General features: G+C 70.2%; 51 protein-coding genes and 1 pseudogene (2 of these 52 cut by a window edge). 23 read left to right on the top strand and 29 right to left on the bottom strand.

Going from position 1 to position 57,221, the window contains the following annotated elements; genetic code table 11:
• A protein-coding gene (locus tag FL311_RS00455) for an alpha-2-macroglobulin (protein ID WP_141322806.1) crosses the window boundary here: on the bottom strand, positions 1 to 626 show its 5' end (the start). The gene continues 5,422 nt to the left of window position 1, outside the view; only the first 626 of its 6,048 coding nucleotides appear in the window; it begins with the start codon at positions 624 to 626; its stop codon lies off the left edge, out of view.
• A gap of 49 nt (positions 627 to 675) precedes the next feature.
• A complete protein-coding gene (locus FL311_RS00450) occupies positions 676 to 1,320 on the bottom strand; it encodes an RlmE family RNA methyltransferase (RefSeq protein WP_141322805.1) in 645 nt (214 codons plus the stop codon).
• A gap of 76 nt (positions 1,321 to 1,396) precedes the next feature.
• Here FL311_RS00450 and FL311_RS00445 point away from each other — a divergent pair, with 76 nt between their 5' ends.
• The 3 genes from FL311_RS00445 (at position 1,397) to FL311_RS00435 (ending at position 2,495) form a co-directional block, all read left to right on the top strand.
• On the top strand, positions 1,397 to 1,813 hold the full coding sequence (locus tag FL311_RS00445) for a hypothetical protein (protein ID WP_141322833.1): 417 nt from the start codon (positions 1,397 to 1,399) through the stop codon (positions 1,811 to 1,813).
• A gap of 61 nt (positions 1,814 to 1,874) precedes the next feature.
• Positions 1,875 to 2,162, top strand: a complete 288-nt coding sequence (locus FL311_RS00440; RefSeq protein WP_046713217.1) for a hypothetical protein — start codon at positions 1,875 to 1,877, stop codon at positions 2,160 to 2,162.
• 36 nt (positions 2,163 to 2,198) lie between these two features.
• Positions 2,199 to 2,495, top strand: a complete 297-nt coding sequence (locus FL311_RS00435) for a hypothetical protein (RefSeq protein WP_141322804.1) — start codon at positions 2,199 to 2,201, stop codon at positions 2,493 to 2,495.
• 58 nt (positions 2,496 to 2,553) lie between these two features.
• On the opposite strand, the gene FL311_RS00430 is transcribed toward FL311_RS00435, so the two are convergent.
• Complete coding sequence (locus FL311_RS00430) at positions 2,554 to 3,693, bottom strand: acyl-CoA dehydrogenase family protein (RefSeq protein ID WP_141322803.1); 1,140 nt, start codon at positions 3,691 to 3,693, stop codon at positions 2,554 to 2,556.
• A gap of 338 nt (positions 3,694 to 4,031) precedes the next feature.
• Here FL311_RS00430 and FL311_RS00425 point away from each other — a divergent pair, with 338 nt between their 5' ends.
• The 4 genes from FL311_RS00425 to FL311_RS00410 are packed head-to-tail and all read left to right on the top strand — an operon-like array spanning position 4,032 to position 10,066.
• On the top strand, positions 4,032 to 5,129 hold the full coding sequence (locus FL311_RS00425; protein ID WP_228556590.1) for an efflux RND transporter periplasmic adaptor subunit: 1,098 nt from the start codon (positions 4,032 to 4,034) through the stop codon (positions 5,127 to 5,129).
• A 41-nt stretch (positions 5,130 to 5,170) separates the two neighbouring features.
• The gene (locus tag FL311_RS00420; protein WP_141322802.1) at positions 5,171 to 8,317 is read left to right on the top strand and encodes an efflux RND transporter permease subunit; all 3,147 of its coding nucleotides are present in this window, start codon (positions 5,171 to 5,173) and stop codon (positions 8,315 to 8,317) included.
• Entirely contained in the window at positions 8,317 to 8,886 is a 570-nt protein-coding gene (locus FL311_RS00415) for a MarR family winged helix-turn-helix transcriptional regulator (protein WP_141322801.1), read from the top strand. Before FL311_RS00420 ends, FL311_RS00415 begins: the two co-directional genes overlap by 1 nt.
• Position 8,887: 1 nt before the next feature.
• Positions 8,888 to 10,066: a hypothetical protein gene (locus FL311_RS00410; RefSeq protein WP_141322800.1), complete on the top strand. Its 1,179-nt coding sequence runs from the start codon at positions 8,888 to 8,890 to the stop codon at positions 10,064 to 10,066.
• Here FL311_RS00410 and FL311_RS00405 read toward each other — a convergent pair.
• From FL311_RS00405 to FL311_RS00395, 3 genes are all read right to left on the bottom strand, one after another.
• Positions 10,032 to 11,201, bottom strand: coding sequence for a CaiB/BaiF CoA-transferase family protein (locus FL311_RS00405; RefSeq protein WP_141322799.1), 1,170 nt, complete (start codon positions 11,199 to 11,201; stop codon positions 10,032 to 10,034). The two genes, FL311_RS00410 and FL311_RS00405, sit on opposite strands and share 35 nt — an antisense overlap.
• Before the next feature lie 95 nt (positions 11,202 to 11,296).
• Positions 11,297 to 11,626: an SCP2 sterol-binding domain-containing protein gene (locus FL311_RS00400; protein WP_141322798.1), complete on the bottom strand. Its 330-nt coding sequence runs from the start codon at positions 11,624 to 11,626 to the stop codon at positions 11,297 to 11,299.
• Between the two features lie 98 nt (positions 11,627 to 11,724).
• Positions 11,725 to 12,093, bottom strand: coding sequence for a response regulator (locus FL311_RS00395; protein WP_174816746.1), 369 nt, complete (start codon positions 12,091 to 12,093; stop codon positions 11,725 to 11,727).
• A 224-nt stretch (positions 12,094 to 12,317) separates the two neighbouring features.
• Here FL311_RS00395 and FL311_RS00390 point away from each other — a divergent pair, with 224 nt between their 5' ends.
• Positions 12,318 to 13,322: a sensor histidine kinase KdpD gene (locus tag FL311_RS00390; protein ID WP_228556589.1), complete on the top strand. Its 1,005-nt coding sequence runs from the start codon at positions 12,318 to 12,320 to the stop codon at positions 13,320 to 13,322.
• A 70-nt stretch (positions 13,323 to 13,392) separates the two neighbouring features.
• A complete protein-coding gene (gene tatA / locus FL311_RS00385; RefSeq protein ID WP_141322831.1) occupies positions 13,393 to 13,635 on the top strand; it encodes a twin-arginine translocase TatA/TatE family subunit in 243 nt (80 codons plus the stop codon).
• A gap of 133 nt (positions 13,636 to 13,768) precedes the next feature.
• On the opposite strand, the gene FL311_RS00380 is transcribed toward tatA, so the two are convergent.
• The 6 genes from FL311_RS00380 to FL311_RS00355 form a co-directional block, all read right to left on the bottom strand.
• Complete coding sequence (locus FL311_RS00380) at positions 13,769 to 15,637, bottom strand: long-chain fatty acid--CoA ligase (protein WP_141322796.1); 1,869 nt, start codon at positions 15,635 to 15,637, stop codon at positions 13,769 to 13,771.
• Positions 15,634 to 16,374, bottom strand: coding sequence for a tetratricopeptide repeat protein (locus FL311_RS00375; protein WP_141322795.1), 741 nt, complete (start codon positions 16,372 to 16,374; stop codon positions 15,634 to 15,636). The genes FL311_RS00380 and FL311_RS00375 overlap by 4 nt, the downstream gene beginning before the upstream one ends.
• Before the next feature lie 150 nt (positions 16,375 to 16,524).
• Positions 16,525 to 17,262, bottom strand: coding sequence for an RNA polymerase sigma factor RpoD/SigA (locus FL311_RS00370; RefSeq protein ID WP_046713205.1), 738 nt, complete (start codon positions 17,260 to 17,262; stop codon positions 16,525 to 16,527).
• 226 nt (positions 17,263 to 17,488) lie between these two features.
• Positions 17,489 to 18,913 carry an FAD-binding oxidoreductase gene (locus FL311_RS00365; RefSeq protein WP_141322794.1) on the bottom strand — a complete coding sequence of 475 codons (1,425 nt, stop codon included), beginning with the start codon at positions 18,911 to 18,913 and terminating at the stop codon, positions 17,489 to 17,491.
• On the bottom strand, positions 18,910 to 19,542 hold the full coding sequence (gene folE, locus FL311_RS00360) for a GTP cyclohydrolase I (protein ID WP_228556588.1): 633 nt from the start codon (positions 19,540 to 19,542) through the stop codon (positions 18,910 to 18,912). Before folE ends, FL311_RS00365 begins: the two co-directional genes overlap by 4 nt.
• Before the next feature lie 31 nt (positions 19,543 to 19,573).
• Positions 19,574 to 19,918 carry a Rieske 2Fe-2S domain-containing protein gene (locus FL311_RS00355; RefSeq protein WP_141322793.1) on the bottom strand — a complete coding sequence of 115 codons (345 nt, stop codon included), beginning with the start codon at positions 19,916 to 19,918 and terminating at the stop codon, positions 19,574 to 19,576.
• Between the two features lie 141 nt (positions 19,919 to 20,059).
• Between FL311_RS00355 and FL311_RS00350 the strand changes: the two genes are divergently transcribed.
• The 7 genes from FL311_RS00350 (at position 20,060) to FL311_RS00320 (ending at position 27,003) form a co-directional block, all read left to right on the top strand.
• Positions 20,060 to 20,485, top strand: coding sequence for a hypothetical protein (locus tag FL311_RS00350; RefSeq protein WP_141322792.1), 426 nt, complete (start codon positions 20,060 to 20,062; stop codon positions 20,483 to 20,485).
• An 81-nt stretch (positions 20,486 to 20,566) separates the two neighbouring features.
• Entirely contained in the window at positions 20,567 to 21,937 is a 1,371-nt protein-coding gene (locus FL311_RS00345) for a zinc-regulated TonB-dependent outer membrane receptor (RefSeq protein WP_141322791.1), read from the top strand.
• 25 nt (positions 21,938 to 21,962) lie between these two features.
• Positions 21,963 to 22,889: a metal ABC transporter substrate-binding protein gene (locus FL311_RS00340; protein WP_141322790.1), complete on the top strand. Its 927-nt coding sequence runs from the start codon at positions 21,963 to 21,965 to the stop codon at positions 22,887 to 22,889.
• Between the two features lie 4 nt (positions 22,890 to 22,893).
• Complete coding sequence (locus FL311_RS00335) at positions 22,894 to 23,739, top strand: hypothetical protein (RefSeq protein ID WP_141322789.1); 846 nt, start codon at positions 22,894 to 22,896, stop codon at positions 23,737 to 23,739.
• A complete protein-coding gene (locus FL311_RS00330) occupies positions 23,726 to 24,547 on the top strand; it encodes a metal ABC transporter ATP-binding protein (protein WP_194868986.1) in 822 nt (273 codons plus the stop codon). Before FL311_RS00335 ends, FL311_RS00330 begins: the two co-directional genes overlap by 14 nt.
• Complete coding sequence (locus tag FL311_RS00325) at positions 24,528 to 25,403, top strand: metal ABC transporter permease (RefSeq protein ID WP_141322788.1); 876 nt, start codon at positions 24,528 to 24,530, stop codon at positions 25,401 to 25,403. Before FL311_RS00330 ends, FL311_RS00325 begins: the two co-directional genes overlap by 20 nt.
• 103 nt (positions 25,404 to 25,506) lie before the next feature.
• A complete protein-coding gene (locus FL311_RS00320; RefSeq protein ID WP_141322787.1) occupies positions 25,507 to 27,003 on the top strand; it encodes a hypothetical protein in 1,497 nt (498 codons plus the stop codon).
• Positions 27,004 to 27,006: 3 nt separating this feature from the next.
• Here the strand turns inward: FL311_RS00320 and FL311_RS00315 are convergent, their stop codons facing one another.
• The 7 genes from FL311_RS00315 to FL311_RS00285 form a co-directional block, all read right to left on the bottom strand.
• Positions 27,007 to 27,555 (bottom strand): isochorismatase family protein, encoded by a 549-nt coding sequence (locus FL311_RS00315; RefSeq protein ID WP_141322786.1) that lies wholly within the window; start codon positions 27,553 to 27,555, stop codon positions 27,007 to 27,009.
• A gap of 63 nt (positions 27,556 to 27,618) precedes the next feature.
• The gene (locus FL311_RS00310; RefSeq protein WP_194868985.1) at positions 27,619 to 28,047 is read right to left on the bottom strand and encodes a MerC domain-containing protein; all 429 of its coding nucleotides are present in this window, start codon (positions 28,045 to 28,047) and stop codon (positions 27,619 to 27,621) included.
• The gene (locus FL311_RS00305; protein ID WP_141322784.1) at positions 28,044 to 29,768 is read right to left on the bottom strand and encodes a hypothetical protein; all 1,725 of its coding nucleotides are present in this window, start codon (positions 29,766 to 29,768) and stop codon (positions 28,044 to 28,046) included. The genes FL311_RS00310 and FL311_RS00305 overlap by 4 nt, the downstream gene beginning before the upstream one ends.
• A complete protein-coding gene (locus FL311_RS00300) occupies positions 29,740 to 30,381 on the bottom strand; it encodes a hypothetical protein (RefSeq protein ID WP_228556587.1) in 642 nt (213 codons plus the stop codon). The genes FL311_RS00305 and FL311_RS00300 overlap by 29 nt, the downstream gene beginning before the upstream one ends.
• Positions 30,382 to 30,396: 15 nt before the next feature.
• Entirely contained in the window at positions 30,397 to 30,780 is a 384-nt protein-coding gene (locus FL311_RS00295; protein ID WP_141322783.1) for a hypothetical protein, read from the bottom strand.
• A 172-nt stretch (positions 30,781 to 30,952) separates the two neighbouring features.
• Positions 30,953 to 31,444: a hypothetical protein gene (locus FL311_RS00290; RefSeq protein ID WP_141322782.1), complete on the bottom strand. Its 492-nt coding sequence runs from the start codon at positions 31,442 to 31,444 to the stop codon at positions 30,953 to 30,955.
• A gap of 299 nt (positions 31,445 to 31,743) precedes the next feature.
• Complete coding sequence (locus tag FL311_RS00285) at positions 31,744 to 32,178, bottom strand: hypothetical protein (RefSeq protein WP_046713191.1); 435 nt, start codon at positions 32,176 to 32,178, stop codon at positions 31,744 to 31,746.
• Between the two features lie 224 nt (positions 32,179 to 32,402).
• On the opposite strand from FL311_RS00285, the gene FL311_RS00280 reads away from it, so the two are divergent.
• The 3 genes from FL311_RS00280 (at position 32,403) to FL311_RS00270 (ending at position 35,976) form a co-directional block, all read left to right on the top strand.
• Positions 32,403 to 33,875, top strand: a complete 1,473-nt coding sequence (locus FL311_RS00280; RefSeq protein ID WP_141322781.1) for a hypothetical protein — start codon at positions 32,403 to 32,405, stop codon at positions 33,873 to 33,875.
• Between the two features lie 99 nt (positions 33,876 to 33,974).
• Positions 33,975 to 34,685: a Bax inhibitor-1/YccA family protein gene (locus tag FL311_RS00275; RefSeq protein ID WP_046713189.1), complete on the top strand. Its 711-nt coding sequence runs from the start codon at positions 33,975 to 33,977 to the stop codon at positions 34,683 to 34,685.
• Positions 34,686 to 34,824: 139 nt separating this feature from the next.
• Positions 34,825 to 35,976 carry a lytic polysaccharide monooxygenase gene (locus FL311_RS00270; protein ID WP_141322780.1) on the top strand — a complete coding sequence of 384 codons (1,152 nt, stop codon included), beginning with the start codon at positions 34,825 to 34,827 and terminating at the stop codon, positions 35,974 to 35,976.
• Positions 35,977 to 36,052: 76 nt separating this feature from the next.
• Here FL311_RS00270 and FL311_RS00265 read toward each other — a convergent pair whose 3' ends face one another.
• Positions 36,053 to 36,394, bottom strand: a complete 342-nt coding sequence (locus FL311_RS00265; protein ID WP_141322779.1) for a ferredoxin — start codon at positions 36,392 to 36,394, stop codon at positions 36,053 to 36,055.
• Positions 36,395 to 36,996: 602 nt separating this feature from the next.
• Here FL311_RS00265 and FL311_RS00260 point away from each other — a divergent pair.
• On the top strand, positions 36,997 to 39,786 hold the full coding sequence (locus FL311_RS00260; RefSeq protein WP_141322778.1) for a vitamin B12-dependent ribonucleotide reductase: 2,790 nt from the start codon (positions 36,997 to 36,999) through the stop codon (positions 39,784 to 39,786).
• A 179-nt stretch (positions 39,787 to 39,965) separates the two neighbouring features.
• Here FL311_RS00260 and FL311_RS44865 read toward each other — a convergent pair whose 3' ends face one another.
• Complete coding sequence (locus FL311_RS44865; protein WP_228556593.1) at positions 39,966 to 41,198, bottom strand: general secretion pathway protein GspE; 1,233 nt, start codon at positions 41,196 to 41,198, stop codon at positions 39,966 to 39,968.
• Between the two features lie 3,331 nt (positions 41,199 to 44,529).
• Between FL311_RS44865 and FL311_RS44855 the strand changes: the two genes are divergently transcribed.
• Entirely contained in the window at positions 44,530 to 45,087 is a 558-nt protein-coding gene (locus FL311_RS44855; protein WP_228556594.1) for a hypothetical protein, read from the top strand.
• 44 nt (positions 45,088 to 45,131) lie between these two features.
• On the opposite strand, the pseudogene FL311_RS46230 reads toward FL311_RS44855, so the two are convergent.
• Positions 45,132 to 45,353 (bottom strand): annotated as a pseudogene (locus tag FL311_RS46230) (hypothetical protein); the annotation flags it as partial.
• Positions 45,354 to 45,838: 485 nt separating this feature from the next.
• On the opposite strand from FL311_RS46230, the gene FL311_RS00250 reads away from it, so the two are divergent.
• Complete coding sequence (locus FL311_RS00250) at positions 45,839 to 47,779, top strand: serine protease (protein ID WP_141322776.1); 1,941 nt, start codon at positions 45,839 to 45,841, stop codon at positions 47,777 to 47,779.
• Between the two features lie 97 nt (positions 47,780 to 47,876).
• On the opposite strand, the gene FL311_RS00245 is transcribed toward FL311_RS00250, so the two are convergent.
• Positions 47,877 to 49,271, bottom strand: coding sequence for an undecaprenyl-phosphate glucose phosphotransferase (locus FL311_RS00245; protein WP_141322775.1), 1,395 nt, complete (start codon positions 49,269 to 49,271; stop codon positions 47,877 to 47,879).
• Positions 49,272 to 49,489: 218 nt separating this feature from the next.
• The gene (locus tag FL311_RS00240) at positions 49,490 to 50,632 is read right to left on the bottom strand and encodes a glycosyltransferase (RefSeq protein ID WP_141322774.1); all 1,143 of its coding nucleotides are present in this window, start codon (positions 50,630 to 50,632) and stop codon (positions 49,490 to 49,492) included.
• Positions 50,633 to 50,759: 127 nt separating this feature from the next.
• On the opposite strand from FL311_RS00240, the gene FL311_RS00235 reads away from it, so the two are divergent.
• Positions 50,760 to 51,830: a glycosyltransferase family 1 protein gene (locus tag FL311_RS00235; protein WP_141322828.1), complete on the top strand. Its 1,071-nt coding sequence runs from the start codon at positions 50,760 to 50,762 to the stop codon at positions 51,828 to 51,830.
• 171 nt (positions 51,831 to 52,001) lie between these two features.
• Here FL311_RS00235 and FL311_RS00230 read toward each other — a convergent pair whose 3' ends face one another.
• The 5 genes in view from FL311_RS00230 to FL311_RS00210 are tightly spaced (at most 13 nt apart) and all read right to left on the bottom strand, a layout consistent with a single transcriptional unit that may run on beyond the window.
• Positions 52,002 to 53,306, bottom strand: coding sequence for an O-antigen ligase (locus FL311_RS00230; protein WP_305036136.1), 1,305 nt, complete (start codon positions 53,304 to 53,306; stop codon positions 52,002 to 52,004).
• 13 nt (positions 53,307 to 53,319) lie between these two features.
• A complete protein-coding gene (locus tag FL311_RS00225; RefSeq protein ID WP_141322772.1) occupies positions 53,320 to 54,435 on the bottom strand; it encodes an LptF/LptG family permease in 1,116 nt (371 codons plus the stop codon).
• Positions 54,432 to 55,541, bottom strand: a complete 1,110-nt coding sequence (locus tag FL311_RS00220; RefSeq protein WP_141322771.1) for an LptF/LptG family permease — start codon at positions 55,539 to 55,541, stop codon at positions 54,432 to 54,434. Before FL311_RS00220 ends, FL311_RS00225 begins: the two co-directional genes overlap by 4 nt.
• Positions 55,538 to 56,803, bottom strand: coding sequence for a phosphoribosylamine--glycine ligase (purD, locus tag FL311_RS00215; protein ID WP_141322770.1), 1,266 nt, complete (start codon positions 56,801 to 56,803; stop codon positions 55,538 to 55,540). The genes FL311_RS00220 and purD overlap by 4 nt, the downstream gene beginning before the upstream one ends.
• Before the next feature lies 1 nt (position 56,804).
• On the bottom strand, positions 56,805 to 57,221 hold the final stretch of the coding sequence (locus FL311_RS00210) for a zinc-ribbon domain-containing protein (RefSeq protein ID WP_141322769.1). The gene runs 1,899 nt beyond the window's last position; the window shows 417 of its 2,316 coding nt (coding positions 1,900–2,316); the start codon falls outside the window, past its right edge; its stop codon occupies positions 56,805 to 56,807.

The raw sequence follows: 57,221 nt of genomic DNA, 5'->3' as shown, positions 1-57,221 counted from the left end.
GCGAGCAGCTCCACGCGCAGGTACGTGACGGCGTCGCGCAGCGTGGGCCGGATGCCTTCCGGGTACGTGTTCAGCTGCAGGTACTCGGACAGCGCCTTCACCGGCTCCTGGCCCAGCGCCTGCCGCTGCTTCCAGAGGTCCTCGTACGCGCGCTGCGCCTCGGTGATGAGCTGCGAGTACGTCCACGCCTTCAGGTCCACCGGCCCCGAGGACGCCACCTGCTCGCGCTGACGGACCTCCCAGCTGTAGACGCGCGCGTACGTGACGAGCGAGTTGGCGTAGTAGAGGTTCAGCGCGGCGCGAGACAGCTGCCCCTTGGGCCAGGGCTCCTCGCGCAGGAAGCGCACCGCCGTCTCGTACCCGTGCAGCGCCCTGCGCAGGCGCACCGTGCGGAGCAGCGCGCGCGTCCACTCGGCCTCGTCCTGACCTTCACGCGCCTTGATGAGCCGGGCCTCCGCGCCCTTCGCGGCGGCCTCGTACTGCTGATTCGACTCCAGCGCGTCGATGTCCTTCCACGAGGGAGGCGCCTTCGCCGCCGCGGCGCCGAGCGCGGGCGGGGCGAAGAGCAGCAGGGACACGAACAACAGCGCGACAGTGGATGCCCAGGTGCGGAGGGTGTGGTGCATGGTCGGCACTCTAGACACAGGTGGCCGCCCCACCGTTCCACAATGCGGATCAACTCGCGGGGGGCGCCTCCGACGGCGCCTTGCGGCGCAGCCCCACCAGGTAGACCTCCATGCTGGCGCCGCGCGTCGCCTCGGGGCGCACCACCTTCACCTCCTCGAAGAGGGCGCGCACCTGGTCGCGGAAGTCCTCGAAGTCGCCCCCCATGAACACCTTCGCCACGAAGGACGAGCCGGGCCGGCCCCGCTTCTGGGCCAGCTCCAGCGCCTTGCCCGCCAGCCGCAGGCTGCGCGCCTCGTCCGTGGCCTTGATGCCGCTCGTCTTGGGCGCCATGTCGGAGATGACCGCGTCGAACAGGCCGTCATGCAGCGCGGTGAGCTTCGCGTCGAAGTCGTCCGCGAGCACGTCCAGCACCGCCGTGCGCACGTGCCGCTGGGTGAAGGGACGGATGGCGACGATGTCCACGCCAATCACCTGCCCCGTGGCTCCCACCGCGTCCGCCAGGATCTGGAGGAACCCTCCAGGCGCGGCCCCCAGGTCCAGCACCACATGGCCCTTCTTCACCATGGGGAAGCGTTTGATGAGCTCGTCGACCTTGAAGGCGGACCTCGCTCGGAGGCCCTCCTGCTTGGCTTTCTGGAAATAGTGGTCTTTAGGACGGTAGGGCTTGCCCATGTCAGGGGGGCTCCCTACCATCCGCTACTGTCTTCGGGAAGCCGGGGCAGGCGTGGGTGTCGAGGCCCGCGCAATGGCGATTCCGGAGGACGAGGCGATGGGCACCCGGAGCTTGACGCTGGCGCTGTGCTTCACCCTGCTCTCCTCGGGCGGGGCGGTCTACTGCTACACCCGGGCGGATGCGCTCCAGGTGCAGGGGCAGTGGCTGATGGAGCGCGGCACCGCCCAGGCCCAGGAGTACGCCCAGCGGCTGGACGACAAGGCCGCCGCCGCCCAGCTCAAGACGTTCTCCGAGCGCCGCGGGGTGATGGAGAAGGCGCACCTGTGGGAGCGCGGGATGATGCTGGCCGTGCTGGCCGCCGCCCTGTCCCTGGTGGGTGCCTACGTGCTGTTCCTCCTCAAGCGCCTGGATGACCAGCTCCTGGATGCCCTCGGGGAGCTGCGCCCCTCCGCGCCGCCCTCGCCCGCTCCCTCGGAGCGCACGCCGGCGCTCGTGTCCAGCCTCCAACGCTAGGGCTCCCGGCCGTCACGCCACGCTGGCAGAATGTCCCCCCTGCTCTTTCGCGGAGGTGGTCATGGCCGGCTGTGCGCACTGTGGACACACGCTCGACATCATCGCCAACCAGGTCGGCCGCAGCGACACGTGTCCGAAGTGTGACGAGGACGTGCGCTCGTGCCGCAACTGCCGGCACTACGACGCGAGCTTCGCCAAGGAGTGCAAGGAGCCCTTCGCGGAGGTGCCCTCCGACAAGGACGGCGCCAACTTCTGCGAGCTGTTCCAGATTGGCGAGGGCGGCCTGCACGCGAAGGCGAGCCGCGACGCGCTCATGAGCGCCGCCGAGGCCCTGTTCCGCAAGCGATGAAACGCCCCGCGGCGGGCCCGTGATAGACGCTCGGGCATGAACCGAAAGCTCATCGGACTGCTCGCGCTGCTCGTGCTCCCCGGCTGCGTCACCGTCGCCGCCACCACCGCCGCCGTGCCCAAGGAGCGGGCCACGGAATGCGTGAAGATCTGCACCGACCTGGACATGGAGTTGGGCGCGTTGGTCATCATCCGCAACTCCGCGGGGTGCGTGTGCTCCCCCAAGGGCAAGCCGGCGACCCCCGAGGACATGGGCGCGGCGGCGGCGGGAGCGGTGCTCGACGACGAGCAGCAGAGCGGCACCTACGCCTCGCAGCAGGGCGGCATCCGCTGAAGGAGCACGCCCGGGCGGACCGGCCCTCCAAGTCCGCCCGAGCCGTGCCCACGGCCTCCTAGAAGCCGTAGAGCTTGGAGATGATCTCCTTCATCACCTCGGAGGTGCCGCCGCCGATGGTGATGAGGCGCACGTCGCGCCACATGCGGGCGACGGGCGTCTCCTCCACGTAGCCCATGCCGCCGTAGAACTGCTGGGCGTCGTAGGCCACGCGCTGGGCCAGGTCGCCCGCGAACAGCTTCGCCATGGAGATCTCCTTCACCGGGTTCTCCTTCCGGTCGAAGAGGTCCACCGCGTGGTACGTCAGCCGCCTGGCCGCCTCGATGGCCGTCAGGTGCTCCACGAACTTGTGGCGCCACACCTGGAACTTCATCAGCGGCCGGCCGAACGCCTCGCGCTCGTTGCCGTACTGGATGGCGTCCTCCATCATCCGCTCCATGCCGGCCACCGCGGTGATGGCGCCCACCAGGCGCTCGCCCTGGAAGTTCGTCATGATGTGGTAGAAGCCCTCGTTCTCCTCCCCCAGCACGTAGCGCGCGGGGATGCGGCAGTCCTCGAAGTACAGGACGGCCGTGTCCGAGGACAGGTTGCCCACCTTGTCGAGCTTCTTGGAGACGCCGAAGCCCTTCACGTCCGTGGGGAACGTCACCAGGGAGATGCCGCCGTAGCCGGCCTCACCCGTGCGCACCGCCAGCGTGATGAAGTCCGCGCGCGTGCCGTTGGTGATCCACATCTTCGAGCCGTTGATGACGTAGTCGTCGCCGTCCCTGCGCGCCGTCGTCTTGAGGCTCGCCACGTCCGAGCCGCAGCCCGGCTCGCTCACGCCCAGCGCGGCGATCTTCTCGCCCTTGAGCGCCGGCTCCAGGAACTCCTTCTTCTGCTCGTCGGTGCCGATCTCGTTGATGATGGGCGTGGCCATCTGGCTCTGCACCAGGAGCGCCATGTTCACGCCCGCGTTCTTGCTGTAGCTGAGCTCCTCGCAGAACGCCGTGACGTACCAGTAGTCCAGTCCACTGCCGCCGAAGCGTGGATCATGGTTGATGCCGAGGAAGCCCAGCTCCGCGCACTTCTTGAACAGCTCGCGCGGGAAGATGCCGGCCCGGTCCCACTCCAGCCCGTACGGCGCCATCTCCTTGTCGACGAAGGCTCGCACCGTCCTGCGAAACGCCTCGTGCTCCTCGGTGAACGGGTTCGGCATGCACGCTCCTCCCTGGAGAAATCCGGGGGGTACCTCGGGGGATTGATTCGCGAATCAATACGCAGCCCCGTCCGGTGGGCAACACCCGTGACGCAACCGGCAAGGTGACGCAGTGAGCCAACCCGCTCGCCCTCCGGGGCAGGTCCCGCAGAAAGTCCTGCTTGCCCGGTAAGCGGGCGTTAGGTAGGCGCGGCAGGAGATAGTCCGCATCACGGAGTATCCCCTTGACAGACAGTTCAGTCTCTGTAGTTTCTGGGGCGCAGACTTTCCATGGCATCAAGCCGGAGCAGCGACCTGGAGGAGTCCAGGCCACGCGAGCCGGCAGGAGCAGGACGATCGTGATTCGACGCATGTGGATGGCCGCGGTGCTGGCGGCGGTGATTTCGACGGGCTGCGGCAAGGGTGGAGCCCAGCCGACCCTGCCCCAGCAGACGGGCCCGGCGGCGATGGGCGTGAAGGCGATTGCGCCCGCCACGGAGCTGGAGGCCAGCGTGACGCGCGTCACCGGGCAGGTCCGCTCCAAGCAGGAGGCGACGCTCAGCCCGCAGGCCAGCGGCACCATCGCGAAGATGCTGGTGAAGGTGGGCGACAAGGTGAAGAAGGGCCAGGCGCTGGCGGTGCTGGACACGTCCAACATCCTCATCGGCGTGGAGCAGGCGCGCGCGGTGAAGGCGGCGGCGGAGGCCGGGCTGCAGCTGGCGACGAACAACCTGGAGCGCACCCGCAAGGTGGCCGAGGGTGGCGGCATCGCGGCGGCCGGCCTGGACCAGGCGGAGATCGGCCAGAAGCAGGCGGCGGCCCAGGCGGCCCAGGCCGCGGCGGCGCTGCGCATGGCGGAGGAGAACCTGCGCGACATGACCATCGTCGCCCCGTTCGACGGCGTCATCACCGCGCGGCTCAAGAACCTGGGTGACTCGGTGGCCATGACGCCCCCCACCGCGGTGTTCACCCTGGTGGACACCACGGGCCTGGAGGTCCGCGCCCTGGTCCCCGAGTCCGTCGTGGACAAGGTCAAGCCCGGCGTGAAGACGCACGGCACGGTGAGCCCCAGCGGCATGCGCTTCGAGGTGCAGGTGGCCACGGTGGGCGCGGTGGTGGACGCCACCAACCGCACCGTGGAGGTGCTGGCGGACGTGGTGGGTGAGACGACCAACCCCCTGCGCCCCGGCGCGCTGGTGGACCTGGACTTCTCCAACGTCGCGGACCAGGCGGACGACAAGGGCCTGTTCCTGCCGACGCAGGCCGTCTCCGCGCGAGGCCAGGACGGCTTCGTGTGGGTGGTGCAGGACGGCACCGTGCGCAAGCGCGACGTGCGCGTGGAGCGCGTGCTCCCCGGCTACGTGCGCGTCCTCCAGGGACTCAGCGCGGACGAGCGCGTGCTCGCAGACTCCTCCCTGGACGTGAAGGAGGGCACGGCCGTCCGCGTGGTGCAGTGACGCCCTGCCCTTCCCCTTCGAGACTTATAGGGAGCTGCTGAATGAGCCCACTCAAGACCTTCATTTCACGACCCATCTTCACCGCCATGTTGATGATGGCGGTGGTCGTGTTCGGCATCAACGCGTACCCGCGCATCGGCGTGGACCAGTTCCCGGACGTCGACTTCCCCGTCGTCACGGTGACGACGGTGCTGCCCGGCGCGGACCCGGAGACCATCGAGAAGAACGTCAGTGATCCGCTGGAAGAGGCGCTCAACACGCTCAACGGCGTGGAGCAGCTTCGCTCCATCAACATGGAGAGCGTGTCGCAGATCGTCGTGCGCTTCACGCTGGACACGGCGGTCGACGTGGCGGCGCAGGACGTGCGTGATCGCGTCCAGGCGACGCTGAGCAAGCTGCCGAACGAAATCGAGACGCCCGTCGTCGAGAAGTTCGACATCGGCGCGGCGCCCATCGTCACCCTGTCGCTGTCCGGCGCGCTGCCCATCCAGGAGCTGACGCGGACGGCCGAGGACATCGTCAAGCCGGCGCTGCAGCGTCAGCCGGGCGTGGGCAGCATCGACGTGACGGGTGGCCGGGAGCGTGAAATCCAGCTCGTGGTGGACCCGGACCGCCTGCGCGGCTTCGGCATGGCCATCAGCGACGTGAGCCAGGCGGTCAAGGCGCAGAGCCTGGACATGCCGGGTGGTCGCACCATGGACTCGGGCCGCGAGCGCGTGCTGCGCCTGACGTCCGAGGCCAAGAGCGTGGACGACATCCGCAACATCATCCTCACCAACACCAACGGCGCGCCGGTGCGCGTGCGTGACGTGGCGGACGTGGTGGACGGCCCGGAGGAGGCGCGCGGCGCGGCGAAGAACGGCGACCGGAGCGCGGTGGCGCTCATCGTGCGCAAGCAGTCCGGCTCCAACACGGTGCAGGTGGCCGAGCTCATCAAGGAGTCGCTGGCGGACATCAACAAGCAGCTGCCCGAGGGCATCCTCATCGAGACGGTGTCGGACAACTCGCGGTTCATCCGCTCGTCCATCGCGTCGGTGCAGTTCGACCTGGTGCTCGGCGGCGTGCTCGCCGTGCTCATCGTGCTGGTGTTCCTGCGCAACCTGAACTCGACCATCGTCGCCGCGATTGCCCTGCCGGTGTCCATCGTCGGCACGTTCGCCGTGATGGCCGCGCTGGGCTTCACGTTCAACATGATCACCATGCTGGCGCTGACGCTCTCCATCGGTCTGCTCATCGACGACGCCATCGTGGTCATCGAGAACATCGTGCGACACATGGAGGAGGGTAAGTCCCCCATGCAGGCGGCCATGGACGGCGCCGGGCAGATCGCCGTCGCGGTGCTCGCGGTGACGCTGGCCATCGTGGCGGTGTTCATCCCCGTGGCCTTCATGGACGGCATGATGGGCAAGTTCTTCTACCAGTTCGGCGTCACGGTGGCGGTGGCCACGCTCATCTCCTACGCCGTGTCCATGACGCTCACGCCGATGATGTCGTCGCGCCTGCTTCGTCACCACGGCCAGCCGACGGGCATCTCCGCGAAGGTGGAGAAGGTGCTGGTGGGCATGGAGACCGGCTACCGCAACCTGCTGGCCGGCATCCTGCGTCGCCGGGCGCTGACGCTGGTCATCGCGGTGGGCGTGCTGTTCGCCACCTTCGCGATGGCGCGCTTCCTGAAGTTCACGTTCATCCCCGAGCAGGACAACGGCAACATCAAGATGACGGTGGAGCTGCCCATCGGCTCGACGCTGCAGGAGACGCAGGCGGAGCTGGACCGGCTCGACGCCGTCATCCGGCCGTTGCCGGGCATCGCCTCCACCTTCGCCACCGCTGGCGGCGGCGTGCAGGAGGAGGTGCACAAGGGTGAGCTGCTCATCAACCTGGTCAACGTGAAGCTGCGCGGCTACACGCAGGGCGAGCTCAAGACGTACCTGCGCCAGAACATCAAGGCGCCTCCTGGCGTCCACCTCGCGGTGCAGGACATCTCGCCGGTGGCCGGTGGCGGCTCGCGCACTCAGGCGGTGCAGTTCAACCTGCGCGGCGACAACTGGCAGCAGCTCATCGAGACCGCCGACAAGGTGAAGGCGGCCATGGCCAAGAACCCGGGCCTGGTGGACGTCGACTCCACGTACCGCTCGGGCAAGCCGCAGTACGACGTGGAGGTGGACCGCGAGCGCGCCGCCGCCCTCGGCGTGCCGGCCGCGTCCCTGGGCACCACGCTGCGCGCCTTCCTCGGCCGCGACAAGTTCATGGACTACCGTGAGGGGGGCGAGACGTACGAGGTGAAGCTGAGCCTGCCGCCCTCCACGCTGGCGTCCGCGGACTCGCTGGGCAAGCTCACGGTGCGCTCGCCGAGCGGCCAGCTGGTGGAGCTGCGCAACCTGGCGAAGATCACCCCGGCCGACGGTCCGGTGCAGATCGACCGCGAGGCGCAGAAGCGGCAGATCACCCTGCTGGCCAACCTGGCCAGCGGCTACCAGCTCTCCGAGGCCATCGCGTTCATGAACACGACGGCGCAGGAGCTGGCGCCCGCGGGCGTCATCTACGACTTCGAGGGTAACGCGAAGGAGCTCGGCAAGGCGGTGACGGCGTTCGTCTCCGCGCTGCTGCTCGGCATCATCCTCGTGTACATGATTCTCGCGGCCCAGTTCGAGAGCCTGGTCCACCCGTTCACCATCATGCTGTCGCTGCCCTTCGCCTTCATCGGCGCCATCGGCGCGCTGCTCATCACCGGGCAGGCCATGTCCATGTTCGCCCTCATCGGCGTCATCATGCTCATGGGTCTGGTGGTGAAGAACGGCATCCTCCTGGTGGACTTCACGCTGCAGCTTCGTGAGGAGGGCAAGTCGGCCACGGAGGCGCTGCTCGGCGCCGCCCCGGTGCGTCTGCGTCCCATCCTCATGACCACCATCGCGATGATCGCCGGCATGGTGCCGGTGGCCATCGCCCGCGGCGACGGCGCCGAGACGCGCGCGCCCATGGCCATCACCATCATCGGCGGTCTCATCACCTCCACGGTGCTGACGCTGGCCGTGGTGCCGGTGGTGTACTCGCTGCTGGATCAGCTCACGGAGAAGTTCAAGCGCAAGAAGGGCCCGGGCTCCGCTCCGGACCACGGCACGCCGCACGCCGTGGACCCGCACAGCGGCAAGCCCGCGGTGGCCGCCGCCGCGCGAGTGGAGACGGCCTGATGCGAGTGCCGGCCAACAGACCGGCCCTCCGCGTGCAGCCGACGGGCGCGGGCGAGGAGGAGCTGGAGTCCACCGAGGATTCGGGCGCGGCCTACGAGGCGCCCCCCGAGGAGGACACCTCCACTCCCGCGTCGCGGCGGCTGCACGACCTCATCATCCAGCTCGGGCGCTACCGCTCGTTGAGGGATCCGCTGCACGGAATCTGCGAGAGCAACCAGCTCACCCCCACGCAGATCCATGTGCTGATGTGGCTGGGCAACGACGGCCCCACGCACGTGGGCGTCCTGGCCCAGCGGGTCGGAATCACGAAGAAGACCATCACCGGCGTGGTGGACCGGCTGGAGGACATGAAGATGGTGGAGCGCACGAGGGACGCCGAGGACCGGCGCGCCGTCGTCGCGCAGCTCACCCCGGAGGGCGTCAAGCTCTTCACCCTCATCAGCCGCAGCGTGGACCAGGGGCTGCGGCGGATGCTGGACCTGCTTCCCCCCGATGACCAGGAGGCCCTCTTCGGCCTCCTGGAGCGGGTGCTGAAGCGGCTCGGGACCACGCCCGAGCAGGCCATCTAGGATGGACGAGCGCGCGTCGGTGGGAGCCTCCGCCCGACGCGCGCTCCGTCTCCTGGCGTGCCTCCCCTGTCTCTTCTTCATCCCGCAGGCTCGAGCCGAGCCCTCGCCGCTCGCGCGTGAGCTGGCGTCCAGGTGCCGCGCGTGGGCCTCGGATGCGCGCGCTCCGTGGGCGCTCGCGCATGGCATGGCGCTGGATGGACGTGCGTTCCGCGCGGCGGATGGACGGCTCGCCGCCGAGGTCGTGGTGGCGGACTTCCTGCGCCGGACTCCCGCGCGAGAGCAGACCGCGTCGAGCCGGGTGGACGTCTACTTCGACTCGTTCACGTCCGACGGTACACCGGTGGAGCCGCACCCGGCGCTCCAGGTGAAGACGCTGCTCGCCTCCGGGTTGCCCTTGTCACAGCGCTTCAAGACGGACTGGGGCGAGGTGACGCTGCGGGAGCTGGTGGAGGACGTGAAGCACGACTTCCGCATGGCGCAGGTGGAGTCCGGTGAGAGCGCGTGGATGTTGGAGGCGCTCTCGCTGAGCTCGCGGCCCGGGGATTCGTTCCGTGACTCGACGGGGCAGCGGGTGCGCGTGGATGAGGTGATGACCCGTGCGCTCACGGCGCTGGAGACGGCGAACGCGGAGCTGGCCGAGGGGATGAAGGCGAAGCGGCCCGAGGTGCCCAAGCGGGGCCAGGGCATCTACGCGCATCCGTGTGGCGGGCTGCACTACTTCCAGGCCGTGGCCGGCTGGGCGCGGCATGCCCCGGTGCGTGCGGCATGGAGACGACGGCTCGCGGCCCAGGTGGACGTGCTGCTGTATCGGCTGGATTCGGAGACGCGGCAGTACGAGACCGCGTGGGCCTCGGCGCCCGCGGAGCGCGAGCGCGTCCTCGCGCAGATGCTGAAGTTCCAGGGGCATCTGCTGGAGACCCTCGGGCGATTGAGGGAGGACACGGGCTGGCGCCCTACCCCCGCACAGCAGCAGACGGTGGAGCGGGCACGCCGGTACCTGGAGAACACGGTGCGCCGGATGGACCAGACGGGCCTGCTCGCCGCCCCCGCGTCGGTGGCCGGGCGCGACAAGCAGCTCGCGCTCGACCTGGTGGGCGACACCTGTCACGCCGCGCGAGGAGACTCCTTGTGGAGCCCTCGAGAGCTCACACGCCCAGCCGCGCCATCTCCTCCTCGGTGAAGCCCGCCTCGGCGAGCACCTCGCGCGAGTGCTGCCCCAGCGCGGGCGGCTCGCGCAGCGGCGTGGGCCCCATGCGCAGCGGCGTCAGCAGGTGCGTCACCTTGCCCAGCCTGGAGTCCTCCGCCTCGACGAAGAGCCCCCGGGCACGCAGCTGCGCGTCCTTCAGCACGTCGTCCCCTTCGGCCACCGGCTCCACGCACAGGTCCGAGCCGGCGAACCTCTCCGCCCAGTGCGCCAGCGGCTTCGAGGCGAACAGCTTCGTCAGCTCCGCCTTCACCCGCGCGCCCGCCTCCCCTGGCGCGTACGCGTCCTCCATCAGGTCCGGCCGCTCCAGCCGCTCGCACACGCCCGAGAAGAACTTGGGCTCCAGCGCGCCCACCGCCAGCCACCGGTCGTCCGCCGTGCGGTACAGGCCGTAGCACGCATACCCGCCGTTGAGCGCCTCTCGCCCGCGCTCCAGGGGCGCGCCCTGCTCACCCATGAAGAGCCGCGCCGCCAGGTGCATGTGCAGGAACGCCGTGGCCCCGTCCGTCATCGACACGTCCACGAACCGGCCCAGCCCCGTGCGCTCGCGCTCGTACAGCGCGGCCAGGATGCCCACCAGCGCGAAGAGGCTGCCACCGCCGATGTCGCCCATCTGCACGCCCGGGAACGCCGGCGCACCGCCCGCCTCGCCGCCGTACCCCAGCAGCCCCGCCCGGGCGATGTAGTTCAGGTCATGCCCCGCCTTGAGCCGGTCCGGCCCGGTCTGCCCGTACCCGGAGATGGAGCAGAAGACGAGCCGGGGGTTCTCCGCGCGCAGCACCGCCTCCCCCACGCCCAGCTTGTCCATGACGCCCGGACGGAAGCTCTCCACCAGCACGTCGTGCGTGCGCGCGAGCTTCTTGAGCGCCTCACGCCCCTCGGGCGTCTTGAGGTTCAACGTCAACGAGCGCTTGTTCCGGTTGAGCCCGTAGAACAGCGCCCCCACGTCGTCACGCGACGGCGGCATCGCCCGGACGTAGTCACCGCCCTCCGGCTCCTCCACCTTCACCACCGTGGCACCCAGGTCCGCCAGCACCAGCGTGGCGTAGGGACCGGGCAACAGGCGCGACAGGTCCAACACGCGCAAACCCTTCAGCGGCAACGTCGACATGGGAGTCTCTCCAGGAGGTGCTCGGGGGCCCGAAATGACACGCGGCGCGCTCCCGAGGACGGGGGCGCGCCGCACATGACTCACTCAAACGGCCATCAGCCCAGGATCTTCGCCAGCTTCATCGCGAGACCCATGTCCATGGGCTTGAACTTCAGCTTGCCCTGCATGGCCGCCATCTGGGGGTTGAGCGTCTTGTTCTTGATCTTCACGAAGTCGTCGTTGCTCACGAGGATGGTCATCTTCGACGCGCCCTCGTGGCCCGCGGTGACCCAGCCCTCGGACTTGGTCAGGTCCAGCGTCCACTTCCCACCACCCTCACCGGAGACGTCGAAGTGGATGATGGCGTTGACCTCCTTCGCCAGCTCCGGCTTCGCCGTGAGCTTCTGCGGAATCTCGGTCTCGATGATTTCCTTCGCGGTCGTCATGGGGCGCTCCTTGGCCTGGTCGTTGATTGGAGAATCAAGACGGGGGGACCGTAATGTCGCCCCCCTGGCAGGTCAAGGCATCAGATGCGCCGTGTTCATCACGCGCTGGTCGTGTTCGCGGCCGACGAGGGCAGTGAGCGGCGCACCATGTTGAGCAGATCATTGAGCTCGAATGGCTTGGCCAGGTGCCCCACCGCGCCGATGTCCTGGGCCTTGCTGCCCACGTTGCGGTCCGCGCTGAGGACGATGATGGGGATTTCCGCGTGCGTCGTGGGCCGCTGGCGCATGCGCTGGGCGAACTCCCACCCGTCCATCACCGGCATCATCAAGTCCAGCAGGATGAGGTGGGGGGGCTCCGGCTCGAGGCGCTCCAGGGCCTCCTTGCCGTTGCGCGCGCGGCGGATGACGAAGCCCTCGGCCTCGAGGATTTCGGAGAGGGCTTCGAGGATGTCCGGATCATCGTCCACGACGAGGACGACGGGGGCACCATCAGGCTGTGTGTTGGGCGGAGTCAGGGCAGTCTCCCTCGGTGCGACGCTGGGGATTCTTCCACCATCCTCCCACCCGGCGGCGCAACAAAAACGCGCTCCCCGCACGCGACGGGGGTGCACGTTGCAAAACCGACAGTCACGCCCCACCCTTTCCGTGACCTGCTGGACGGGAGGTGGAAAACGTGAGGAGCCCAGGGGAGATGGGAGCTGGCAGCACGGCGGAAGCGCCTGGCCTCGTCCTCGTCCCCACGCAGGGGCCCCCGCGCCTGCTGGGCGGCCTGCTGCTCGAGCATCTGGGCCTCCAGGCGCTGCCCGGGGACGTGAGCTCCCTGGACGCCCTGCTGGGCGCCGCCGGCTTCCAGCGCCGCCTGGGGGACGCGCGCCTCTGGGAGAAGGACGACGACCACGTCCTGCTCGCGGGCGAGGAGCCCCTGGGCGACGGGGGGCGCCTGTTCTGGACCTTTCCCGTGGCGTGGGACGAGGCCGACACCCGCCGACGGGTGCGCTACCTGGGCATGGCGTCCCATGACCTGCGCGGCTCGCTGGCCAACATCCGCTCCTATGCCGCGCTGCTGCTCAACGGCCGCTCGCCGCTGGAGCCCAAGGTGCAGCGCGGGCTGGAGACCATCCTGCGCAACGCGGACCGCTCGCTGTCCTTCTCGCAGGACTTCTTCGACTCCAGCCGCGCCGACCTGGGCTCGCTCGCCTGCGAGCCGGAGCGCCAGTCCCTGTTGCCGCTGCTGGACGCCGCGGTGGAGCGGCAGCGCGCGGCGGCCTCCGCCGCCAACGTGGCGCTCGTGCTGGACCTGGACCCGAGCGAGCCCCAGCCCGAGGTGAGCGTGGACGGCGCCCGCATCCAGCACGCCCTGGAGGCCTTCATCCTCTACCAGCTCTCCCGCGCCCAGCCCGGGGAGGTCATCCACCTGCGCATCCACCCCGGCGCGCCCCGGGTGCGGGTGGAGGTGCGCCGCGAGGGCGTGCCCCTGTCGGACGAGGACGCCTCGGCGGTGTTCCGGCGCGAGGAGCGGGCCTTCCGGGAGAAGAAGCTGGAGGATCCGCTGCGCATCTACCTGGCCCGCCAGGAGGTGGAGGCGCACGGGGGCAGCGTGGGGGTGGAGACGGATCCGTCCGGCAGCTCGCTCTTCATCACCCTGACGGCGGTGCCGGGCGCCACGCTCGCAGAGGCAGCGGCCCTCCAGGCATGACACCTCCGCTCTTGCTGGCGGTCCAAGGCGCCCCCCGGTATGCTCCGCCCGTTTTCACGAAGGAGCCGTGATGCTGGGGCTGAAGCCGATGGAACTTCTTCTCATCCTGTTTGTGCTGCTGCTCCTCTTCGGGGCCACGCGGCTGCCGCAGCTCGGCTCGTCCCTGGGCAGCGCGATTCGCAACTTCAAGCGCGGCTTCGGCGGCGAGGACGACGCGGGCACGCCCGGCGCCGACAAGAAGGGCGGCAACCTGGCCAGCGGCGGCAACGTGGACAAGGACGTGAAGTCCTCGTCCCCCAGCAGCCACGCCTGAGCCCCGCTTCCTGAAGCACCCTTGAAGCACGACGCCCGCTCCACCCCTTCTCGAGGGGCCGAGCGGGCGTTGACGTTTCCACCGGCCAGCCGGGCCCCCGGTCGACCGCACCGGGGGCGAGCGGCCTCGCGGGCTACTCGACGACGGCCACGTTGTCGTACATGGCGTCGATCTGCGCCTTGTACTTCTGGCTGCACACCTTGCGCTTCACCTTGAGGGTGGGCGTCAGCTCGCCGGACTCCTGGGTGAAGTCGGCGGACATGATGGTGAAGCGCTTGATGGTGGCGTACGGCGGCGAGTCCGCGTTCACCTTGTCCAGCACCGCCTTCACGGCCGCGTGGACCTCGGGACGCTTGGCGTTCTCCGCGTAGCTGCCCACCGGGGCGCCCTTCTCCTCCAGCAGCTTCTTCGCCGTGTCCTCGCCCACGGTGATGAGCGCCACGAGGTACGGACGCTTGTCGCCGTACACCATGGCCTGGCTCAGGATGGGGAAGGTCTTGAGCGTGTTCTCGATGTTCTGCGGCGCCACGTTCTTGCCGCCCGCGGTGACGATGATGTCCTTCTTGCGGTCGGTGATGCGCAGGTAGCCGTCCGAGTCCAGCTCACCGATGTCACCGGTGTGGAACCAGCCGTCCGCCTCCAGGACCTCGGCCGTGGCCGTGTCGTTCTTGTAGTAGCCCTTCATGATGCAGGGGCCACGGGCGAGCACCTCGCCGTCGGAGGCGATCTTCACCTCGGTGCCCGGCATGGCGGGGCCCACGGTGCCGATCTTGATCTTGTTCGGGCGGTTCGCGTTGGTGGGCGCGGCCGTCTCCGTCAGGCCGTAGCCCTCCACCACCTTGAAGCCGAGCAGGTCGAAGAAGTAGCCGATCTTCCGCGACAGCGGCGCGCCGCCGGAGACGAACAGGCGCATGTTGCCGCCCAGCTTCTCGTCCAGCGTGCCGCGCACCTTGGTGAACACCAGCTTCTTGGCCAGGGTGAACGCCAGGCCGTCGTAGTCGCGGCCCTGCTGCTTCGCCTCGACGTACTCGTCGAACAGCTTGAAGGCCCAGCGCGCCATCCGGCCCTTGAGGCCCGGGGCCGACGTGCCGTTGGACACCACCGTGTTGTAGACCTTCTCGAACACGCGCGGCACCGACGGCAGCACCGTGGGGCGCGTCTCCACGATGTTCGCCATCAGCTTGTCCACCGACTCCGCGATGATGAGCCGGAAGCCCATGGACAACCACGCCGCCTTCACCACCTGCGCGAACACGTGCGCCAGCGGCAGGAACAGCATGACCGCGTCGCTGGGCTCCATCATCCCGATGGCCTGCACCGCGTGCGCCTGGTACGTCCAGTTGCCGTGCGTGAGGATGGCGCCCTTCGGGTCACCCGTGGTGCCCGAGGTGTAGATGAGACAGTTGGTGTCCTCGGACTTCACCGAGGCCACCCGCTCCTCGAAGGACGCCGGGTTGGCCTGGTGCGCCTCGCGGCCCTGGGCCATCACGTCCGCCAGGGCGACCTCCTGGCCGCCCGCCACGGCGCCTTCGAAGACGATGACCTTCTGGACGGTGGGGCACTCGGCCAGCTTCTGCCGCACGCGCGTCAGGCGGCCCGCCTGCTTGGCATCCTTCTCGTCATTGTCCACGAAGACGAAGGACGTCTCCGAGTGCTTGATGACGTAGCGGAACTCGTCCGGGAGGTTGGACGAATAGATGGGGACGGTGATGGCCTGCGCCGCCGTGATCGCCAGGTCCGCGACGATCCACATGAGGCTGGTGTTGGCGAACAGCGCCACCCGGTCCCCGGGCTTCACGCCCTGCGCCACCAGGCCCGCGGACAACGCCTTCACGTCGTCCAGCACCTGCCCGAAACTCACGTCCTGCCAGCGGCCGTCCTTCTTGTGCGTCACACCCGCCTTGGAGGCGTTCTGCGCGCGCTGGATCAGCAACTGGACCAGGTTTCCCTCCTGCGCTCCGGCCGCCGAAGCCGAAGGTCCTACCTGATTCTCTGCTCTCACTTGAGCTCCTCCTCAATGTCGGCTTCGACCTTCTTCGCCCACTCCTGGATGCGCCGACCCTCCGCGGGGTCGTACGCGACGCTGCCCTGCTTCACCTTCTGGATGGCGTTGCGCGCCTCCTTCGCCTTGTCGTCCCTGAGGAGCGTCTCGGCCAGGAAGTAGTACGCGCGCAACATCTCCGGATGCTGCTGGATGGCCTTCTCGTAATACTCGGCCGACTTCTTGAGGTCCCGCTTGGGCCAGGGCAGCTCGTAGTAGTAGCGCCCCTTGGCCAGCAGCGGCGCGGCGCCGTAGAAGCCGGAGTCCAGCTTGATGGCCGCGTCGAGTCGCTCGTTGAACTTGCCTTCAAGGCCCTCGCCCAGCGCCTTCATCACCCCCACTGCTTGAGAGTAGGCGCCAATCCCCGCCGCCGCGAAGTAGTGGCCTTCCACGCGGTTGGGGGCCAGCTTGACGGCCTTCTCCGCCACGTCCCACGTCTGCCGGCCGAGCACCTTCTTGAGCTTCTCGCTCGCGGCCCCGTCCGCCTGCCACTGGAGCTGTCGCGCCTGGCGCCACACCAGCTCGAAGTCGTCCGGCGTCACCGACAGCGCCGCCTTGAGCTCGGCCTCCAGCGCCTTGCCACCCTCCGCCTCGCCACGTCGCTCATGCAGGGCATCCAGCCGAGCGAGCAATTCCGGCTCCGCCGCCCGTGCCGAAACCGCCACGAACGAGCACAAGGCGAATAAAATCAAGCGCATGGCGGGTGGGCTTAGCACGCACGCTCGGTTGCACGCAAACGACCAGGACCGACTTTTCCACCAAACAGAAGGGGCGGGTCCAGCCAGGGTAGAAGACCCCGCCAGTCCCGCCCCATTCGAGCGCCTCCCCAGGTGGGGAGGCGAGGTGGCTCAGGCCACGTCCTGCAGGGCCTGCTCCTCGTTCTCGTTGAACGCCGAGAGGTAGCGTTCCAGGAACGTCTTCGTCTTGAGCTCCACCTGGCGCACGCGCTCGCGCGACACGCCCCAGCGCTGCCCCAGCTCCTCCAGCGTCAGCGGCTTGTCCTGCGTCAGCCGCTCCGTGAGGATGTCCCAGCCCAGGTCGCCGATGCGCTTGCGCACCTTGGTGAGCGCGTCCTGGATTTCGGTGTCCTGCTCGTTCGACAGGAACACGTCCTGGGGCGACGGCCCGTTGTCCTCCAGCCGATCCAGGAAGGTCGTCTCGCCCTCCTCGTCGATGGAGGCGTCGAGCGAGAAGTCCACCATGCTACCCCGCTCGGCCTCGCCGCCGCGCACCTGGCTGCGGTTGTCCTTCAGATAGCGGGTGATGTAGGCGCGAATCCACCACACCGCGTACGTCGCGAAGCGCACGTTCTTCTTCGGATCGAAATGCTCGATTGCCTTCATCAGGCCGACGTTGCCTTCCTGGACGAGGTCATCCAGGCGAGCGCCGCGATTGGCGAACTTCTTCGCGACGGCGACAACGAAAGCCAGGTTGGAGGTGGCGAGCGTCTGCCTCGCCGACTCGTCGCCCTTGCGAGCGCGCCGAGCCAGCTCGTACTCCTGCTCGCGAGTCAGTTGCTGGTGTCCCCCCAGCTGACGCAGGTATTGCGACAGGCCCTCCGCCGCAAACTTCGTCGAGTTGGCCATGATTTCCCGTCCTCCGTTCGATGCCGGACGCGCCGTCCCCGCCGACTCGCGTCCACCTGTCTCTAGGACGCCCAACGAGCGAAAGGGTTTCTCATTCCATCGCCGAAAGTCGTTTCGACTGTCGAACTTCGCCCTCACGCGGACGCAAGGCTTGCGCTTCCGCTGACTTGCAAGGTCGAGAAGCACCGACTCCCACGGCGATGGCCGCGACGCGGCCACACACTCATCAACGTTTGAGCGCGGGGAAGATTTTCTCGGGATTGAGCAGCCCTGATGGGTCGAAGAAGGTCTTGAGCCGCCGTTGCAATTCCAGCAGCGCTGGCTGCTGTTCGAGCGCGAGAAATTCCCGCTTCGCGAGGCCCACACCATGCTCGCCTGTGATCGTCCCGCCCAGCTCCACCGTCATCAACAACATGCGACGCAGCGCCTCATCCACCAGCGGGCGTTGATGCGGGCCTTCATAGAGGATGTTGGCGTGGAGGTTCCCATCACCCGCATGGCCATACGTGGCCACGGTGAGGCCCAGCTGGGCGCCCATCGCCTTCAAGCGCTCGATGACCTCGGGGATTCTCGAACGTGGGACGACGATGTCCTCGGAGACCTTGCGCGGCTTGAGCGCGCGGAGCGCGGGGGAGATGACCCGACGCACGGCCCACAGTTTCTCGCGTTGGGAATCATCCTGCGCGACGAGTGTTTGACTGGCTCCCTGTTGTGCGCAGATGTCGCCGAGGCGTGACAGCTCCTCGAACAAACCCTCTGCGCCGTGGCCATCGACCTCGGCGATGAGGGCCGCGCCCGCGCCGGGTGGGAACTGGAAGCCGCGTCCGTCCACCGCGCGCAGGGCCACGTCGTCGATGAGCTCCAGGCATCGGGGCAACAGCCCCGCCGCGAGCACGGCCGATACCGCGCGGGCCGCGTCCAGCACCGACGGAAAGACGACCAGGGCGGTCAGCACTTTTCGTGGGAGCGGAATGAGCTGGAGGGTGATTTCGGTGGCCACGCCCAGCGTGCCCTCGGAGCCGACGAACAGGCCCACCAGGTCGTAGCCGGCCACGCCCTTGATGGTGCGCCGCCCTACCTTGACGACCTCGCCGTCCGGAAGCACCCACTCCAGGCCGATGACGTAGTCGCGGGTGACGCCGTACTTCAGCGCGCGCGGGCCGCCCGCGTTCTCCGCGACGTTGCCGCCCAGCGTGCACGACTCCCACGAGTTGGGGTCCGGCGGATAGAAGAGCCCCACGGCCTCCACGGCCTTCATCAGGTCGCCCGTCACCACGCCGGGCTCCACCACCGCGGTGAGGTCCTCCACGGAGATGGAGCGGATGCGGTTCATGCGCTCCAGGCTCATCGCCACGCCGCCGCACAGGGGCAGCGAGCCACCGCTCTTGCCCGTGCGCGCGCCACACGGCGTGTAGGGGACTCCGTGCGCCATGCAGGCCTTGAAGATGGCGGAGACCTGCGCGGTGTCCTCGGGGAACACGACGACATCCGGAGGGAAGATGCCGCTGTCGGACTCGTCCCGCGAGTAGGCGGCGAGCGTGGCCTCGTCGCGCTTCAGCTGCCCGGCGGCGAGCACCCGCGAGAGCGCCTCGCACACGCGCTCCACCCGCTCGGGCTCCACGCGGCCCGGCCGCGCGGACACGTCACTCATCGCCGCGCTCCGAGTCGCGCCCACAGCTCGCGTCGCAGCGCACCGTCGCTGCGCAGCTCCCCTTCGTAAGCCTCCGCGTGGGTGATGGCGTCGCGCTGCTGGGGACCGCGCATGCGCAGGCACGCCTGCTCCGCCTCGATGATGCACGCGGTGGCGGGGCTGCCCAGCTCACGGGCCAGGGAGCCCGCGACCTCGCGCGCCAGGTCCTCCTGGAGGATGAGCCGGTGCGCGAAGCAGTCCACCAGCGCGGACAGGCCACCGAAGCCCGCCACGTGCTTGCCCGGGACGTATGCCACATGCGCGACGCCCGTCACCGGCAGCAGGTGGTGCGGACACATGGAATGGAAGCGCAGGCCCGTCACCACCACCAGCTCACGCGACGAGCCGCGTGGCGCGGAGAACGTCTTGCCCAGCACCTCTCCGGGTGTCTGGGCATAGCCGTCCAGGAACTCGCGGCTCCAGGCGTCGGCCACGCGCTTGGGCGTGTCCACCAGGTTCTCGTCCTCCATCGGCAGGCCGGCGGCCCGGAGGAAGGCCTCCACCGCGCTCGCCATGGCGGCGGGGTCTGGCACGCTGGCGAAGGACCTGGAGGCAGGGACTCCGCGGGGACGGACTTTGGACGAGCTCACGGGGCAAGGACTCCTGCGGGGGTGCGGGCGCTCAACGGCCGGGCACCCTATCCGATGCGGCGATGAGGATCTCCCCACCTCGCACGAGCACGTCGTAGATGCGAACCTTCGCGTCCGGGCGCCAGGGGCACAGCCCCGTGCGGACATCGAACGGCCAGGCGTGCAGGGGACAGTGCAGCAGCGTCCCCTCCAGGTCCCCTTCATGGAGCGAGCCGCCCCGGTGGGGGCACGTGTCGTCCAGCGCGTGCACTTGCCCGTCGACCCGCACCAGGGCCACCCGGGTGTCTCCCACCTGCACCACGGCGCGACCGCGTGCGTCCAACGCGGTGAGCCGCGCCACCGGAATGAAGCGTCCGTCCGGTTGTCCTTCATCCATCCAGGTGTCTCCCTCGCCCGGACCCACCGGGCCTGCCGACGTGAATGCGGTGACACGAGTATGCGTCCCACCACCGTGCTAGCCTGCCTTGACTCTCCCGGGGGCCGTCAGTAGAGCACCCGGGCCTCCCCCTTCCCGCCGATGACCCAGCGCGCCCATACCTTCGCCCGCGGCACCGCGACGCTGTTGGTCGTGCTGTGGGCGTTGCAGCCGCTGGGGACCCTGCTCCACGCCCGGGACGCGCACGCGCACCGCTTCTGTCCCGAGCACCAGGCCTTCGAGGAGACGGCCAAGGGCACCGGCGCCATCCAGGCCCGGCTCGCCCCGGAGAAGCTGGCGCAGCTGACCGCCGTTCCTCCCTCGGGCACGGACTCCAGCCGGCCCACCCACGAGACGTGCCCCATCCTCACGTCGAGCTCGCGCGACGAGGGGTGGTTCGTCGCGCCCTCCTCGTGGGTCCTCGCGCGGCTCGTGGTGAGCCGTCCCGCCACCGCGCCGCCCCGCGTCACCCCTCCCCTCTCCGTCCTCGACACCGCGCCCAAGTCCTCGCCACCCGCGCACGCCTGAGTCGCGTCCGCAGTGAGCTTGCAGGTCTTGTGCTGTGGGGCGCCACGCGCACGCGTGCGTCCCGTCCGAGGAGCATCACCGGTGTCATCCGTTCCACGTCGTCCGCACGGCGCGCTTTTCGCCGTGTCCCTCTCCGTCCTGTTGTCCACGGCCACGGCCGCGGCGCAGGAGCCCCCTCCACCCTCTCCCGATGCGGGCGTCCCCGCGTCGGACGCGCCCACCGCCGAGCCCGACGCGGGCCCTGCCTCCGACCTCCCCGCCGGCCTGACGCCGGAGGAGATGGCTCAAATCGAGAAGGCCTTCGGCGGCGACGCGCAGCAGGGCGTGCCCGCCAGCACCTCCGCCGCGCCGGACGCCACACCCGGCGGGGGCTTTCCGCTGTCCATTCCAGGCGCGAGCAGCGGCACCAACTTCCTGGACATGAGCTTCATCCTGGATGTGGCCGCGGCGGCCTTCACATCCAAGGAGCCGCTGCAGGGCGGCGCGCATGACCCCACGCGCAACGGCTTCAACCTGCAGCAGTTGGAGCTGTCCATCGGCTCGGTGGTGGACCCGTACTTCCGCTTCGACGCGAACATCGTCTACAGCCAGTTCGGCGTCGAAATCGAGGAGGCCTACGGCACCACGCTGGCGCTCCCCGCGAGCCTCCAGGTGCGCGCGGGCCAGTTCCTCACCCGCTTCGGCCGGCTCAACGCCACGCACCCGCACGCGTGGGACTTCGTGGACCAGCCCTTCGCGATGAGCCGCGTCTTCGGCGGCGAGGGCAACCGAGGCCTGGGCGTGGAGCTGTCGTGGCTCACGCCGCTGCCCTGGTTCGTCGAGGTGACGGGCAGCCTCACCGACGCCACCGGCGAGGCCACCGCGCGCAGCTTCCTGGCGTCCTCGGGAGACCGCGTGTTGTCGCCGTTGGACCTGCAGGCCACGGGCGTGGTGAAGCAGTTCTTCCCGCTGTCGGACGACCTGTCTTTCATGTGGGGACTGTCCGGCGCCACGGGCCCCAATCCCACCGGCTACCGCAACCGCACGGACATCTTCGGCACCGACCTGTACCTGCGCTACCGCCCGATTACGGAGGCCAGCAACACGCTGGTGTCGCTGCAGGTGGAGGCGCTCTACCGACGCCGGCAGGTGCCGGGCGACGTGCTGACGGACTTCAACTCCTACGCCCAGCTCGCGTGGCGCTTCTCCCAGCGGTGGGCCACCGCCGCGCGCTACGAGCTGGGGACCGCGGCCAAGGGTGAGGACGGCCAGGTGGCCGTGGACCCGTTGGACCCGGAGTGGACGAAGCGTCGCGACCGCGTCTCGGTGAACCTCACCTTCTGGCCCACCGAGTTCTCCCGCCTCCGCTTCCAGGCCGCGCGTGACAACGCCCGGTGGCGCGACGAGGCGGACTACTCGGCGTTCCTCGCCCTCGAACTGGTCACGGGTGCCCATGGCGCCCATGCGTTCTGAACCTCTTTCACGGGAGCCCTTCCCCATGCGTTCTCTTCGATTCGTCGCGGCCCTGTGCGCCGCCCTCTGTGTGCTCGCCGCCGCCCCCGCGCTCGCGGCCGTCAATGTCGTCACCACCCTGCCGGACCTCGCCGCGCTGACCAAGGCGGTGGGTGGAGACCTGGTCAAGGTGCAGTCCATGGCGCTCGGGACCCAAGACCCTCACCGCGTGGACGCCAAGCCCAGCCTCGCGCTCGCGCTGCGCAACGCGGACCTGCTCGTCTGCGTGGGACTGGACCTGGAGGTGGGCTGGCTGCCGAACCTCCAGACCGGCTCGCGCAACCCGCGCATCCAGCAAGGCAGCCCGGGCTTCCTCAACGCCTCGCAGTTCGTGCGGCTGCTCGAGGTGCCCCCCACCAAGGTGGACCGCAGCGAGGGTGACGTGCACCCCGGCGGCAACCCCCACTACCTCTACGACCCCAGGCAGGGCGCGGCCGTCGCGCGCGGAATCGCCGAGCGGCTGGCCCAGCTCGACGCCAAGAACGCGGCCACCTACCGCGCCAACGCGGCGAAGCTGACGGCGGACCTGGATGCGGCGCGCGTGGAGTGGGAGAAGCGGCTGGCGGGCCTGAAGGGCGCGCCCGTGGTCGCCTTCCACCGGACGACGGCGTACCTGGCGGACTGGCTCGGCTTCGAGGCCATCGCGTTCCTGGAGCCCAAGCCGGGCATCCCGCCCAACCCGTCGCACGTGGCCGGCGTGTTGGTGCTCGCGCGTCAGCGCAAGGCGCGCATGGTGCTCATCGAGAGCTACTACAACGACCGCGAGGCGAAGATGCTCGCGGGCATGATTCCGGCGCCGCTCGTCATCCTCCACGGCGGCACGGACTTCCGCGCGGGCGAGACGTACCTCCAGCACATCAACGAGCTGGTGGGCAACCTGGAGAAGGGCCTCAACGCCGGGAAGGGGGGCTGACGCCATGAAGCCTGGACGACTGCTTCCCCTGTTGTTGCTGGCCGGCTGCGCGCTGGACGCGGGCGAGGGCTTCGCCGTGCTCGAGCCCACCGTCCACGCGACGTATGTGCCGGCGGTCTCGCGCGACGCGGGCGATGGCTTCCAGCGCCTCGCATCCGACTACCAGGTGCGACTGGACTCCGCCGCGCTGGGCGTCTCGCATGTCGAGCTGGTGGGTGGCTCGGGCGGTGGGGGGCCGACGACGTTCGACCCCGCCAATCCGCCTCCGGGTTACTCGCTGTGCCACAACGGCCACTGCCACAGCGACAGCGGGGCGCTCGTGGACTACGAGGACATCGAGGCGGAGCTGGGCGGCGGCGCGTCCTCGTCCGTGGTGGCCGCGCTGCACGTGGATGGCACGCTGGACCTGCTGACGTCGGCGGCGACGCCGGTGGAGTGTGAGCCGGACTGCGAGCTGCCTCGCACCGCGCTGTCCCGCGGCGTCTGGGAGGTGACGGCCGTCACGCTGACGGGCGTCGTGCGCGACTCGCGCGCCAGCCCCAGACTCCAGGAGGTGCCCTTCCGGCTCACGCTCGAGTCCACGGGCGGCGAGGAGGCCGAGCCGCTGTTCACCGTGACGGGGGACGTGGACGTGCCGTCGGACCGGGAGCACAAGCCGCGCGTGAAGCTGGACCTGTCGCTCGCGGTGCCTCCGAGCATCTTCGACACCGTGGACTGGGCCCAGGTGACGCCCGGCGCGGACGGTGTGCTGGACCTGGGCACGGCCGCGAACGAGGCGACCCGCAAGGCGCTGCTCGCGGAGCTGGCGGAGCTGACACCCCAGGCGGAGGTCCGACGTGAAGACCGATGAGCCCGTGCCCCCCGAGGGCACCGCGCACGCCGTGTCTCCGACCTTCACCGTGGGCGAGCCGCTGCTCACCTGCACGGAGCTGGTCATCGGCTACAACGACAAGGCCATGCTCCCGCCCATCAACATGGTCATCCGCCGCGGCCAGTTCATCGCCGTCGTGGGCCGCAACGGGTCCGGCAAGAGCACCTGGTTCAAGACGCTGCTGGGCATGCTCGAGCCGGTGTCGGGCACCATCTCCCGGAGCCACCCGACGATGCGCAGCGCGTACGTGCCGCAGACGTCCAGCATCGACTCCATCCTCCCGCTGCGGGCGCGGGAGCTGACGGCGTGGGGGCGGCTGCGCGGGTGGAGCTTCCTGTGGCCCTTCGCGCGCAAGTCGGAGCGTGACGCGGTGGAGGTGGCGCTGGAGACGGCGGGCGCGAAGGCCATCGCCAACAAGCCCTACCGCGAGCTGTCCGAGGGCCAGAAGCAGCGCACGCTGCTGGCCCGCCTCATCGCCACCGAGGCGGACCTGGTGCTGCTGGACGAGCCCACCGCCGCGATGGACGCCGTCGCCGAGCGCGAGACGATGCAGCGGCTGTGCTCGCTCGCGCGGGAGCGCGGCCTGGGCGTGGTGGTGGTGTGCCACGACCTGGAGGTCGCCGCCGAGCACGCGGACGTACTGCTCTTCGTGGACCGGGAGACCTCCGCCTTCGTCGTGGGCGACGCGCGCACCGTGTTCTGCCACCCCGCCTTCCGTCGTCAGTACGGCGACGAGTACTGCCACCGCGCTCCCGAGGGACCCCACCGTGGACCCGATGCTCGCTGAACCCTCCCAGTGGCAGCAGTTCGTCGAGGGGTTCGAGCTGTTCAGAGACCCGCTCCTGTGCGCGCTCCTGGCCGGAGGCGTGCTGGGCTTCCTGAGCGTCTACGTGGTGCTCCGGCGCATGGTGTTCGTCAGCGCCGCGGTGGCCCAGTCCGCCGGCCTGGGCGTGGCGCTCGCGTTCTACGCGGGCATCCACCTGGGCTTCGAGGTGGAGCCCGTCATCGGCGCCACCGCGCTCGCCCTGCTCGCGACGATGCTGCTCATGATGGACCCCACGCGGCTGCGCCTGACGCGTGAGAGCCTGCTGGGCATGGCCTATGCCCTGTCCGGCGGCGCGGCCATCCTCGTGGGAGACCGCATCGCCCAGGAGTCGCACGACATCCAGGGCATCCTCTTCGGCACCGCCGTGCTGGTGACGCCCGAGCAGCTGCGCACCGTGGCCGTCGCGGGCATCGCGGTGATGGCGCTCCACCTGTGGTGGTACCGGGGCATCACCTTCGCGAGCTTCGACCGCATCGGCGCGCTGGTGCAGGGGCTGCCGGTGCGGCTGCTCGACGGCGTGCTGATGGTGTCCATCGGCGTCATGGTGGGCGTGTGCGCGCGGGCCCTGGGCGCCCTGCCCGTGTTCGCGTTCTCCACGCTGTCCGCCATCGCGGCGCTGATGCTGGACCTGCGGCTGCCGTGGACCTTCGTCGTGGCGACGCTCGCGGGCATCGTCTCCGGCGTGGGTGGCTACATGTTCGCCTACTTCTTCGACTTCCCGGTGGGCGGCTCGCAGACGGTGGTCGCCGCGCTCCTGGTCGGCGTGGCCATGGGTGCACGCGCACTCATCCAGCTCGTTCTGCGCAGAGCCCGTTGAAGCCCGTGCGTGCCGGGTGAGGGGTATCCCCCGGCGCGCAGATATGCACCCGCGCAAAGGCCGTTCCCCGCTCATCCCAGCGATGAATGACGCGAGGTTGCACATGGAGCCGCGAAGCGGGTGGTGGTGTTTCGTCTGGCTGCTGTTCGTGGGGTGCGCCCATGCCCCCCGCTCCGCGGAGCCGGACACGCCGAAGTTCGAGCACGTCTTCCAGAAACCCCTGGAGGAGGCGCTGGCCGTGACGCGGGAGCTGCTCGCCAACCGCGGCATGACCTTCGAACAGACGGAGGACCCGCACCAGCTGCTCACCACGTGGGAGGTCCGTGACTCCATGCGGACGGCGAACAACACCTATACCCGCTATCTGGTGACGGGCATCGCCGTGGGCCCGCGCCAGTCCGTGGTCCGCGTGTTCAAGTCGACCTTCCAGTCGTCAGGGAACGACGCCAGTCGCGGAGACCACTGGTGGAAGATTCTCTGGGAGCGCGCGGAGATGGACATTCAGAGCCCTGCCCAGTTCCAGACCGGCCTCGCGCGTGCCATGCCGCGCAGGGCCGACCCCATCGAGCTGCGCAACGCGCTCAAGGGGACCCGAGACCTGGACCTGGAGAAGGAGCTGACGCTGCGGCTGGAGTCCGGCCCGTCGCTGGAGGTGGTGAGCGGGAACGTGAAGGAGGACCCGCGTCCACCGGCTCCCGTGCGCGACTCGGACTTCTATCTCACGCGCTGGAAGGAGGACGGCGTGAAGGAGGGCCCGTGCGCAGAGACGATGCGCGGGCTGCATGAGCTCCTGTCTCCAGGGCTCACGCTGCTGGTGGGCGAGCAGCTGGGCTCACGCGAGGCACCCGCGGTCGTGGGCGAGCTGGTGTGTCAGGTGGCCGAGCTGGGGCTGCCCGTGGCGCTGGGCGTGTCCATCCCTCGCAAGGAGCAGGAGCGGCTGGACCGCTACCTCGCGAGCCCCGGTGCGCCGGCGGACCAGGACGCGCTGCTCGAGGGGCGCTTCTGGCATCGGCCGTACCAGGACGGCCGCAGCAGCCGGGCCATCCTGGACCTCATCGACCGCGTGCGCGCGATGCGGCTCGCGGGGCTCGCGGTGACGCTGGTGGCGTATGACACGGACCTGAAGGGCGGCAGCGAGCGGGACCAGGCGCAGGCGGACCTCTGGAATCGTCGCAGGCAGGCGCTCAAGGACGAGGTGCAGGTGGTCCTCGCGGGCAACACGCACACGCGCACCGTCGCGGGCACGCCGTGGGACAAGGCCTTCACGCCCATGGCCCACCTGCTGAAGGTCTCGCGGCTCGTCGTGCTGGAGATGAGCTACGCGCAGGGCACGCGGTGGGGTTGTGACCTGGACCGCGCCGGGAAGATCCAGTGCGGCTTCGTCGGCGCGACGCCCAGCGGACGCGTGGCGGCGCGGCCGGGCCTGTCGCCCCACATCACCCTGTTCGAGGCGCCCACGCCCGAGGGCACGCATGGACTGCTCTACGTGGGCGAGCTGTCGCCGTCGCTCCCGGCCATCTCGCCCCACAAGGAAGCACCGCCGCCCACGAACATCCGGCCGCCTCGGCCGATGCGCGACGACAAGCCGCCCATGTTCTAGGCGTCAGCGGACCGCGGTGGAGATGGCCTTGAACTCGGGCGTGCCCGCGCGCCCGAGCACGTCGAACAAGGCGGTCTCCACCGTCGCCACCACGGCGCCCGCGTCGCGGCACAGGTCCAGCCCCACCCGGCGGTCCTCGGTCGAACGCGACAGCAGCGCGTCCGCCAGCAGCACGGGCAACAGCCCCTTCTGCGCCAGGTCCCTCGCCGTCTGGAAGACGCAGATGTGCGTCTCCATTCCCGCGATGAGCACCTGCTTGCGCTCACCCAATTGCGCGAGCACGTCCGGCACCGCGGCGCTGAACTCGAGCTTCTCCACGGCCTTGTAGCTCTTCAGGAACATCTTCAGGAGCGAGTGCGTGGGCCCCAGCCCCTGCGGGTACTGCTCCGTGACGATGATGGGCAGTCCCAGCGCGCGGGCCCCCTGGATGGCCGCGTTGGTGCGCGCGAGCATCCGGTCCAGCGCGTCGCGCTCCATGGCCGCGCACAGGCGCTCCTGGACATCGACGATGAGCAGCGCGGTCTGGTCCTGCGTGAGACGGAAGGTGGCCATGCCCCCTCCTCGCGCGAATGGCGCGGGGCCGTCAAGCGCGAGGCACGGCGGACGCCCGCCGCCTCACGCTTCCGCGCGGCCCGCTTCGGGCGGACAACACTCGCGGCACAGCGTCCGGTTGCGACCATGCGCCACGGCCAACAGCACGCCGCCGCCCACGGTGAGTCCCACCTCCCATGCCTCGTCCGCGCCCTCGGGCACCAGGAAGGCCCCGGCACCGAGCAACCCGAGCCCTCCCACCGCGAGCACCGGCACCCACGCGCGGCGATGCAGCCGCCACCCCGGGAGGAAGGCCGCGAGCGCGCCGAGCAACGCCAACGCCAGCAGCCCGTGGTGAGCCCCCTCCCCGCCCAGCCACCCCGCCAGCGCCGCGGGCAACAGCCCGAGCACCGCGGGGAGCACCAGGCAATGCACGACACACAACGCGGAGAGCAGCTGTCCCACGCCGTCCCAGCGCGAGGGCGCGACGGCGCTCCGTTCAAGAGAGCTCAACAGGACACCTTCTCCAGAGGACGGAAGTCAGGGGGAACCGGGGGCGGCGCCTCCGCCGTGTGGACCAGTCGCAGGATGCGCCCGCGGCCGGAGATGTACGTGCGCGCGCGCCGCAGCTCCGGCAGGTGCGCGTCCGCGTCACGCCACCGCTCCAGGAAGTGCTCGAAGTCCTGCAGCGCGAGCAACCGCTCTCCCATGGCCACGTGCGTCTCCGCCAGGAGCAGCCGGTAGTGGCCGCACGCGGGCCGCTCCTCCACCAGCGCGCGCGCCAGCTCCAGCGCCTTCTGCTCGCGCTCGCCGCGCAGCCGCGCCCGGGCCAGCGTCTCCCGCGCGGGGCGGGAGAAGGCCGAGGGCCCCGCGGTCCGCAGCCGACGCTCCATGCGCCACGCGCGCACCAGCGTGGCCTCGGCGCGGCCGCCGTCGCCCCGGCGTGACTCCAGCGCGCCGCGCAGCTCCTGCTCGGCCACCTCCACGACGCGGGCGACATCGCGCGGACACAGCTGCCGTCCCTCGGCGCGGCGCAGCTCGGACAGGGGCGCGTGCAGCAGCGCGAGCGCATCACACGCGCGCTCCACCTCCGAGAGCCTGCCGGCATCCATCGCGTTGATGCCACGCGTGTACAGGCGCAGACCATCGCGCAGGCCCCGCTCGGCCGCGGAGAGCTCGCCCGAAAGCTCCAGGGGCACGTCCGCCGCCGCGCGGCAGAAGCCGAAGCGCAGGTGGGTGGACACCAGCGTGGACGCCGCGAACAGGAGCGCCTGGGGCTCGCCGCCCGCGGACTCCACGCGCTGACGCAGCCGCCGCGCCCACGTCTGCGCGTCGCTGTACTGCCCCGCCTCCGCGCAGCCCTGGCTGAGCAGCCGCATGGCCAGCTCCGCGCACGGCGCGAAGGACGCGGGCAGCGACTCCGCCGCCAGGTACGCGTCATCTGTCTCCACGACGGCCTCCAGCACCCGGTAGGCCGCGTCCGTCTCCCCCAGCCGGCTCAGCAGCCGGCCCGATGCCAGCAGCGCGGGGCTCGCTCCAGGCGCGAGCCGCGGCAGTCGCAGCGCGCTCTCATGGGCTACCTCGGGGCGGGAGCTCGGCAGCGTCGCGCACACCCAGGCGAAGTGGACGCCCACGTGGTCCGGACTCGTGCGCATCAAGTCCCGCAACATCGCCTGCGCGTAGGGCTGGCCCTGTCCGGGGCGACCGTCCGCCTCGTAGCCATCCACGAGGAAGCCCGCGAGCAGCAGCTTCGCCTCGACGTCCTCGGGATAGCGGTCGATGAGGCTCTCCATCTCGCGGATGAAGGCATGGCGACCGTTGGCGGGGCCCTTGTCCGACAGCAGGCTGGCCGCGACGATGTAGCGCTGCTCCAGGTCCGGCAGGCCCTCGCTCAGCGCGAGCGCGCGGGCCATGGCCTCGGCGCGAGCGACCGCGAAGCGCGCTCCCGGCCCGCGCGTCAGGGCCAGGCCCCACCACGCCATGGCCAGCTCCGGGTCGTGCCTCGCCGCCTCCGCGAAGGCGCGGCGGGCCTCCGAGCCCCAGCCCAGGTGCAGGAGGCTCAAGCCCTGGTCGAACCAGGCCTGCGCCAGCGGCACACGCGTGCTCACCTTCAGGTGCGAGGCGCCCAGTCCCTCGCGCAGCCGGGGACGCGGAAGCGCTTCGTCCGCGACGTCCTCCCAGGCGGCCTGGACGTAGACGGATGGCTCATCGTTGCGCAGCAGTCGCGACAGCATGATGTCCTCCCAGTGCCCCGGCATCCGAGGCGCCACAGGCTTCGAATTCACAACCCAGTGAGCGAATGCGCGCGCCGAGCCGCCACCACGCGGCGGCCAGCGCTTCCGGCGGAACCGGAGACGCCTTGCGCCGCGACGCGACGCACGCGCGCCTCCAGTCCAGTCCCACTTCCCGCAGCACCCAGTCCTCGTGCCCGGCCAACCACTCGGCGAGCTCCACCAGACACTGGTGGACCTCCCGCCGCTCTCCGACGGTGGCTGGAGCCCGCGAGGGGCCCAGCTCACTCGCCTGGAAGGCCGGACGCGCGGGCGCGTGCTCGAGCCAGCGAGGGGCGAAGCCGTCCCGTGGGACGAAGACGGCCTGACCGCACTCGCACAGCGCACCGAAGCCCCAGAGCGACAGCCTTCCGCCATGCGCCAGCGCGACGGAGTAGGCGCTCTGCCCCTCCACGCCCTCGGGCCGCGCGTGACGCGTGAGCCCTCGACGCAAGAGGAGGTTGCCCTCCGGGCAGCGTACGTCCTGTCCGAGACACCACATGGTGACGTCGAACAGGCGGTCCGCGTCCCGGAGGACGTCGCGGGGAAGCAGCTGAAGGGCCTCGGTTCCAGACATGGGGGCTCCCGGGGCTCAGCTCGCGGACTTCTTCGCGGGGGTGCCGGAGCGGATGGCCGTGTCACCGAACAGGGCCTTGGAGTCCACCGCCGCGCCACCCTTCTTCGACAGCACCGCGTTGATGGCCCGCACCAGCTTGCCGCGCACCTTGCGGGGCAACGGCTTGTCCTCGAGCGCCGCCTGGAGCTGCTGCGAGCTCACGCCCCGGCCGCTCTTCGGCTTGGCGAGCGACAGCTCCGTGTAGCTCTTGCCCTGCGTCTCCTTGTCCCGCCGCTTCGAGGTCCGCTTGCGCGCGAGCGCGCGGCCATCACTCCCCTGCGCCTCCAGCTGACGGGACAGGCGCAGCAACGCATCGGAGGCAATCTGCTTCTCGGTCAGGAACTGCTGAAAGGTACCCATGGTCTTCTCTCCAGGAGGGGCCGGCCGGAAGGCCGACCCCGGATTCGGTTGAGGCAGGACACGAGGCCCCTCGCGAGGCCCCGGACACGCGGCCGGCTAGTACTCCGGCTCAGTGAAGATGACCGGTTCACCGCCCTGAGCAGCAACCGGTCAAAATCTCTGTGCCGAGGTACTAGTGCTCGTGGCCCTCGTGCGACGCCTCCTCGATGACGAGGTTCACGGACGCGGAGGTGGTGGGGCCGAAGGTGAAGGTGAAGGTGCCGACGGACAGCGGGACGACGTGGCGACCCTTGATGTCGGTGCAGGACTCGGAGCTCTTGGCGCTCTGCTCGATCTCCACCGCCGCGCCGCTGGCGTCGGTGATGACCACCGGCACATCCGCGCTCAGGTAGAGGACGTAGTCGGTGGCCTCCGCCGCGGCGAACGACACCGAGCCCCGACGGCCGCCCGCGCCATCCACCAGCGAGATGTCGTAGCGGCGGTGGTCGTTCGACACGGAGGGCGGCGTGCCCGTCAGCGTGGCGTTGACGGCCGTGGACGGCCCCTCGGCCAGGTGCTCGCACCCCTCGACGTCGACGTCCTCTTCGTGCGGCTCGTCGTCACCGCAGGCGGTGGTGAGGAGCGCGGTGGACATCAGGAGGGCGGCCAGAAGCTTCTTGTTCATGTGTGTAGCTCCACGTGGATGGACTGCGGATACCCAGCCACCAACGCCGCCACGGACCCCACCCGCGAGGGCAGAGCCAAGACAGACATGGGCGACAGGGTGGGAATCGCGCGAACCGTGCGCGACACGGGGGGCGAGAGCGTGCACGCAGGGGAAACGAGTCATCCGGCGGCGCGTCGCGCGACGTCTGACGAGGGGCTCCGGATTCCGGAGCCGGACGTCAGGTGTCGACCACGGACCGCGGCCTGCTCACGGCAAGGCTGTGCCGGGAGCGAGGGACGCGTACCCTGGGTGCTGACTCAGGCGCGAGGCGGAGAGGCCTTGGGGGCCAGGTGCAGACGGGCCACGGGCTCCGCGTGGAAGCGGAACACGGCCAGCGCCGGCGAGGAACGGGTGGGCACCCGGGTGATGACCGGGGTGACCTCCGTCGGAGGAGGACCCTCCCGACGGATCAACGTGTGGACGCAGTGGGCCTCGGAGCCGTGGCCCGCCGGAGCGTCATCACGCGAAGTGAGCCGGACGTCGTCGAAGGACTCCTCGGCGACGGGGGCGGTGTGCGAGCCCCCCTCCTCCACGTGGACCACCTCACCGTGCTCCAGACACGTGGCGTGCTGGACCATGGCGAAGTGGAGCACCGTCCCCATGTACGCCAGCGCACACACAGCCGCGAGCGGCAGCGCCAGGAGGCGCGACCGGACGAGACGCGAGGGCAGCGAGTGGAGGGAGCGGCTCACGGTGATAGGGATTCCAGCGTTGAACGCAACGCGGTTGTAAGCCAGACGGAGCGCGCGTGCAAGTCACACGAGCGAGTCCGTGGCGCGCGCGGGCCCCGCTGCTTGTTGGCGCGCGCGCCGTGAGGGGCCGTGCAGGCGGCGCGCCGATGGACCGGTGAGCCTGTCCGCGCATAGGTTCGCCGCCCCGGGCAGGCCCCGGCATCTCGAGAAGGACAGAAACACCCGTGCAAGAGCTCATCGACGTGCTGCGACATCAGGCGCGCCACTTCGCGCCCGAACTCGCGCAGCTCGCGTACAAGCGCGGACTGGCCGTCACCCAGGCGGACGGCACCACGCGCCCCATCCCCATCACCGCGACGCCCGTCATCCTCGACGCCGCGGAGATCCGCCGCCGCGCGGAGCTGTCCGCGCACCTGGCCTCCGCCACGGTGAAGATGGCGCGCGCGTGGCTCGCCGCGCCCGACGCCGAGTTCCTGCTGGCCTCGCTCTCCCCGCTCGAGCGCGCGCTCGCGGAGCGCACGTGGCCCCAGGCGGTGCGGCTGGCCACCACGCGCGTGGACTACTTCGTCTCCGGCGGAAAGCCGTGGGCGCTGGAGGTCAACGCGACCATTCCAGCCATGCAGGGCTACTCGGACATCGCGGCCCGCACGTTCATCGAGGTGGTGGCGCGCCACTTCCGCTATCCGGAGAAGGCGCTGCCCTCGCTGCTCACGCTCAACGGGAGCAACGCGCTGGCGCTCTATCGTTCGCTGTTGGACGGTTACGCCGCCGAGCGCCCCGGCCGGTTCCCGGACACGGTGGCGCTGCTGTGCCGCCGCAACGACGCGCAGATTTCGGAGCTGCGGTGGCTGTGCGAGCGCTTCCGCGAGTTCGGCGCCGACGCGGACATCGTGCACCCGGACGAGGTGTCCGGCGACACGGCGTTCGAGGTGCGCGGCAAGAAGTACGACCTGGTCTACCGCCACCTCTTCGTGCGGCGGCTGGAGCAGCAGCCCTCGCCCTGGGTCGAGGACTTCCTCGCCACGGTGCCCGGCAAGAAGGCCGTGTTCCTCAACCCGCCCGCGTCGCAGGTCGAGGTGAAGTCCACCTTCGCGCGCCTGTCGCAGGCGCTGGCGGAGCCCGAGCTCGCCGAGGCCGCGGGGCTCACCCCCGTGGAGCTGGAGGCCATCCGCGCCTCCGTTCCCTGGACGCGGCTGTTCCGCGCGGGTCCGACGACGGGGCCGGATGGGACGACGCTGGACGACGTGGTGGCGGAGGTGGCGCGCACCCCTGCCCGCTTCGTGCTCAAGCGGGCGTGGGACTACGGCGGCAAGGCCGTGTTCCTCGGTCGCTCGGCGGGCACGGTGCCGTACACCGAGCGCGTGACGGCGGCGTATGGACAGCCCCTGGGCTGGCCGGAGCTGTGCGCGCGCGCGGCGAGCGACCCGACGGGCGGCGGCTTCGTGGTGCAGGAGATCGTCGACTCTCCTCCCGAGGACCACCTGCTGGTGGAGCCGCATGGGACGGTGCTGCCCACGTCGTTCTTCGTGGACTACTCGGCCTACGCGTCCGTGGGGCTGGCGAAGCAGCCCGCATGGGGCGGCGTGTGCCGGGGCTCCATGGCGGAAATCGTGAATATCGTGGGCGGCGGCGGCGTGCTGCCCCTCATCACCACCGAGGTCGCCTCGAAGCTTTTGCTCGCGTGGAAGGCGATTTAAGGAAGGGCCTCAGCCAGGGTCCGCGCACGCCCGGGTCGAAGACGCTATAAGCAGTGGCGCCGCCGGGGCGGGTCCCCGGCGCGAAAGGATACGATTCAAATGGCCTGGGAAACTTCCGGATGGCAGACGGCCGAGAGCGACTCGGTCAACTCCGTCCTGGTGCAGGAGTCGAAGCGCGCGTTCATGACGCGCGTGCATGGTTGGATGTTCGCGGGGCTGCTGCTCACGGGCGTGATGGCCATGGTGACGCTGAGCAACGAGGCGCTGCTGCGCACGGTGCTCGAGTGGCGGTTCGGGTTCATGATCGCGCAGCTGGGCGCGGTGTTCGCGCTGTCGTTCCTGGCGCCGCGCCTGTCGGGCCCGGCGGCCGCGGCCCTGTTCCTGGGCTACTCCGCGCTCACGGGGATGACCTTCTCCATCCTCTTCCTCGTCTACACGGCGGGCAGCATCGCGCAGGCGTTCTTCCTGACGGCGGGCGTCTATGGCGCCATGGCGCTGTATGGCACGGTGACCAAGAAGGACCTGAGCGCCTGGGGCACGTTCCTCTTCATGGGCCTCATCGGCGTGGTGCTCGCGGGCCTGGTCAACCTCTTCATGCGCAGTGACATGATGTCGTTCGTCATCGCGTGCGCGTCGGTCCTCGTGTTCGCGGGTCTGACGGCGTACGACACCCAGAAGCTGCGGGAGATGCACGCCAACACCGGCTACAGCAGCGCGGCCACGGTGAGCATCGTCGGCGCGCTGACCTTGTACCTGGACTTCATCAACCTGTTCCTCGCCATCCTCCGGTTGCTCGGCCGCCGTCGGTAGTCAGGCAGGCGACAGCCCTCCGTTCGCGACGAGCGGCGGCACGGCCCATGTGGGCGCGTGTCGCCGCTTTTTTATTGGGGCGCGTTTGACCCGATTGCCGGTCCTCCCTGCTCCATCCGTGGGCACAGGAGGAAACCCCATGCAGAGGTCTCTCGCAGCATCCCTCGTCGCGCTGTCCCTGTTGTCCTCGAGCCTGGCGTCCGCGCACGGCTCCATGGAGGTGCCGCTCAGCCGCGTCTACAGCTGCTTCAAGGAAGGACCGGAGACGCCCAAGTCCGCGGCGTGCAAGGCCGCCATCCAGAGTGGTGGCACCCAGGCGCTCTATGACTGGAACGGTGTCCGGCAAGGCAACGCCAACGGCCGCCACCGCGAGCTCATCGTGGACGGCAAGCTGTGCAGCGCGGCCAACGAGAGCCACCGGGGTCTGGACCTGGCGCGCACGGACTGGCCCGCGACGCTCATCTCGCCGGACTCGAACAACCGCTTCGACTTCGTCTTCCACGCGACGGCGGTGCACGCGACGGCGTACTTCCACCTCTACATCACGAAGGAGGGCTACAACCCCGCGCTGCCGCTGAAGTGGTCGGACCTGGAGGCCTCGCCCTTCTGCACGCTGACGGCGCCGTCCGCCCCGCAGAACAACCGCTATCGCTTCACCTGTCCGTTCCCCCAGGGTCGCACCGGCCAGCACGTCATCTACGCCATCTGGCAGCGCTCCGACAGCCCGGAGGCCTTCTACGCGTGCACCGACGTGAAGTTCAGCAACACGCCCCCGCCGCCCACCACGTGGAAGGAGCTGGGCGCGGTGCAGGCGCGCGAGGACCTGGCCGCGCAGAGCAAGGTGACGCTGCGCCTGTTCGACAGCGGCGGCCGTGACGCGGAGACACACCCGCTGACGCTCTCCGCCGCGACGCCCGCGGCCACGTGGATCTACCAGCTGGCCCAGCAGGTGAACGCCACCTCCAGCCGGGTGCAGGTGGGTGAGCTCCAGACGAACGGCACCGTGCGGCCGGCCAACAGCGCCACCGCGAACCGCGTCTACTCGCGCGAGGCGAGCGACTCGTTCCAGCTCGACATCGAGAAGCCCACGGGCGGCGGCGGGGACCCGGCGCAGTACAAGTATCCCAATGGCATCGACAGCTACGTGGCGGGGACACTGGTCGAGGGGACCAACGGCGGCATCTACCGGTGCAAGCCCTTCCCCTACTCCGGCTGGTGCAAGGGCTCCGCGCCGTACTACGCGCCCGGCACGGGCAGCCACTGGAGCGACGCGTGGGAGTTCGTGCGCTGAAGGAGCGCTCGAGCTCGGTCCCGTCGCGATGACGCAGTGGATGGGCGGGGAGTTGCCGGGGGCCAGGTGCCTTGCGTCAGCTCCCCGCCTTCTCCTTGCGGGAGAACGGCATCAGCAGCCGCTCCACGGGGCGGCCGTTCATCAGGTGCTCCTCGACGATCTCGGGCACGTCCTCCACCTTCACGCCCGCGTACCAGGACCCCTCGGGGTAGACGACGACGGAGACGCCGAAGGCGCAGGTGTCCAGGCACCCGGCCGCGTTCGCGCGCATGCGCCCCTTCACCCCGCGCTTGTCGAGCTCCTCCTTGAACGCGGCGCGCACCTCCTCCGCGCCCTTGGTGGCGCAACACCCCTTGGGGTGTCCGTCCGGTCGGCGATTGGTACAGACGAACACGTGGCGCTGGAAGGGAGGAGGCATGCTGGCCTCCTAACGCGCCAGATGTCCGAAATCGACCCCCTCCTGGCCCCCCGGCGACGGGACTGTCGAGCGGCGGGCGCGCGGATCATCGCCCCCCTTGTGGCAGGACGGATCCGATGCACAGACTCTCAGCAAACGTCCCCCAGTGATCACGCCCGCTTGCGCCGGAGTGACGATACATGTCTCGCACGCTGTTATCAGTCACCGTACAGCCTGGCTTGCGATGCCGGCGGCAAGGGTCTAGATCCGCCCTTGCACGTCCGCCGAGCTACAGGTTGCTACGTCTCCTGCCCGCACTGACGGCAGCGGGACAGAGCCCATTCTGTGGTGTGTAAGCATTATCCCAGCACTACAAATAGGGTGATTGCTGTTCCTTGATCAGCCGGGGCGAAGGGCGTATTGATCCCGCCCGCTCGGTCTTCGGCCGAGCAATCTCCACAGCGGAAGTCCGGGGTGATGAGCCCCCAGCAACGCTTCGCGAGCCTGCTCCGGAGTCGCTCACGCGCGCCCGCGTGACGTCCCTGGAACCTTCGGAATCTCGCGCGCTTAGCGTTGCGCAAAATTTTGCATTCCAACTCAGAGTGAACCCGGAGGGTGGCGACATGGAGAAGGAACTGAGTTCGAAGGCCCTGATCAACGGCAAGGAGCGCCGTGCGGCACGCAGCAAGCCGAAGGGGGTTTCGACGGGGCTGGGCCTGGAGCGCTACTTCACGACGCCGGGTGTGGACCCCGCGGACGAGCTGGCGTGGGAGTACCGCAGCGCGAGCATCACCGGTGAGGACGGCAAGGCCGTCTTCGAGCAGAAGGACATCGAGGTCCCCCGCTCCTGGTCGATGCTGGCCACCAACGTCGTCGCCTCGAAGTATTTCCGAGGCACGCCGGGCACGCCCGAGCGCGAGACGAGCGTGCGCAAGCTGGTGGCGCGCGTGGTGGACACCCTCACCCGCTGGGGCGTCGAGGGCGGCTACTTCGCCACGGACGTGGACAAGGAGACCTTCCACGCCGAGCTGACGCACCTGCTCCTGCGCCAGAAGGCCTCGTTCAACTCCCCCGTCTGGTTCAACGTCGGCGTGGAGGCGCAGCCCCAGTGCTCGGCGTGCTTCATCAACAGCGTGGATGACTCCATGGAGTCCATCCTCACGCTGGCCCGTACGGAGGGCATGCTCTTCAAGTACGGCAGCGGCACCGGCAGCAACCTCTCCACCATCCGCGGCAGCAAGGAGCTGCTCGCGGGCGGAGGCACCGCGTCCGGCCCGGTGTCGTTCATGCGCGGCTTCGACGCCTTCGCCGGCGTCATCAAGAGCGGCGGCAAGACGCGCCGCGCGGCGAAGATGGTCATCCTCAACGCGGACCACCCGGACGTGCTCGAGTTCATCCGGTGCAAGTCCGCCGAGGAGAAGAAGGCCTGGGCCCTCATCGAGGCGGGGTATGACCCGTCCTTCAACGGTGAGGCCTATGCCTCGGTGTTCTTCCAGAACTCCAACAACTCCGTGCGCGTCACCGACGACTTCATGAAGGCCGTCGTCTCGGATGGTCCCTGGCAGACGCGCGCCGTGCGCGACGGTGCGCCCCTGGACACCTACCGGGCGCGGGACGTGTTCCGCGAGATCGCCGAGGCCGCGCACCTGTGCGGTGACCCGGGCATGCAGTTCGACACCACCGTCAACGGCTGGCACACGTGCTCGGCCACCGCGCGCATCAACGCGTCGAATCCGTGCTCCGAGTACATGTTCCTGGACGACTCGGCGTGCAACCTGGCGTCGCTGAACCTGATGCACTTCCGCGACATCGCGGGTGACTTCGACGTGGCCGCCTTCAAGCACGCCGTCGACGTCATGCTCATGGCGCAGGAGATCATCGTCGGCTTCTCGCGCTACCCCACCGAGCGCATCGCCAAGAACAGCCACGACTACCGGCCGCTAGGGCTGGGCTTCGCGAACCTGGGCGCGCTGCTGATGGCGTCGGGCCTGCCGTATGACTCGGATGCGGGCCGCAACTACGCGGCCGCCATCACCTCGCTGATGTGCGGCGAGGCCTACGCGATGAGCGCGCGACTGGCCGAGAAGCAGGGCCCCTTCGCCGGCTACGCGAAGAACGCCGAGCCCATGCTCGGTGTCATCCGCAAGCACCGCAAGGCCGCCTACAGCGTCCCCCAGGCGGGCGTCACGGCCGACCTGCACGCCGCGCAGAAGGCCGCGTGGGACTCGGCGCTCGCCCTCGGTGAGGTCCATGGATTCCGCAACAGCCAGGTCACCGTGCTCGCCCCCACCGGCACCATCGGCTTCATGATGGACTGCGACACCACCGGCATCGAGCCCGACATCGCGCTCATCAAGTACAAGAAGCTGGTCGGCGGCGGGATGCTGAAGATCGTCAACCAGACGGTGCCCCAGGCGCTCGAGAAGCTGGGCTACCCCCAGACTCAGGCCCAGGACATCGTCGCCGCCCTGGACAAGGCCGACACCATCGAGGGCGCGCCTCACCTCAAGCCCGAGCACCTGTCCGTCTTCGACTGCGCCTTCAAGCCCGCCAACGGCTCACGCAGCATCCACTGGATGGGCCACATCCAGATGATGGAGGCCTGCCAGCCCTTCCTCTCCGGCGCCATCTCCAAGACGGTCAACATGCCGTCGGACTCCACCGTGGAGGACATCGAGAAGGCCTACATGGAGTCGTGGAAGCGTGGCCTGAAGGCCGTCGCCGTCTACCGAGATGGCTGCAAGCGCACCCAGCCGCTCAACACGTCGAAGGCCGGCGTGAAGGACACGCGCAAGGCCGAGGCGGCCCCTGTGGTGGAGCCGGCCGTGAAGCCGGAGCCTCGCGCGGTGCGCCGTCGCCTGCCGGACGAGCGCCGCTCCATCACCCACAAGTTCTCGATTGGCGGCCACGAGGGCTACCTCACGGTCGGCATGTACGAGGATGGCTCGCCGGGCGAGCTGTTCATCGTCATGGCGAAGGAGGGCTCGGTGGTCAGCGGGTTGATGGACAGCTTCGCCACCAGCATCTCCCTGGCGCTCCAGTACGGCGTCCCGCTGAAGGTCATGGTGGACAAGCTGAGCCACACCCGCTTCGAGCCGAGCGGCTTCACGGGCAACCCCGCCATCCCCATCGCCAAGTCCATCACCGACTACATCTTCCGGTGGCTCGAGCTGAAGTTCCTGCCGAGCGAGGACCTGGTGGAGGACGCGGTCCTGTCCCCCGCCGATGGCGCGTCCAAGCAGCCCGCCCTGCCCGCCCAGGCGGCCTCGCTGTCGCTCCCGTCGACGAACACGCGCGCGACGTGGCTCAACCAGGCGGATGCCCCGCCCTGCCACACCTGCGGCGCCATCATGGTCCGCAGTGGCGCTTGCTATAAGTGCGGCAACTGCGGCGCGACCAGCGGCTGCAGCTGAACCTCACGCGATGAGCTGAAGCACTCGAGGGCTCCGGAGCGCTGCTTCCGGGGCCCTCTCTGTTCGTGCGCTCGCGGCGGCTGCCACGTGGGTGGCGCGGTACGCCCGCCGCCGAGCTCGCTTGGGGTGCGCGAGGTCCGTGGATGCGGGACCTCGCGCGGGAGCGGACGATGCGTGGCTCAGTCCGCCCGGGTCGCGGGCAGCCGGTCGTAGACCTCCGAGGCCTTCGCGGACACTCGCGTCAGCTCGTCGAGCGTCGTGGTGGCCACCTGCGCGCCTCCCGAATCCGCGACGACGAACGCCACGGGACGCCCACGGGCGCGGATGGGGACGACGAGCAGGTGTGACGTGGGACCACCGAGCGCGGCGAAGATGGCCTCGTCCTGGACGCAGGACGGAGCATCGAAGCTGCTGGGCCCCAGCTGGCCGAGCGCGGACACGAGCAGCGACGGGGCCTCCAGGTCCACCTTGAGCGAGGCCACCGCGGGGCTGTCACTCCCCGGCCCCCATGCATGGCCGACGCGCACGAGCCCGAAGCTCTCCCCGAGCAGGAAGGCTCGCTGGAATCGACCCGCGCAGTAGGCGATCAACACCTTGCCGAACACGCCTTGTGAGCCGACGTCATCGAGCGCCGTGAGGACCTGATCCGCGGAGACCCTGGGGCCGTCGGGGCTCGCGTCTGGAATGGACTCGTCCGCGGCGGCCAGCAGCGTCGTCAGTGCCTCCGAGGGAGCACGGGCCTGGGGCTGCCAGGGCTGCTGGATGAAGTCCCAGGCGGAGGCGAGAGGAAGCTCCGTGGTGGCGCCCGCTGGCGCCGCCGGACGAGCGTTGCCCTCGAGGTCCACCGCGCGGTCCTCCCACGTGTTCTCCGCCGAGTGACCGATGGTTCCGTTGCCTTCGGCACCCTGCCACCCGACGAACTCCCACGTGGACGCGAGCTGCATCGGCGCATCGTCCGCCGCTGGAAGTTCGTCCAACTCGATGGCCGCGCGGCGCAGCGGGACGGGCCTGGGGGGCGGCGCAGAGGGCGTGGGCTCCGCGTCGGGCACCTGGGGCTCGCGCAGGGCAATCACCTCGACACCCGAGTGGGGACTGGGTGACGGTGGATCCACGGGAGGCGAAGCCACGGTCGCGGAGCCGGAGGATTCACCGTGGGATGCGAGCATCGTCCCCGCGGCCTCGAGGGTCAGGGTCTCCCCCACGTCGCCCTCGACGGGCAGGGAGGACGACGCACCCGCGTCACTCGCGGAGGCTGGCGTGTCCTGGGCAACCTGGCTCGCGTCACCGAGCGTTGCCTTCATGAGCTTCCAGTGTTCGACCGACGGCGCTTCCGTGCTGTCGGATGCGGAGGCGCCCGAGTGCTCGGCCTCGGGGACCTCCGGTGACGACGGGACCTCGGCGTGAGGCTTCACCTCGGTTTCGTCAAGGTAGGCCACCGCGGAGGACGACTGGACCGCGGGAGCGCTCGACGTCTCCGCGTTGCGCGTCTCTGACGCGTCGCTCGATGGCGCGGCGGTCTGGAGCGCTCGTGCAGCCGACCCGGTGGTCGATGCGAGAGGCACCTCAGGCGCTGCGCTGTCATCGGACTGCGTGGAGGTGGAAGGGGCCTCAACGCTCGGCTCGAGCCCGGAGACCTCGCTGGAAGACCGCGCGACGGTTTGGGACGGCTCGTCGACAGCTCGGCGCTCTTCCGGCGTGGTCCTCGCCTCTCGCGCGGCAGGCTCCACATCCACGGAAGCCCCCGTGACCTTCGACTCCGGCTGCGCGACATCACCCCAGTCATCAAGCGGGCTCGCGTCCTGGCCGGTGATGCGGCCGTCCGCCCCGGAGACACCCTCCGCCACGTGATGCGCTGAAGGCGCACGGTCGGAAGCCGTGGCGCTCGACTCGACCTCGACCGTCTGGAGCGAACGACCCTGCGCTGTCTGCGATTCGACCGCGAACGGCGCGGAGGCAATCACCGAGGCGAGGGCCACGTCCGAAACCGTCTCGACACCCGCTGGTGCGGCCCCGTCCAGCGTCGGCGCGTCGGAGCCGGTGGTGGACGGCGCCACCACCGCGTCCTCCCTGACATCTTCAGGAGTGGAGAGCCGAACCGCCTGGGCATCCTCAGACGACGGTGCGGCTGCGTCCGCGGGAGCGACGTGTTCCTCGAGTCGGGCGGGGACCGGCACATCGGTCGTCGCAGCCGCGCCCTCTCCTTCGAGCGGGTGGGCCGCGCGCGACGTGGCACCGGCCTCATTCGATGAGGCGGGCTCAACCACATCAACCAGCGCGTTCTCACGTGCCTCGATGCGTTCGTCCACCACACCGGGTTGCGCGAGGTGCGTCTGCGATCCGCTCAACGGCTCAGGGCTCTTGGCGACGGTCTCGTGCGAGGCGACTTCGTCGCTCGGCGCAGGCTCGGTTCGAGCACCCGCGTCACCCTCACTCCACGGTGACTCGGAGACGTCGGACGTCGTGGCCTGCGGCGACTTCTCCGTGGCACGTTCCCGAGAAGAGAGTTCCTCCTCCGACACGCCACCCCGTGTCAGGTCGCTCGCGGCGTCGACGTTCAGCGCTGGAGCCGAGCCCGCTGCCGCCGGAGGACTCGCTGCGGCGACCGCATCGTCCAGACTCTCCGTGTTCGACGACGCGAGTCCCGCCACCTGCGCAGGCCCATCGTCGAGAGCACCCAGCGCCGCTGGAGAGACGTCACGTGCGGCTGCCTCGCGAACCGACGAGACCTCGGAGGCCTTCGCGGGCCCAGCGTCGAGAGCGCTGTGCCCCGCTTGAGAGACAGCAGGTGCTCCTCCCTCACGAACCGCGGAGACCACGGAGCCATCCGAGGCTTGCGCCTTGCTGCCTTCGCGAGCGCTGAGCACCTCGCCGGAGACTTCGAGCGCACCTCCATCAAGAAGCGCTCCGGCCACGGAGACATCCGGGCCCGAGGCGGACTTGCTGTCCTCCGTGGAGAGAGTCTCCGGACCCGACTCAGACTCCGCGCGCGCATCGAGCGCGCTCGGAGGAGCTCGCGAGACATCGCCGACCGAAGGTGTTGCCGGTCCGATGCTCGACGGACCGGAGCTGGCGGCCGAGTGCGGTGGCGCTCCTCTTGGCGCCATCCCCGGAGGTTGTGGCGCGACGATTCCCTTCATGCCCGGAGGCGGCTGCCCCATCGGCGGTCGCGGCGCTGCACCGCCCACTTCGGGATTCATGCCGCCCATGGGCTGGGGCGGACGCACCGTTCCTGGAGGCGGTGGCGCTCCGGGTCCTCCGGACATCGAGGGAGGTCGTCCCCCTTGCATTCCGGGAGGCATCGCACCCTGCGGTGGTCCGGGGACCGTGGGGAAGCCCGTTCCCGAGGGAGGGCGCGCACCCGACATGCCTGGAGGCACCGGGCCTTGTGGGGCCCCCAAGCTCGGCATGCCTGGGTTCGAAGGACGCGTCCCCACGACACCGGGAGGCACTGGCCCCTGCGGTCCCGGACCGCCCGCTCCCTGCGGAGGACGAGGTCCCATCCCAGGAGGCACAGGCCCGGGCACCGTGGGAACTCCCGTACGCGACGGAGGCCGTGCCCCCGTCATCCCAGGAGGCACGGGCCCCGACGGAGGCCGAGCGTTCATCATCCCAAGAGGTGCGGAGCCAGGTCCCCCCATCGCCCCCGGAGCAGGCACGGCCCCAGGCATCGGCGGCGCCCCGCCCACTCCCTGCGCGGGTCTCGCCACCATTCCAGGTGGCAGCCCCTGACCTCCCGCTCCAGGTCCCCCCGGAACAGGAGGCCCGCCCTGAACGGAAGGCATGCCGCTGCTCGACGGAGGCCGGGCCCCCATCATTCCAGGGGGCCCACCAGGTCCACCGGCGACAGGTCCACCTCCAGGCGCCCTGGGCGGGACAGCCCCCTGCACCGAGGGCACTCCACTGCTCGAGGGAGGACGCGCACCCGGCGTCCCAGGCGGCCCCACGGGGCCCGGTCCACCCGGCATCCCTGGATGCACAGGGCCAGGAACCGCGGCCATGCCCGCGCTCGACGGAGGTCTCGCTCCGCTCATCCCAGGAGGAACAGGTCCCTGCGCACCGGGCACGACGGGAATACCCACCCCCGATGGCCGAGCACTCGCGAGCCCCGGCGGGACAGCCCCTGGGCCACCCGGCGCGCCGGTGTTCGGAGGAGGCCTTGCACCTGGCGCGGCGGCGGTTCCCCACCCCGGTGACGCAGGCGGCTTCGCGCCTTGAGGCCCCGCGGACGGAGCAACCACCGGAGCTCCAAGGCCCGGCTGCGGCCGCGCTCCCGGTCCCGCCACGGGCCCCGGAGGCACCGTCCCCTGCGTCGCCACGGCCGGCTCGGAAATGCCACCCGCGGCAGCGGACGGCCGCGCCGCAGATCCCATCCCCGAAGGAACCCCACCCTGCGGTCCCGAGGCAGCCGCCTCCACGACTCCACCGGGAGCAGACGGCGATCTCGCGGCCATCGCCGGAGACACCGGCGCCTGCGGCTCCACGGGTGCGCCTCCGGCTCCAGGTCCACGAACCGGAGGCAGCCCCGCGCCACCAGGCCCCACCGCCCGGGCCAACCCCGGAGGTTGGACCGGAGACCACTGCCCCGCGGACTGTCGCGACACCATGCCCGGCGGTTGAGCGGATGGTCCCCCCTGTCCCTCGGGGTTGCCGGCGAGCACCGGGCTCCTCGGGGCGGGAGTCTCCACCACCTCCTCCATCACCCCTTCGAGCACCTCCTCGGTGTCCACCACATCGAGCTCCTCGGTGGGCTCGATCTCCTCCGCCGCCTCGAACTCCTCCTCGGGCTCGATCTCCTCCGCCTCCTCAATCGGCGCGGGAGGAATCGCTGGAGCCAGCCGAGGCGGCTCCGCCGGCGCGAGCCGAGGCGGAGGCCCCGACGGCCGAGCCCCTCGCGCCGCGTCCACGGACACCAACTGGGGCGGCTCCGGAGGCCGGGCCGACGCCGCGGGCCCCAGCACCGGTGGCCCGGACTTCGTCACCACCGCCGCGGGCGCCTCCGACGCATCCCCCAGCAGCCCCCCCGTCGGCGCCAGCACCGGGCTCGCTCCCGTCCACGGCGTCTCTTCCGTCGTCGCGTCGTCGGAGTCGTCACTCAGGAACTGCCCGGGCGCCAATCCACCGAACATCCCCTCCGTCCCCGGAGCGGCCCGCACGGGCGCGGGCGGGGGCGGAGACTCGGGCTGCGCCACCACCCCGCCCCGCGTCTGCACGGGCGCAGCCGCGGGACGAGGCGGCGGCGCCGGAGCCAACCGCCGGGCCGTCGCCATGCTCAACGAGCGCGACTCGCGCCGGATGCCATAGCGCTGGGCCTGGTAATGGAACAGCCGCAGCTCGGGTGTGATGTGCGGGAGGATTCGCAGGCCCGTGATGAACCCCAGCGCGTCCGTGTGCTGGATTTCGAAGGGGCTCGCCATGGCCACCCTCAGCCGGCGCCCCTCCTGTCCCAGCGGGAAGGCCAGGTGCTTCTCCGCGAGCGCCGCCGGAAGCAACGTGAGCGTCGCGTCCGTGACGGCCTCGAAGTCGGCCTCCTGCGCCACCGGGTAGCGGGTCTGCTCCCCCAGCACCATCGCCAGCGTGTCGATGTCCAGCATCTCCAGCTCGACGAGGATGGAGCCCAGCCGCCCACCGTAGATGAGCTGTGCCTTCAGGGCTTCGTCGAGCTGCGCCTGCGAGAGGAGGCCCTTGCGGACCAGGATTGCTCCGAGCTTTTCGGCCATGCCCCCCGGAGTCTAGACGGCTTCGCCCCACACCGGACCGGCCCCCGTGCGCCCTCGCGTCATTTCGCCCAGGTCCGCGGGTACCTCGCACACAACCCGGCGGCAACAATCGCGCTCCGTGTGAAATCAGACGGGCGCCCAACCTGCCTGCCCTCCCCCCAAGACAGTGTCAGTTCCGCGTCCAGGACCCTTGCTCCCGGCAAACGCCGCCAGGCCCACATCCCATCGCCTTGTTGCAACCGGGTACTCAACTGCGAATCGGGGCCCTAAGTGACAACCGCTATAACGGTGCGTGCAGCCCACGCTGCGAAGTCCCATCCCCTGCAGGAGAACCGATGAAACGATTCCAGCTCGCAGGTCTCGTCGCCGCGCTGTCGCTCAGCGCGCCGGCGGCGCTGGCCTCGGCGCCCGTGTGTGAGGCGAGCGTGTCGCCCGCCTCCCAGCGCGCCACGAAGGTCGGCGAAGACGTGCACCGGCGTTTCGAGTCGGCCCATCCCTACGCCACCCCGGAGCTGCGCACACGAAGCGGTCCGCTCCACACCGACGTCATCACCCACCCGGGGGCCGCGTACATCGCCGCGCACTTCGAGCGGCTGGAGCTGGCGGAGGGCGACTTCGTCGTGGTGCGCGCCCCGGACGGCTCGCGCTCCAAGCGCTACGACAACCGCCACCCGGGCGCTCGCGACGGCTTCTGGGCCCTGCACATCCCCGGCGACACGGCCATCATCGAGCTGCACAGCGCGGACCACCCCGGCCGCCAGGGCATCCTGAACCAGCACGGCTACAGCATCGACCGGTTCGCGCGCGGCTACACCAACGAGGAGATGGGCTTCACCTCCGAGCTGAACAAGGCCGTGTGTGGCGCGGACGACTCGCGCTGGGCGCCCTGCTACGCCGCCAGCGACCCCGCCATCCACGGCCGCGCCCGCCCCGTGGCGCGCCTGCTCATCGGTGGTTCCAGCGCGTGCACCGGTTGGCTCGTGGGCAGCCAGGGCCACGTCATGACCAACCAGCACTGCATCGCCACCGCGAGCGACGCGCAGAACACCGACTTCGAGTTCATGGCGGAGGGCTCCAGCTGCGCCACGAGCTGCGGCAGCTGGTTCGGCTGCCCCGGCCACGTCATCTCCGGCGGCACCCTGGTCCAGGCGGACGCGCCCCGTGACTACGCGCTGGTGCGGCTGGCGGTGAATCCCACCAACAGCTTCGGCTACCTCCAGCTTCGCGGCTCGGGCGCGGTGGTGAACGAGCGCATCTACGTCCCGCAGCACCCCGCCGGGTACGGGAAGAAGATCGCCGTCGCCTCCACGGACGCCTCGGACGCGTCCGGCTTCGCGGAGGTCTACAGCCTCAACGAGCCGTCCTGCCAGTCCGGCGGCCCCAACGACGTGGGCTACTTCGCGGACACGCAGGGCGGCTCCTCGGGCTCGCCCGTGATTGGCCACGGCGACCACCTGGTGGTGTCACTGCACCACTGCGCCAACTGCCCCAACCGCGGCGTGCCCATCCAGGCCGTCATCAGCCATCTGGGCGCGAACCTGCCCACGTGCGCCCTGCCCGCCGCCGGCTGCCCCAACCCGAACGGGGACGGCACACCGCCCCCGGAGGAGCCGCCTCCGCCGGCCAACTCCTTCGCGTACACGGCCTCCAACACCAACGACGCCCAGCAGAACACGGCGAACAAGCGCATCGCCCTCACCGCCGGCCAGACGCTCACCGTGGCCACCTGCGGCCTGACGGGAGCGAAGACCTCCGGGGACACCTATCTGCGCCTGCACAACCCGTCCGGCGCCTCCGTGGCCGCCAACGACGACGCCTGTGGAGGCCGCGGCTCCAGCATCACCCACGTCGCCACCGCCACCGGAGAGTACGAGGTGCGCGCGGGCTGCTACGCCAACGGGAGCTGCGGCGGCACCGTGGTGTGGGAGGTCTCCGGCGGAGGCAATCCCCCCACGCCCCCCACCTCCGGCACCTTCCAGTACAACGGGACGAACACCGACAGCGCCCAGCGCAACACCACCAACCGGGATGTCGTCGTCGCCGCGGGCCAGACGCTCCTGGTGGCCACCTGCGGCCTGCCGAACACGTCCTTCAGCGGGGACACCTTCCTGCGCCTCTACGGCAACGGGGCGCAGGTCGCGGCGAACGATGACGCGTGCGGGGGCCGGGGCTCCAGCGTGAGCTACACCGCCACCGCCAACGGTACGGTCCAGATTCGCGCGGGCTGCTACACCAGCGGGACGTGCAGCGGCACGGTGGTCTGGAACCTCCAGTAGCGCGGGTCCGGTTCCACGGTGCGTCGGGCTCTCGGAATTCCACGGCCCGGCGCGGCCCCGGGCCTCGGATTTCCGAGGCCCGCTCGCCCTCCCGACGTCAGTAGGCGTTCTTCGAGAGGAAGCCGCCCAGCGCGGTGCGCACGAGGATCTTCAGGTCCATCAGGAGCGACCAGTTCTCGATGTAGTACAGGTCGTACTCGATGCGCTTCTCGATGCACGTCTGGCCGCGCAGGCCGTTGATCTGCGCCCAGCCGGTGATGCCCGCCTTCACCTTGTGCCGCAGGTGGTAGCGCGGAATCTGGCGCTTGAACTCCTCGATGAAGACGGGGCGCTCGGGGCGAGGGCCCACGAGGCTCATGTCCCCCGTCAGCACGTTGAAGAACTGCGGCAGCTCATCCAGCGAGTACTTGCGCAGGAACGTGCCGATGACGGTGCGGCGCGGGTCGTCCTTGCGCGCCATCATCGCCCCGGAGTGCTCGGCGTCCACGCGCATGGTGCGGAACTTGAGGATGGAGAAGGTGCGCCCGTCCATCCCCATGCGCTCCTGGCGATAGAGCACCGGCCCGCGGCTGGTCAGCCGCACGGCGATCGCGGTGGCCAGGATGAGCGGCGAGGTGGCGAGGATGGCCAGCAGCGAGAAGAGGATGTCGAACGCCCGCTTGGCCACCCGGCTCCAGCCCTCCATCGGGTCGCCCTGCAGCCGGATGATGGGCAGGCCGCCGAACTCCTCCAGGCCGCCGTACAGGGTGATGTACTGGTAGAGGTCCGGGACGACGCGGACGTCCACGGTGCGCAGCGCCAGCTGCTCCATGAGCTGCTTGACGTGGGCCTGCTCCTGCAGCGGCAGCGCGAGGATGACCTGGTCCACCGGGTGCGCGTCCAGCACGCGCTCCACGTCGCCCACGTGGCCAATCACGCGCACGCCGTTGACGTACTGGCCCACCTTCTCCGGCCGCAGGGACAGCAGGCCCGTCACCCGGAAGCCCAGCTCCTTGTGGACCTCCACCGTCTCCACCACGCGCTGACCCAGCTCCCCCGCGCCGATGACGAGGATGGACTTGAGGTTGTGGCCGCGCCGGCGCACCTCGCTGAGCACGTAGCGGAACGCCAGCCGGCTGCACGTGACCAGCACGAAGGCGTAGACGACGAAGATGACCAGCGTCAGGCGCGAGTAGCGCTCACGCACGAAGTAGGTCACCGCCACCAGGATGAGCGTCGCGGTGATGGTGGACTTGAAGACCTCGAACACCTCACCGGTGTTCGTCCGGGAGCGGATGGCCGCGTACAGCCGCGACTGCTTGAAGGTCACCGGGAAGATGACCAGCAGCATCAGCAGGAAGACGAACGAGTCCTCCCAGGGAGGGATGCCCTCCGTGACGGGGACGACGCCCGAGAACCGCGTGGCGTACGCCAAGGCGAACGCCAGCGCGAGCATCACCATGTCCGCGACAACCTTGATGGACGTGTAGAAGCGCTGGAGACGACTGAACACGCCTGGACTCCTGTAACCTGGTCAACGGGGCGCCACCCCACTGCAAGACTCGCACCCTGGTCCGACGAGCACGCGTCCTGCCCGACTCCCTCTGACGAGACGGCCTCCTAACACGGAAAAACGCGTGAAACCAATGGGTTACCTCCGCCCCGGCTGGACAATGGTGGGCAGAGGACACGGCCCGTCGATGAAAGACGGAGGTGGGGATGACAGCCGCGTCACACCGCCGTGGCGCGGGTTGTGGATTTCGTCGACAGGCTGAGGAGCGACTCCACTTCGCGGAGCATCGCCTGCTGGAAGGACTGGCGGCTGAAGCGCTCGGCCCGCGAGCGCGCCTCTCGGGGACTGAAGCTCGCTTCCCAGGAATCGAAGCGGCGGACGGCCTCCGCCAACGACGCGGGTGTCTGTTCTGAAAAGAACAGTCCGGTGCGGCTGTTCACCGTCTCCAACGCGCCGCCCTTGGCGAAGGCGATGACGGGGCGGCCGGTGGCCTGGGCCTCCAGCGGGGTGATGCCGAAGTCCTCCTCGGGCGTGAAGATGAGGGCGCGGGCGTCCCGGTACAAGGACGGCAGGGCGTCATCGGAGACGTTGCCCAGGAAGCGGATGTTCGGCGGCGGCGCGCCGGAGGTGAGCCGCGCGGCCTCCTGGCCGGTGCCCACCACCCAGAGGGGAACGCCCAGCTCGCGGAAGGCCTCGAGCGCGATGTCCAGCCGCTTGTAGGGCGCGAAGGCGCCGAGCCACAGGAAGTATCCGCCGCGTCCCCCGCCCTCCAGCGGCGACCGGGTGAAGCGCTCCAGGTCCACCGGGGGATGCACCACGGTGGCCTCGCGTCCCCAGAAGCGCTGGAGCTTGCCGGCGACGTGGTGGCTGTTGGCCACGAAGCGGTCCACACGCGCCGCCGAGGCACGGTCCCAGCGCCGCAGCCAGGGCCGCACCGCGTGCGCCGCCGCGCGCACGGGCAGCCGGGCGCGGCCGGGGCCGAAGTAGTCGTCGAACAAATCCCACATGTACCGCATGGGCGCGTGCACGTAGCTCAGGTGCGGCACCCCCGCGGGCGCGCGCAGGCCCTTGGCCACGCAGTGGCTGGAGGACAGCACCAGGTCGTAGTGCCCCTGGAGGCGCAGCGACTCGATGGCCTGGGGCATCAGCGGCAGCAGGTGCCGGTAGCGGGTGTGGACGCCGGGGATGTGCTGGAGGAACGAGGTGAAGATGCGCCGGGATTCGATGGCGGGGGACTGGGTGCCCGGCTGGTGGATGAGGGTGTAGATGTCCGCGTCGGGCAGTGCTTCGCAGAGCGCGTCGAGCACGCGCTCCCCCCCGCGGTGGGTGACCAACCAATCGTGGACCAGGGCGACCTTCACGAGGGCGGCTTCTAGCACCCCCCATGCCGTGCACGGCCAGCAACATGAAGCAGGTGGCTGCCTGCCCCCACGAGGGCCGCGCGTGTGGTACGCGGGAAGCGTGGCTCAAGTCCTCCTCGACCTGCGCATGGTGCGCGGCCGGCTGCATGGAATCGCTCGCTACGCGCTGGAGCTGGCGCGACGTGTGCCGCTCCTCGCGCCGGACCTTCGCTTCTCCGCGCTGGTGCCACCCGAGGGGCTCCCCTCGGGCCTGGGGGTGCTCGCGCCCCGGATGCCGCTGCACCGCTCGCTCGCGGGCTTCCTCTCGCCGGTGGAGCAGGCCGCGCTGGCGGCGGAGCTGACCAAGCTGTCACCGGACGTCTTCCACGCCACGTCGTTCTCGCTGCCGCTGTTCTGGCGCGGTCCGCTGGTCGCCACGCTGCATGATGCCAACCACCTCGCGCTCGCCCACGAGTACACGCCGGCGCAGGCGCTCTACTACCGGCTGGTGGTGGGCCCCCGCGCGAGGCGGGCCTCGGCGCTGGTGACGGTGTCCGAGTTCTCCCGCGAGGAACTCGCGCGGCACCTGGGGCTGTCGCCGTATCGGCTGCAGGTGATCCACAACGGCGTGGACCCGAGCTTCCAGCCGCCGTCCCCGGTGGAGGCCCGCGCGTTCCGCGAGCGGCACGAGCTGCCCGCGCGCTACGTGGCCGCGGTGGGCAACGCGAAGCGGTTCAAGAACCTGGAGCTGCTGCGCCACTTCGCCGCGGACCTGCCGGTGCCCATCGTCCTGCTGGCCGGCAAGGGCGCGGTGGCGCACGAGCTGGGTCTGCACGAGAACGTCCTGGACCTCGAGGAGCTGCCCGAGTCGCAGATGCCGCTGTTCTATGGCGCCGCGGCGGCGCTGCTGTTGCCCTCGAAGTACGAAGGCTTCGGGCTGCCCGCGCTCGAGGCGATGGCGACCGGGTGCCCGGTGCTCGCGGCGGACGCGACGGCGCTGCCCGAGGTGGTGGGAGGCGCGGCGTTGAGACTGCCTCCGGATGACCCGGACGCCTGGCGCGAGGCGACGCTGCGAGTCCTGCGCGACGATGCGCTGCGCGCGGAGTTGATGGAGCTGGGGCGAGAGCGCGCCGCGCGCTTCACCTGGGACGAGTGTGCTCGGCGCACCGTCGCCGTGTACCGGCGCGCCCTCGAGAACCGCGCACCCTCGGTGACCTGAAGGCTCGGCTCACGTCACGCATGCACGTCGCCTCCCGCGTGCGACGCCGCCTGGTCCTCACGCGGACTCGAAGCGATTCATGGCGCGAGCCATGGATAAGCCCTGACACGCGACGACGCGCGGCTCGCGTCAGGCCGGGGCAGAGCGGCGACACGAAGCGCCGCCTGGTCCTCACTCGTGCGCGGCGGGCGCCGGCTCGGCGGGCCGATGTGGCGCCGCGCCGCGAAGCACCCCACTCCCCTCACACAACCCCAATCCCCATACGAGCGCGAACGACAGGTGCACGCTGGAATGGAACGGCAGGTAGTGCACGAGCGCGAGGATGTGGAAGCCCACGAAGGACAACAGCGCGCCGGTGGCCGCGATCGACCCGGCGCGGTGTCGACGGATGAGCGCCCAGCCCAACAGGCCGTGCACGGTGAGCATCAACACCAGCCCCACCAGCCCCGTCTCGGCCCACACCGTGAGCCAGAGGTTGTGCGAGTCCGTGGCCAGCAGGTCCGTGATGCCCGACTCGTCCTGCCGCGCGAGCACCGCCGCCTTGTGGTTGCCGAAGCCCACGCCCACCCAGGGGTGGTCCTGGACGAGGCTCCAACCCACCGTCATCGCCAGCTCGCGCTCGCCGCCGTAGATGTTGTCCACCGCCTTCCCCAGGCGCGCGCGCCACGCCGGAGACGCCAGCACCACGACAATCAGTCCGGCGATGAGCCCCAGCCCCACCCTGCGCGCCATTCCGCTCACGAGCAGCAGCAGCGCCACCACGCTCACCATCAACGCCGCGCCGAGCGCCGCGCGCGCGAACGCGTTGTAGATGGACACCAACATGCCCAGCACCACCACCCCCGCCAGCAGCCGACGGCGCGCGACCTCGGAGCCTCCGAGGATGGCCAGCGCGGGCCCCAGCGCGGCGATGGCGCCGTGCGCGAAGCGCAGCCGGTGGAAGAAGATGCCGCCCGCCGCGTAGCGCGGTGAGGCCTCCGTGCCGAAGTTCTCGTGCAGCCGGGCCAGGTTCAGCTTCAGGAACGCGGGGGGCTCCCAGGGCCAGCGCACGCGGTTCTGGAAGACGCCCAGGCCCGCCGCGAACAACCACCCGCCCAACACCGTCCCGGCAAGCGCCAACCAGGGCACCCCCACCGAGCCCACGCACGCCACCGCCGCGCCCGCCACCGAGTCGAGCACCTGCCCGTAGCGAGAGCTCCGCGGCCACGCCGCCGCCGCGCCCGTCATGAGCGCGAGCGCGGGCGACACCACCTGCCACCCGCACAAGGCCACGCTCGCCAGGACATACGCGCGCACGTCCCTGGCGAGCACGAGCCTCCGCTTCACCAACAGCACCAGCGAGAGCAGCACCGCGGCGGACGCGGCCACCTGCAGCACGACCTCCGCCAGCACGAGACCCACGGCCCAGGCGAGCAGCACTCCGGCCACGACGCGACGAAGAAGAATCTCCAGCCGGGGCTGGGAGGGTTGGTCCATGAGGAGGTTCACGCTATCTCACGGCGAGCCAGCGACGGGGCACGTGAAGCAACCCCTCCCGACGGAGCCAGAGCGCGGCGGCCACCAGCACGAGGATGACGGGGGGTGTCCACGCCGCCACCGGGGGTGACAGGCGCTCCGTCAGCACCAACGTGCGGCACACCATCATCAGGCCCCACATGCCCACCGCCACGAGCAGGCCCTCGACGATGGCGGCGGTGAGGTGGCCCTTGCGGCTGTTTCGCAGCGCCAGCCCCACCCCCAGCAGCGCGGCCGGCAGCGCCGCCAGCGGATAGGCGAAGCGGTTGTGCAGCGCGAGCTCGAACTGCTTGGTGGCGAGCCCCACCTCGCGCCGGGCGACGATCTGCTCGCGCAGCTCCCGCACGCGCATCTGCTCCGGACGCCCCGGCCGGATGCGGAAGGCCGAGGCGGCGATGCCCAGCTCGTACTCCGCGCTCTGCAGGCTCGTCACCGCCGTGTCCTGCTCCCCGCTGAACGTGCGCTCCACCACGCCCGTCAGTCGCCAGCGGTTGCCGTCCAGCCACTCCATGCGCGCCGCGTCCAGTCGGCTTCGCAGCTCGAACTCGCGCGACAGGGTGAAGATGGACACATCCTGGAAGCCCTCCTGCGCGCTGCCCGCGCGGAGGAAGAAGATGCGGTCGCCTCGGCGGAACCACTGCTTCGGCGTGTAGTAGAAGCGCCAGTCCCCCCAGCGGTTGAAGCGCTGGGTGGTGATTTCGTCCACGCGGCGCCCGGCGTGGGTCGCCACGACCTCGTCGAAGACCACCAGGCCCGAGCAGGCCAACAGGCCGAACGCCAGCACCGGCATGTACAGTGCGGAGGGGCCGAAGGTCAGCGCGCGGATGGCCGTCACCTCCCCCTGCTTGCGCAGCGCGGACACCGTGGTGCCCGCGGCCAACAGCAGCGCGGCCGGCCCCAGCTGCTGGACGGCCATCAGCGCCTTGTAGCCGTAGAGCTTCGCCGCGTCCGTCACCCAGCCCGGGCCCGTGTACGTCTTCGCCCGGTCCACGAAGTCCACCACCACGAACACGAGCACCAGTCCGCCGAGGATTCCCAGCGCGAAGCGCACGTACGTCCGCAGCACATAGCCGAAGAGCGTCAGTCTCACCGGACCGTCCCCGAGCGGCTCACCCGATACATGGCCACCGCCCCCACCACCATGAACACGACGTTGGCCAGCTGTCCCGCGAGCGCCGCCGGCAGCTTGCCCTGCTGCCCCAGCTGCTCGAAGGCCCGGCTGAGCAGGTAGTACAGGACGTAGCCGCCCAGCGTCAGCAGGTAGCCCCACGCCCGGCCCGCCTGACGCCGACCGATGGCCAGCGGCGTGCCCAACAGCGCGAACGCGATGGGCGCCAGCGCGCCTCCCAACCGGCTGTGCAGCGCCATCCGGAAGCCTCGCGCGTCGCCGCCCTGCGCCTCCGCCTCGCTCGCCGCCTGCATCAACTCCACCGGCGTCAGCTCCTCCTTCGCGGAGGTGAAGCGGCCCCGCTTGCCCATGGACGCGCCCACGCCCACGCTGATCTCCGCGCCATCGAAGTGGATGACGCTGTAGTCCTCGCTCGCGCGCCCGGAGCGGTGCACCTCGCCGTCCTCCAGCGCGAAGCGCAGCACCTCGCCGCTGTTCGACGTGCCCACCTGCCCGCGATGCGCCAGCACGAGCAGGGGCGAGCTCGCCTCACGGTCATCGTGCAGCAGCACATTCGTCCACTTGCCGTCCGCGGACACCTTCTCCGCGTACAGCGTCAGGTCACTCAGGTCCTCGTAGAAGGTCCCCGACTTCACGTCGCCCACGACGTTCTTGCGGATGACCTCGCTCACCAGCGCCTTCACGCCGGTGAGCCCCCACGGCTGCGCGGTGGAGGTGATGAGCAGCATGAGCGCGCTGAGCGCCACCGCGATGCCCATGGGCGCCGCGAGCAGCCGCGAGGGCCCCACGCCCAACGCCTGGAGCGCCGTCAGCTCGCGGTCCTCGCCCAGCCGCCCCAGCCCCAGCAGGATGGCCAGCAGGAAGGCGATGGGCAGCGCCATCATCAGGAAGTGCGGCGTCAGGTACGCCACCAGCCGCCCCAGGTCCGTCAGCGTCACGGACGAACCCAAGAGCACGTCCGTGCCCCGCAGGAACTGCATCACGAAGAGCAGCAGGAACATGAAGGCCACCCAGACACCGAGCGGCACCAGCAGCTCCCTGAGCAGATAACGCGAGATGCGCGTCACGACGTCGCCTTCAGCCCCTTCGCGCCGATGTCCCGACGGAAGTGCATGCCCTCGAAGCGGACCGCCTCCACCGCCGCGTAGGCGCGCTCCCGCGCCCGCGCCAGGTCCTCGCCCCGGGCGCACACCGTCAGCACGCGTCCGCCACTGGTCACCAGCGCCCCACCCCGCTCCTCCGCGCCCGCGATGAACACCAACGCGTCCGCCGGCACCGCGTCCACCCCGTCGATGCGCTGCCCCCTGCGCGGTGACTCGGGATAACCCTCCGCCGCCACCACCACGCCCACCGACGCGCCCGACGCGGCCACCAGCGGCCTCGACTCCAGCTGCCCCCGCGCGCACGCATCCACCAGCGGCAGCAGGTCCTCTCCCAGCTGCATCATCAACACCTGCGTCTCCGGGTCTCCGAAGCGCGCGTTGAACTCCAGCACCTTGGGCCCGCTCCGCGTGAGCATCAGCCCCGCGTACAGCACGCCCCGGAACGCCAGCCCGCGCCGACGCAGCACCGCCAGCGTGGGCGCGATGACGCTCTCGCCCACCTCCGCCAGCTGCCGCGCGTCCAGGAAGGGCGCGGGACTGTAGGCCCCCATGCCGCCCGTGTTCGGACCGGTGTCGCCATCCCCCACGCGCTTGTGGTCCTGCGACAGGGGCAGCATCACGTAGCGCTCGCCGTCGCAGAGCGCCATGGCGGAGACCTCCTCGCCCTCGAGCAGCTCCTCCAGCACCATGCGCTGACCCGACGAGCCCAGGGCCGCCACGGCCCGCACCGCCTCGCGCGCGGCCTCCACGTCATGCGCGACGATGACGCCCTTGCCCGCGGCCAGCCCGTCCGCCTTGACGACGATGCGGCCCTGCGCCACCGCGTAGGCCTCCGCCTCCGCCGCGTCCGTGAAGGTCCGGAAGGCCGCCGTGGGCACGCCCGCCTCGGCCATGATCTCCTTGGCGAAGGCCTTGGAGCCCTCGATGAGCGCGGCGCCCGCCACCGGTCCGAAGCAGGCGATGCCCGCCTTCGCCAGCGCGTCCGCCACTCCCGCCACCAGCGGCGCCTCCGGCCCCACCACCACCAGGTCCACCGACTCGCGCTTCGCGAGCGCCACCACCTCGTCCGGAGAGTCCGCCTTCACCGGCACGTTCGTGGCCAGCTTCGCGGTGCCCGGGTTGCCCGGGGCACACCACAGCCGCGTCAGGCGCGGGCTCTGCGACAGCTTCCACGCCAGCGCGTGCTCACGGCCTCCGGAACCCAGCAACAGGACCTTCACATCCACCTCATCTGTCCAACAGGTAGAGCATCCGTTTGGCGGGGAGGTACTCGGGGTCCAACCCCACCACGCTCACGAGTTCCTTGCGCGCCTCGGCTCGCCGCTGCGTGGACTCCAGCTCCGCCAGCCGCACCCTCGCGGACCAGAGCGTGGGAGACAACCCCAGCGCATCGCGCAGCGCGCGCTTGGCGGGCTCCACCTGACGGCCGTCCGCCAGCGCCCAGCCATGCGCCAGGTGCGCCACCGGGTGCTGCCGCCCCGCCGACACCGCGCGCGCCGACAGCGCCCGCGCCTCCGTCGAGTTGCCCTTGCGCGTGGCGATGAGCGAGCGGTACGCCAGCGCGTCCGCGTTGTTCGCGTCCGACTCCAGCACGTCGCGCAGGTGCCGGTCCGCCGCGTCCAAGTCCCCCTGATGGAAGCGCAG

This window comes from Myxococcus sp. AB025B (genome assembly GCF_006518215.1).
Lineage (GTDB): Bacteria > Myxococcota > Myxococcia > Myxococcales > Myxococcaceae > Myxococcus > Myxococcus fulvus.
Note: the sequence above shows the minus strand (reverse complement) of the source record. Positions and strands in the feature narration are given on the sequence as shown.

Coding starts and splice junctions, on each gene's coding strand:
- FL311_RS00230 (WP_305036136.1), bottom strand. CDS start 53,306: ATGGACCAACCCTCCCAGCCCCGGCTGGAGATTCTTCTTCGTCGCGTC.
- tatA (WP_141322831.1), top strand. CDS start 13,393: ATGCTGGGGCTGAAGCCGATGGAACTTCTTCTCATCCTGTTTGTGCTG.
- FL311_RS00315 (WP_141322786.1), bottom strand. CDS start 27,555: ATGGCCACCTTCCGTCTCACGCAGGACCAGACCGCGCTGCTCATCGTC.
- FL311_RS00445 (WP_141322833.1), top strand. CDS start 1,397: ATGGGCACCCGGAGCTTGACGCTGGCGCTGTGCTTCACCCTGCTCTCC.
- FL311_RS00290 (WP_141322782.1), bottom strand. CDS start 31,444: ATGAACAAGAAGCTTCTGGCCGCCCTCCTGATGTCCACCGCGCTCCTC.
- FL311_RS00415 (WP_141322801.1), top strand. CDS start 8,317: ATGCGAGTGCCGGCCAACAGACCGGCCCTCCGCGTGCAGCCGACGGGC.
- FL311_RS00440 (WP_046713217.1), top strand. CDS start 1,875: ATGGCCGGCTGTGCGCACTGTGGACACACGCTCGACATCATCGCCAAC.
- FL311_RS00435 (WP_141322804.1), top strand. CDS start 2,199: ATGAACCGAAAGCTCATCGGACTGCTCGCGCTGCTCGTGCTCCCCGGC.
- FL311_RS00275 (WP_046713189.1), top strand. CDS start 33,975: ATGGCCTGGGAAACTTCCGGATGGCAGACGGCCGAGAGCGACTCGGTC.
- FL311_RS00300 (WP_228556587.1), bottom strand. CDS start 30,381: ATGTCTGGAACCGAGGCCCTTCAGCTGCTTCCCCGCGACGTCCTCCGG.
- FL311_RS00400 (WP_141322798.1), bottom strand. CDS start 11,626: ATGACGACCGCGAAGGAAATCATCGAGACCGAGATTCCGCAGAAGCTC.
- FL311_RS00375 (WP_141322795.1), bottom strand. CDS start 16,374: ATGCGCTTGATTTTATTCGCCTTGTGCTCGTTCGTGGCGGTTTCGGCA.
- FL311_RS00235 (WP_141322828.1), top strand. CDS start 50,760: ATGGTGCGCGGCCGGCTGCATGGAATCGCTCGCTACGCGCTGGAGCTG.
- FL311_RS00355 (WP_141322793.1), bottom strand. CDS start 19,918: ATGGATGAAGGACAACCGGACGGACGCTTCATTCCGGTGGCGCGGCTC.
- FL311_RS00335 (WP_141322789.1), top strand. CDS start 22,894: ATGAAGCCTGGACGACTGCTTCCCCTGTTGTTGCTGGCCGGCTGCGCG.
- FL311_RS00270 (WP_141322780.1), top strand. CDS start 34,825: ATGCAGAGGTCTCTCGCAGCATCCCTCGTCGCGCTGTCCCTGTTGTCC.
- FL311_RS00340 (WP_141322790.1), top strand. CDS start 21,963: ATGCGTTCTCTTCGATTCGTCGCGGCCCTGTGCGCCGCCCTCTGTGTG.
- FL311_RS00305 (WP_141322784.1), bottom strand. CDS start 29,768: ATGCTGTCGCGACTGCTGCGCAACGATGAGCCATCCGTCTACGTCCAG.
- FL311_RS00420 (WP_141322802.1), top strand. CDS start 5,171: ATGAGCCCACTCAAGACCTTCATTTCACGACCCATCTTCACCGCCATG.
- FL311_RS00250 (WP_141322776.1), top strand. CDS start 45,839: ATGAAACGATTCCAGCTCGCAGGTCTCGTCGCCGCGCTGTCGCTCAGC.
- FL311_RS00265 (WP_141322779.1), bottom strand. CDS start 36,394: ATGCCTCCTCCCTTCCAGCGCCACGTGTTCGTCTGTACCAATCGCCGA.
- FL311_RS00405 (WP_141322799.1), bottom strand. CDS start 11,201: ATGTCGACGTTGCCGCTGAAGGGTTTGCGCGTGTTGGACCTGTCGCGC.
- FL311_RS00260 (WP_141322778.1), top strand. CDS start 36,997: ATGGAGAAGGAACTGAGTTCGAAGGCCCTGATCAACGGCAAGGAGCGC.
- FL311_RS00350 (WP_141322792.1), top strand. CDS start 20,060: ATGACCCAGCGCGCCCATACCTTCGCCCGCGGCACCGCGACGCTGTTG.
- FL311_RS00410 (WP_141322800.1), top strand. CDS start 8,888: ATGGACGAGCGCGCGTCGGTGGGAGCCTCCGCCCGACGCGCGCTCCGT.
- FL311_RS00450 (WP_141322805.1), bottom strand. CDS start 1,320: ATGGTAGGGAGCCCCCCTGACATGGGCAAGCCCTACCGTCCTAAAGAC.
- FL311_RS00365 (WP_141322794.1), bottom strand. CDS start 18,913: ATGAGTGACGTGTCCGCGCGGCCGGGCCGCGTGGAGCCCGAGCGGGTG.
- FL311_RS00370 (WP_046713205.1), bottom strand. CDS start 17,262: ATGGCCAACTCGACGAAGTTTGCGGCGGAGGGCCTGTCGCAATACCTG.
- FL311_RS00390 (WP_228556589.1), top strand. CDS start 12,318: ATGGGAGCTGGCAGCACGGCGGAAGCGCCTGGCCTCGTCCTCGTCCCC.
- FL311_RS00295 (WP_141322783.1), bottom strand. CDS start 30,780: ATGGGTACCTTTCAGCAGTTCCTGACCGAGAAGCAGATTGCCTCCGAT.
- FL311_RS00430 (WP_141322803.1), bottom strand. CDS start 3,693: ATGCCGAACCCGTTCACCGAGGAGCACGAGGCGTTTCGCAGGACGGTG.
- FL311_RS00320 (WP_141322787.1), top strand. CDS start 25,507: ATGGAGCCGCGAAGCGGGTGGTGGTGTTTCGTCTGGCTGCTGTTCGTG.